This window comes from Microbulbifer sp. CnH-101-G (genome assembly GCF_052466775.1).
In genome coordinates this window covers 4,066,643-4,124,313 of the sequence record NZ_CP174292.1, presented here as the reverse complement: position 1 = coordinate 4,124,313, position 57,671 = coordinate 4,066,643, and the positions used below count along the sequence as shown (strand labels likewise).

The following is a 57,671-nucleotide window of genomic DNA, read 5'->3' as shown; positions in this document are numbered from 1 at the left end:
AAGAAAACCTAAATCCTCTAGAGGATTGCCCTCCAACACTAAGAAGCTACCCTCAGCACCTACGGCAAAGGTGCCTAAATCTCGCTCCGGAAACATCCACTTCGGAGTATCCATGGTCAAGGATTTAAGTAATACTTCTCTCGGTGCAATATCTAGAGAGTCCAAATAGCGAATTTCACGAAGTACCGTACCAGAAAAATTATCACTCCCCATTAATAAAGATACGCCAGCATTGCGTAAACGGGTAAGATTATCTCTCTGAATCTGCTGTATCTCCCTCAATTCATCTCCTGAATATTTGTGTCCAGTGGGCACACTAGCTGTTGCAATCAACTTTGTACCCTGCTCAGCAGCTAAAGCTATAGTAGTATCGCTCAAAACATAGTCCTGAATATCGAAGCCTTCATTTCTGGCAATTCTATATCCGGGCAAATGACCCAAAACATCGACACCAGCCTTAATAGCTACTTCGGCATCGTGGGCAGTATCCACGTGGGCCACCACTAGAATTCCCGATTGATGGGCACGCTCGACTATCTTAGGCACTAATTTTGGATTGAGACCATTGATACCAAAGTATTTCTGATCACCATGGCGCTCCTCAAATTTTTCACTGCCGACAAGTATAATTTTAATAAAAGAGGGGTGGTTGGCATTAACTTTCTCCCAAATTTGGTCGAGATCCTCTTTACTATCTGCCACCAGCACCATTTCCTGGGCGCTTTTTAACTCATCATTGGTGACTTCTTTTTTGCCATTTAAGATCAACCCTAGGGGATGACCATCGGAAGCTGTTATACAGTCTGAAGCAAATAAAACATCCATGGTATCCCTACTGTTGAACTGCGCCTTGATCTCCTCACCAAAGCTGCACATCTGCACGCTGTAAAAAACTCCAGATTTAATCTGCAGAGGCCCAAAATTCTTGATACCCCAAGGGTTTTGTAGATTGTGATTATGTCCTTCAGCATAAGGCGGCACTACATACTTTCCACTGGCATCAAAGGTATAATCAACCTTTTGTGGCTTGGTCTTAGTCAAAGAGCCATTCTCGTCAACAAACCAAGTCGCTTGCTTAAAATCCTCCCCATCAAACCACTTACCTCCCACCACGGCATATGTAGTTTCACCAAAAGCTTTCTGAGAAAGAATAATTAAAAACACCCCATAGAAAAAACGACTAATAAAACTTTCTGAAACACCTTCAAACAATTTTACTTTAAACATTATTAACTGCTAACTCTATTTATATAAGAACAACTCGAATTAATTCATTTTATATAATTCAAATTTCTACAACGAAAAAATCATTATTTCTAACTATTCACGTAGTTGTTGTTCAAATTTTTCCGAAGCTGCATCGGAATATCCTTTACAGCCCACTCTCACTTTTCTGGTAATAGTATCCTGAAATACCCACCCACTTGCAGCCGGGTGAGGCGTAATGAGTAAATCACAAGGTAAATCGCGTACACGGGCGAAGCTTGTGCGGAAGTCCTCTACGATATTGGGGTAGCGGCTATTATCAATCAGTTGATAACCGGGCGCTGTAAGGCTATCCACATAAGCGATGTCTTTAGTTTTACCGTCAACTTTGTCTTCCCAGGTCCAGGCCATACTGCCCGGTGTATGGCCTGGGATAAAATGTACGCGTAAGCGCAAATCCCCTAGAACCACTTGCTCGCCATCATGCAGTATACGATCCGCCTTTATTGGCGGATATAAAAGTTCGTCGGCAAAGTGAATATCATTAGCACCACCGCGAGCCATCAACACAGCCGACTCGGCATTGGTTACTACCTGTGCACCAGTCACGCGTTTTAGCTCGGCTAAGGAACCTACGTGGTCTGCATGGGCCTGACTGTGTAAGATTAATTTGAGATCCGTGGGGGCGACTCCCAATCTCCGCATATTTTCCAATAAATGTTCAGCAGTCTGCTCCATGCCACCGTCAATTAAAATCGACCCCTCTTTGCTTTTTAATAACAATGAGGTAATTCCCTCTGTACCTATTTGCCACGTATTATCTGCTATTTTTAGAGGCGCTACTGGCTGACGCCAAGACTCAGGCACTTTATAGTTTTCCAGTTGCGGCAATACAGAGAATTTTTCTGCCATCGTAGCACTGGCGCAAACTGTCATTACTACGGCGACTAGTTTGATTCTTATATTCATTGATTGATCTCTATTTTCTTTGTATCTGACATACATCCCGGAGCTCCATCAATTACAGTCTTTTTTATCCATCCAGCAATTCGTTCAAAAACCTCTCCTCGGTGATTTACAGCATTTGTATCTGTCATATAGTGATCGTAACCGGGATACTCCCAATATGTTAATTCACAACGCCCCGCGCTTGCATAAGCATCACGTGCTGCGCGGCCGGAACTAACAGGAGAGGACTTATCTTCTGTACCCTGAATCAATAAGACAGGGGCATGGCTATCCATTAAGTCATTGACTGGTATTCGATCGACAACATCGGCCCACCAGCGCATAGAGTTTCCCCCCCAGACTTCTACACTTTCAGGGTTCGCCCGTGCGTAAGCAAGCTTGGCATCGACTTCTTTCGCTACGTGAGGAGGAACCAAGGACTTGAGTACCTCGGCAAAAGATTGCCCAAGCCCACTAGAGAAAACTACAGCCGCATCTGGGTTTAACCTGGAGGCCAAACGGGCAACTACATCACCACCCTCTGAGCCACCAAAGAGTACCAGCTTGCCATTCCACCAGTTAGAATCTTTTAACTCATCAACAATTTGCACAACATCCCGGGTGCGCTGCTCAACGGTATGGTTCGCCACATAGGCCTGAGAGCAATCTTTAAATTGGTCATTGGGTCCATCCGCATGGGTCACCCCGTATTTTTCTACCAGTAGCACTGCAAAACTTGGGGCAATCGTCTTAACTTGTTGCACCGTCTTATTCTTAATGGCAGGAAGACAACCTGAGCCTTGAGCGATCAGTAACAGACCGCGAGGATCATTGTGGGCGGGAAATTCTAGAGACCAGTAAATGGTTGAGTTATCCTGACGTTTACTCGTGTTTTTTATGAACTCCGCATGTGCCATCGGAAAACTGTATACCAGCAGAATATTTATAAGAACAATTTTTATTACCTTTAATCGATATAGACTCACCTTAAAACACCTCCATTTGCTTTTATTTCTTATGCTTATTGAGAGTGCTGTTTAAGACGCAAGCCCCCCAAATAGGTTCCATTAAATAGTGGAAAGTCTGTCTATAGGTTTATAGTTAAACTGCTTGAGAGAGTTTTCTGTCTCTCTGATCCCACCAAGCATCAAACGATAGCCGATACAAACAGTGAGGCCGCAGAGGGCTGTTTTCCGGTACCAGTGGATGGTCAAAGATTGAAGGGTCTCGACTCATACCCAGGCCATGCATCATTCTTTGCGAAGGAAGGTTTTGTAATGCGGTACATCCCAGTATTTCATTGATGTTTAATCGCTCGAATGCTATTGCAAAGGCAGCCTTTGCCGCTTCACTGGCATACCCCCGCCCCCAGAAATCCCTGCTGAGTCGGCAACCAAGTACCACACTTGGTGAGAAAGGCAACTCCGCCGAAGCGTGTTTAATACCAGCGTAACCAATGAATTTTCCATTCTCTTTCAACTCCACCGCCCAGTACCCCCACCCGTATTCATCTATATGCTCCTTAAGAGCATTTAGTAGCTTATTACTTTTAATTCGGTTCAGAGTGCAGGGAAAGAACCGCATAACCTGACTATCTGCATTTAAATTAGCAAAATCACCCCGATCCTCTTCTCGCCATTGACGAAGGACTAGTCGCTTTGAGTCAGGCTGAATCAATCTGGCCATTGTCTGGGTAGCTACGTGCTAAGAAAATGCCTGGTAATACCTATACCCTTAAGACCATTTTGAAGTAATGAAAGTCCATCTGGCTAAAAAATGAATAATTTAATCTCGACAAATTTTTCCTGTTTTCATAAAGCTCTAAGGTGACCAAAGAAATGCAAACCGTTCTATAGGTGTATGTATTCCTTTCCAGTAGAAAATACTCACCCTACGGAACACCTGATTGTGGGAAAAATTTATCAGGGGATCACTAAATATTCATAATGCTCCTGGCATTAAGAATGGTTCGTGATCAAGGGGTCGCTTCGCAGGAATGTGTTAGAAGCTGTTTCATAACTTGAAATCGGTTATTCTCACGCAATTACTTAAAAAAAGTCCAGCAATAGTGAGCCGATTCCAGTCAGAGTTAACCAATGATCAATGGAAATTGATCGAACCTTGTCTTCCTGAGTTAAAACGAGGAAAGGGAGGCCCAAAACCCATTGATAATCGAGCTTGTTTTGAAGGCATCCTGTGGGTTTTGCGTTCTGGAGCTCGATGGAAAGATCTTCCTTCACACTATCCATCACCGAGTACATGCTGGAGAAGGCTTCAGTTTTGGGAAGAGCAAGGAGCTTGGCTACATGCATGGAGAAGATTCCTGGAGCTATTGGATCAACAGTCTTTGCTTAACTGGGAGGAAGTCTTTTCTGATGGTAGCTTTGCACCAGCAAAAAAGGGGGCTTCGAAGTCGGGAAAACCAAGCGGGGCAAGGGTTCAAAGTGGATGGTGGTGGTCGATGGCGAAGGTATTCCACTGGGAGGCACCATTACTTCGGCCTCACCAGCAGAAGTAAAGTTATTACATCCATTGCTTGATGTTACGTATAAAAATACAAAGATTCATCGCTTAGTTTATGATAAAGCGGCGGACTCTGATCCTCTTAGAGATAGTCTGTTGAGTCGTGGAATCGACCTTATCTGTCCACACAGGATAAATAGGAAAAAAGCCTCAAGGCAGGATGGTAGAAAGCTCAGAAGGTATACTCGCCGTTGGAAAGTTGAGCGGACTTTTGCGTGGTTGGGAAATTACCGCCGTTTGGTTGTTAGATGGGAGCGATATTTGTCCACTTATCGTGCTTTTTTCTATATTGCATGCATGTTAATTACGTTAAAGAAGTTATGAAACAGCTTCTAGCCTTTCAAGGCGCCGCAATACGGAGTGTGAGTCACATAGTAAGCTGCGCAGGGAGAACCTTGTGGCCACAAAAGAATACGAAACTAATCAGGGGGCCTCTTTTTTAGCCAAAGAGTACCCAGAGTAGATAAATTATTTGATTGAATGCTCTCTAGACCATTCATCAGCATTGATACGATATAAACAATGTTTTAACAAAGGGCTATCGTTTGGAACCTGCGGATGTTCAAAGACAAGAGAATCCCGTCGCATGCCCAGCCGCTCCATCACCCGCTGGGAGCGAAGGTTCTGTAACGGTGTAAAAGAAACGACCTCACTGAGATTCAGGGTATTAAAAGCTACATCCAAAGATGCTTTTGCAGCTTCACTGGCATAGCCCTTCCCCCAATAAGGGAAGGCCAAGCGCCAGCCAATCTCTACTGCCGGTGCGAAGGGCAAATCTTCGGTCACATTTTTCATGCCGACAAACCCGAGAAACTCTTTTGTCTCTCTCAGCTCCAAGGCCCAAAAGCCCCAGCCGTACTTCTCAATATGCGCAATACAGCGATCCACACCGGCGTCACTCTGCTGTCGCGTCAGCAATGCGGGGAAAAACTCCATCACCCTTGGGTCGACATTCATTTCGGCGAATACAGGCTTATCTTCCTCTCGCCACTGGCGCAGCTGTAAGCGTTCGGTCATGGGTTGTATTAATTCAGGCATGGAATATTCGCTATTCAATATTTTGTTTCTGCTGAAAACCTTTAGACGGTGCGACCATAAAATCGCACTGATCCAACCATTTTCGCTGCCCTGGATAAGCAGCTCCCTCAAAGCCCAATTTCTGGTAGAGAGTCCGTGCCGCTAGATTAGTACGCAAGACAAATAAAGAGCACTCGATCGCATCCAGGGCTCTAGCTCCTGTTTGTGCAAGCTGTACTACTAGCGAACGTCCTAATCCGGCTCCACGATGATTGGGGGAGACAATTAAGCGACTTAGGTGGCAGCGACCCAGGTGTTGGTAATACTGCCCAAAAGCCAGCACATCGCCGCTGCTGTCCTGAAGTGCGTAGCTGGGCAACTCCGGCCATCGACAATCCTCCAAGAAGGACCTCCGCTCGAACGGAAACCTGAAATCAGGACCACCCCACTGTTGGCACTGCTCCCTATCAGGTAGCCAGGACATCAATGTTGGGAATTGCCACTCTTTCATTAGCTTCAGTCTCAAATTCCCCACGGCAATTCTCCTTAAAGCTACTTGCGACTCTTTGCCAGCCATCGATCTAACTGATCGGCAAAAGCTTTGCGATCCGCCTGGCTAAGGGCCGGTGGTCCGCCGGTATGTACGCCGCTGGAGCGCAGGGTATCCATAAAGTCCCGCATATTAAGACGCGCGCGGATATTGGCTTTGGTATAGCGTTCCCCACGGGGATTAAGGGCTTCAGCACCCTTGTCGATCACCTCTGCTGCCAGTGGGATATCGCTAGTAATAATCAGGTCCCCCGCCTCGCAGCGCTGCACTATCTCGTTATCCGCCACATCAAAACCGGCTGTCACTTGCACGGAGCGAATATAGCGCGACGGCGGCACCCGCACCGCTTGGTTGGCCACCAACGTCAGTTCTGTGGCTGTGCGTTCAGCGGCGCGAAACAGGATTTCCTTGATGGCGACTGGGCAGGCGTCGGCATCGACCCAGAGTTTTGTCATGGCTATACAACCTTTTCGAGCGTATCGGGCGGTGCGCCCTCATCGCATTTCTTGCAATTGAGCTGGAAACCCAGCATGGACTCGCGCCCTTGTTCAGTGATCACCCAGGGCCGGTTGGTCCAGGGGGGATTGTGGCGTACATGTTGGAAATGGCCACAGGCGAGCTCCGCCACCCAATGATCCTCTTCATCCAGGTGGTAGCCGGCGATGGGTTGTTGCATGAGGTTACACAAGCAGGGAATATGGCGCAGTTATAGCCAATCCCAAGGGCAAAGTATACGTGTGGCCGGTGGTTCGCACTGGTACTGGGATGATTCGAGCCAAGACTGCTAGAATCTCCCGCTTTTCCGCGACGCGAAGATGCAGCCCCATCTATGACCCAGCTCAATCCCCGCCAATCCGAAGCCGTGAAGTATGTCGATGGCCCCTGCCTGGTACTGGCTGGTGCCGGCTCTGGCAAGACCAGCGTAATCACCCGCAAGATCGCCTACCTGATCGAGCAGTGTGGCTACGCCGCGCGCAATATCGCCGCCCTCACCTTCACCAACAAGGCGGCACGGGAGATGAAAGAGCGGGTCAGCAAACTGCTGGCGGGCCCGGATGGTAAGCGCTCCAAAGCGAGTCACGGCCTCACCGTATCCACCTTTCACAACCTTGGGCTGAATATCCTGCGTAAGGAATACCGCGCTGCCGGCTTTAAGCCCGGCTTCTCCATCTTCGATGCGGAAGACGCCCGCGCCCTGATCAAGGAGCTGATGCTCAGGGATGGCGACCTGGATACAGACCTGTTGGATCGGGTACAAAACCAGATCTCCAATTGGAAGAACGATATGCTCACCCCGCGCCGTGCCCTAGAGCAGGCACAGAGCCCCGGTGAGCAGGCCATCGCGGTTGCCTACGATCGCTACTGTGAAGCCCTCAAGGCCTACAATGCCGTCGACTTCGACGACCTGATCCTGCTGCCGGTACAGTTGTTCGACAAAGATCCAGAGTTGCTGCAACGCTGGCGCAAAAAGATTCGCTACCTGCTGGTGGACGAATATCAGGACACCAACAACTCCCAGTACCTGCTGGTGAAGCTGCTGGTGGGCGGGCGCGGCGGCCTCACAGTGGTGGGAGACGATGACCAGTCTATCTACGCCTGGCGCGGCGCGCGCCCGGAGAATATGAGTGCGCTGAAGACCGACTTCCCCAACCTTCGCCTGATCAAACTGGAGCAGAACTACCGCTCCACCAGCCGCATCCTCAAAGTGGCCAACCACCTGATCGCCCACAATCCTCACGAATTCGACAAAGCATTGTGGTCCGATCGCGGCCTGGGTGAGGAGATCCGCGTGCTCAAGGTGGCCAATGAAAACGAGGAAGCGGAGCGAGTCGCCAACGAGATTTTTCTGCAAAAGAGCCGTCGCGGCTGCAAGTTTATGGATTTTGCCGTGCTCTATCGCGGCAACCACCAAGCGCGCCTGATCGAAATGAAACTGCAGGAACACCAGGTTCCCTACCAGATGTCCGGCGGTACTTCCTTCTTCGCCCGCGCTGAAATCAAGGACGTGATGGCCTACCTGCGCCTGTTGGTGAATCCAGACGATGACAATGCATTCCTGCGCATTATCAATACCCCGCGCCGCCAAATAGGCACCAGCAGCCTGGAAGCCCTGGGCAATTATGCCAAGGGCCGCGAGATCTCCATGTTCAAAGCCTGCTCGGAACTAGGCTTTAAGGAGCATATCAACGAGCAGGGCTACGAGCGCTTGAATCGCTTTGCCCTATGGCTCGAAGGGGTGCAGCGCAACTGTCGCGATACCAGCGCCAATGGTGCCCTGCGCGAGATGCTGGAAGATATCGACTACGCCGGCTGGCTCTCGCAAAACGCCAGCAGTGAGAAGGTGGCCGAGAAGCGTATGGAGAATGTGTTCTGGCTGTTGGAAAGCCTTAACAAGATTATGGAGGGCACCGACGATGAGCTGGAGCAGGATATCCGCCTGGAACAGGCCATCTCCAAACTGATCCTGCGGGATATGCTGGAGCGCCAGGAAGAAGAGGAAGCCACCGATAAGGTCAGCCTCATGACCCTCCACGCCGCCAAAGGCCTGGAATTCCCCCACGTATTTATGATCGGTATGGAAGAGAACTTACTTCCCCACCGCAACAGTATCGAAGACGACAACATCGAAGAGGAGCGCCGCCTCACTTACGTGGGCATTACCCGCGCCCAGCGTACCCTCACCATGACCCTGGCGGGCAAGCGCAAACAGTTCGGCGAAACCCAGGACACCACACCCAGCCGCTTTATTGACGAGTTACCGGAAGAGGATGTATTGCTAGAGGGGTTTGGCAAGGCGACGCCGGAGCAGAATCAGGCGAAGGGAGAGGAAACTTTGGGGTCTTTGCTGAGTATGTTTGATTAATCTCTTATTGATTAAAAATTTTCAAATATTGCCGTACCAGCAAAAACAGATATCCAAAATAAAAAAGGCCGCTCAATAAGCGGCCTTTTTCCGATAGTGAAACAGCTTACTTACTGTTGTCCACCATATAATCAACCGCAGCCTTCACTTCGTCATCGCTACAATCCATACACAGGCCCTTGGGCGGCATGGCATTGATACCATTGATGGCATTGGTGTAAAGAGTGTCCATGCCCTTGGCAATACGCGGTGCCCAGGCAGCGGCATCACCAAACTTAGGCGCGCCCGCTATACCGGCCGCGTGACAGGTAGTACAGCTCTTATTGTAGATATCTTCACCACTGCGGGCGCCTCCACTGGCAGCTTCCGGGGCTGCCGCTACTGCCGCCGCACACTCCTCGCCCTTCATACAGGTCTCACCCGCCGGAGCGATACGCTGTTCAATTTCCTGGTTAACAGACTGGGCTACTGCCGCAGCCGCACTGACGGCCAGTGCCGCCACAATACCCAAAATGCTCTTCATGCTATTCCCCCAAAGGGCCGAAGTGAGTTGGCCCGTAGACTATCGATTTACTGCCGCAAACTTCCACGCCGCGCATTATAAGCACTGTGCCGCCCCCTGCCAAAGCCTGCGTATAAGCGCCATAAGTCCTTTCACACGCCCTCACCCTTCTGTATAATCCGCCTCCCATTGGCACAGATAGCCAAAACCGCCCGTAGCTCAGCTGGATAGAGCGTCGCCCTCCGGAGGCGAAGGTCAGAGGTTCGAATCCTCTCGGGCGGGCCATATACAAGAAAGCCCGCTTATGCGGGCTTTCTTGTATATGGCTCACTCCCAGGTTTCGTTCGAGCTCAGGTTCGACTCGGAGGCAGCAAAGCTGCCGCAGAGCAGCGAGCCCAAGGGGCGAAGCTCATCCTCACGCACACTCTCCGCTTATGCGGGCTTTCTTGTATATGGCTCACTCCTCCCAGGCTTCGTTCGAACTCAGGTTCGACTCGGAGGCAGCATAGCTGCCGTAGAGCAGCGAGCCCAAAGGGCGAAGCTAATCCTCACGCATACCGCCCTCTTATGCGAGCTTCTTTATATATGGCTCACTCCCAGGCTTCGTTCGAACTCAGGTTCGACTCGGAGGTAGCAAAGCTGCCGCAGAGCAGCGAGCCCAAAGGGCAAAGCTCATCCTCTCGCACACTCCCCGCTTATGCGAGCTCCTTTATATATGGCCCACTCCCAGGCTTCGTTCGAACTCAGGTTCGACTCGGAGGCGACAAAGCTGCCGTAGAGCAGCGAGCCCAAAGGGCCAAGCTGATCCTCTCTGATACAAAGCCATGTCAGTGTACTTTCCTTAGTCTTTGATGAATGCTATTGAATATTTCTAATACTAGCTCCGTTTTTAGCGCCTGATAATAAATTAGGGATATTTAGTCGCCCAGAAAAAAACCAAGCCTTCGCCTCAACACAGGGAAACGGGTGCTTTATTCTAGAAAAATTTTAAACCATATAAGACTTAATGGTAGGGGTTGTACTTCTATTGAAATACAACATTCTCATCACATAAATTCTCAAATTTATGGGGAAAAAGTAAGTCAATCAGGAGGCGAATGGGGATGCTTGGGCAGCCTTTTTTGTCAAAATAACAGTGCCCGAAAACGCAATCTAAATCTGTTCATGGAATTGCTTTTAAGAGCAGAAAAAGTGGACCCGACGCATCAAGTTGACTGAGGATATCAGTGCCCAAAAGCTGATTGAAATAGCTAGACCATTTAGCCACACAGACCTAGTACCATAATACCCAGCGACTGTTTCAGGACCGATTATTTACTCCTTCCAAGCTATTTATTTGAAAAGAAGGGAAACTAACTTCTCGCTCTAGCCCTCTGTTTAATCTCTATCTGCTGTGAAATTTGCGTGTACAATTGGGCTTCCTCATTCTCTCTATCCGCCACAGTTACAACTAATGAATAGCTCTCATCTTCAAGGCTCAAGGTATCACTCCAGCCAGAGGCATCCTGCCTAGTTACGACCACAAACCACTTATCTTTCGGCTTGAGTTTCTTAAATGTCCACTGAGAGCACTGGGCTGTCCCTTTGCTTCGAAGCTCTGAAGATATAACTCGGTTATTTTTACTTGAGATAGTATCGCCAAGCTTTTTGTTCTCTTTCTGCTTCTCTTTATGAAAATGCTTCTGCACTTCTTCTAGAGACTCACCTCTAATCAAATTGAAAACGATCTTGGTTGCTTTATATTCAAGCCTTGTTGTTCTAACAGCAGGGGAGTAACAAAGAGCCACCCGAACTTCTCGAGTCGCTTTCTTCGTTCTCAAAAACTCTTCCGGTAAAGGCAATTCATAAAACTGGTAGCTATCATTCTTTATCGTGTCTTCTGCCATAAGCACCACAGCAGACTCATCTGAACGATAAAGGTTCTCTTCGTTAGCCTGACCATACCCTGCAACATCATGACATGGTGGTCGCCTGCTATTAGCTTTGGCATAGTCTTTAATAAACTGCTCTTCAAAGGTAGCTATACATTCTCGTGGCATGTTCGCCTGGTTTATTAACATAGCTCGGAGCATGTTGGCCGAGGTATCTGGATAGTTACTGAGTAATCTACTTGCTAAGTGGGTAATATAGGGAGCAGAAAAGCTTGTACCGTGACACTCAACAAATAGCGTATTGCCGATAAAACCAGGATTTAAGCTAAGCACTCCAGGCTCACCATCTCTATTCTGCCACTGCTTTCCTTCAAAACGCATTGGTGAAGCAAAATTACCGCCATGCGCCACCAGCTCTGGTTTAAGAGCGCCTTTAATTGATGGCCCATGCCTTGTAAAGGGAGATGGCTGATTCATTTTCGCCGCAGCTAAGTGATCGATCTCTTCTGGACGCTGCTCATGGCTACGGGTAGCATCATGTAATGCCAAACTGCCAACCGTAAGAACATTCAGTGCAGGGGCCGGGTCAATAATGGCATTGTGCTCACCCAATAGATATTCTGGATACTCATCTCGCCAGCTATCTTTAGGGATAGGCGGTTCATCCGAGCCTCGGAAGTTGCCGACAGAAACAACAAACAAAATGTCATGCTTTCTGGACAGGAAGTCCAATATATAAGCAATACCTCGAATGTGCTTTCCATCGTATGGAGAGTTCTCATTACCTATCGAGAGATTAAAAATCCGACAACCTAGTTCAACAAAGTGCTCGACGGCTTTTACCAAAGTTGACTCAATGGTTTCCTGGTCAAACTCACACTCTTTATTAAGAATTTTTCCATTATAAATCCAGGCCTGGGGAGCCCAGTAGTTTGCGGCATTACACTCTTCCAGGTTTCCATATAAAGCAATGCCCGCTACTTGAGTTCCATGGCCTGCTAAATCGGACTCATCTTCACCTACAACAAAACTAGCACTCTCTGCCATTGCCGACTTTATTAATGGATGATTGGTATTAATACCACTGTCCAATATACAGACTTTAGGGGCATTATCTGCCGGAGACGGTATATTTTGCGGAATTTCTGCAATATCTCGGCTGATCACCTGATAGTCGATACCACTAACTGGCGGCAAATCGACAAGGCGAACATCAATATGCGATAACAGTTGTTGTGCCTGCGCGGGATTAACTTGCACCCTGTACATTAGAAAACTGTCCAGATTGACTCTGTCCAGTTGGATTAGCTGATTGTCTTTCAGCCATTGCTCAAAAGAAGAAAGTAGCTCTGCCCTGTCTTTAGAAGTAGCCATTTCCACAGGCCACAGCTCGACATCGAGGATAAACTGCTCCTCCTGAGGGAATCCGTGATGCTTAACTGCCCAACTCTTTCGATCTTCCTCACTCCAAGCATCAATTGATGTTAGAGCTTGTAGCAGTTGCTTATGGGTAATATCTTGGTCATCAATACCCAATCGAGTTAGATGATCAGTGAAAGTAGCTAGACCTTGTTCTGTGGTAAACACCACGCATATTTCGCTATCTTCCTGACTAATGAATTCAATACCGTGAGCCTGAAGATTTTTAAAGGTTAATGCACCTTCATACTTGAGCTTAAGAATGTAATGTCCGGCTTTAGAAGTATTCTGCCGCCTGACAATAGCTGAAGCAGTAGTCAAAGAGGCTGAAAGCTTCTGTCCATGACCTGCAAGATCACTGCGGCGCACAAATCTTGGTGGCCTACCAGATCGGCGGGGGTTATTGAGGCTCTCTTTTTCTATTCGTAGATGTTCCTTATCACCTGCCATTACAACTCAATTTCCTTGTACTGTTACTACTCGTTATTTTTCCCGACTGGCTGCCTGCTTAAGGTCTTTTAATGTCAGAAACTCTTGGCTGCGGAGAATCATACGCTTAACCGCCCTGCGGACTATGCGTTCAATATCAGCTCCACTCTTATTCTTGAAGATCGTTATCAGCTGCTTGCTATCAAGTTCAAAATGCCTGCGCACTCCGCGTAACTTCAAAGCCAATAGCTGTTGTAAGATTTGATTACCCGGCAACGGGAAATCTATGGTTTCTTCAAACCTTCTCCAAATGGCTGTATCCAGGATTTGCTCATGATTGGTTGCGGCAAGGATCAAGCTTTTTCCTTGGTAAGCATCCATCATCTGCAAAACGGCATTAACAACACGGCGCAATTCACCATGCTCGGAAGAATCGGCTCTCTCTTTACCAATCGCATCAAATTCATCAAACAGGACCACCATCTGATGATCTGCGATAAAATCGAAGACCTTTCTCAGGTTTGCTGCTGTCTCCCCAAGGAAAGAGGAAACCAGAGCATCTAAGCGAACGATTGCCAACGGCAAGTCCAATTCAAAGGCGACGACTTCAGCAGCTAAGGTTTTTCCGCAACCGGGAGGGCCATAAAACAAGGCCTTGCCAGATGGTTTCATGCCGTAGCTACGCAACACATCTGCTCTGCGGTGTTCCTCCAGCAGCTCTTCTACAGCCTCTAGGCTACCTTCCGGCAAGATAATCTCTTCCAAAGAGCGTTGTGCCTGTCGAATATCCAATAGAGGAAGGCCGCGCTCCTTATCAGTAGGAGGGATAGGTAATAGAGAGCGAACAGCCCCTTTACTGGAAGCCAGCGACTCTCCATATAGAATCTGCTCTAGATCATTTGCCAATAGGTGGTGTTGTTTCTGGCGTTCGTCCTGAATAACGGCTTCAGACGCACGACGAAACGCAGAGCTATCACCGCTAGCTCCGGCCTTTATCAATTGTCTCAGTACTTTTCCGTTTGCCATCTCAACTCACCCAGATGAGGCTCTCCAAATCGTTGTAATAATGACGCTTTGCCTAATTTTTGTCCATCAATCTATATCAAGGGCCGGCAAAGCTTTAATGATTTTCATGGTTTCTATAGCCCAATCTTTGGCATCATTGACGATCCCGCTCTTTTTATCTACAGCCAAAGCTTGGCCTCCATTATCCACTCGATAGCAGCCTTACCATTGACCGCATATTCATAAGCTTATAGTGGTATACCCCTGACCGTAATATGCTCGTTATAAATAACGATGCTATTGTCATTAACGCTTTTGCCATCCACTTTGATTTTGGGGCGCTTCATCTTAGTGACATAAAGTCTCTAGCTTCTAACTGATTAACAGTGCTCCTACCACAGTCAATAGATGCAGAATAAGGTTCAATATTCTCATAGTTCAAGTGCAATTCAGCCAAATCACGACCTGCTTGAGAGAAGCGGCAGAAATCCTTGGCGGTTTTTACATAAGGGATGCGGGGAAGTTCTTTACTGAGATTGTCTGCATAACGCCTGCGATAATCTTCACTGTGAAGGAGGCTGTAGATATAGTAGAAAATATCTCCCTTGTTGATTTTTTCAGTCAAAGGTTTGAACCCTCCCCCCTTGTGAAACCCTACCCCAACGGCACCCCCAATGGCTCAATCACCACTTTCTCCCCAGCCTCTACACTGCCGCTATCCCGCGCCAAAACAATAAAGCAATTAGCAGAAGCCAGGCCGGAAAGAATATGGCTCCCTTGGGTGCCAACCGGCTCCACCACCAAAGTCCCATTCTCATCAGTGCCATAAACACCACGTTGGAAATCGGTACGGCCGGGCTTTTTCTTTAGGGGTTTTAACAGTTTTGCCTGTAAGGCCTGCGGGCCAGTCCACTGATCGCCTTTCATCACACTCAGGGCCGGCACGGCCAGCTGGTAGAAAGTAACCAAAGCGGAAACCGGATTGCCGGGTAGGCCGAAGAAAGGGGTTCCCTGTAGGAAACCAAAGGCAAAAGGTTTGCCTGGCTTCATCGCCACTTTCCAGAAGCCGATCTCTCCCAGTTCTTCCAACACTTCGCGGGTGTAATCCGCTTCGCCAACGGAGACACCACCGGAAGTAATAATGGCATCGGCCTCTTGGGAAGCGCGTTGCAAGGCATTGGTAATGGCCTGTTTGTTATCTGGCAAAATACCCAAGTCCAAAATTTCCAGATCCAACTGATCGAGAGCAGCCAATAGAGCGATGCGGTTGCTATCGTAGATATCGCCTTTACCCAGGGCTTCGCCGGGCTGACGCAGTTCATCGCCAGTAGAGAAAAGGGCAATGACTGGTTTGCGCACTACTGCCACTGTGCCAACACCGGCAGCGGCGAGCAGGGCGATATGGGGAACGCTGATACGCTCTCCGGCCTTAAGCAAGCTAGCCCCTTCGGCCACATCTTCACCGCAGCGGCGAATATGATCCCCACGACGAACTTCACCGTTTATACGTATCGACTCTTCCTGGGCATCGACATTTTCCTGCATCACCACCGTATCCGCACCGGGGGGTACTGCGGCTCCCGTCATAATACGCACGCAAGTGCCCGGGTTTACTACACCGTCAAAAGGTGCTCCGGCAAAAGATTTGCCGATCAGCTCCAGCGGCAAGCCACTGGCCAAGTCTTCAAAGCGCAGAGCGTAACCATCCATTGCTGAGTTATCGCAAGGTGGCAAATTAACGGTGGAGAAAACATCCTCAGCCAATACCCGACCGGCGGCTTGTGCCAGGGGCAAAGTCTCAGTGCCACTGATTGGACTCAGTGCTTCGAGAAGTTTTTCGCGGGCACTTTCTATGGGCATCAGACCCGGTTGGCTACAGCAGTCGATAGTGGGCATAGAGAATTTCTCTTACTTCAGTCCTTTGCGGTGAGGGCAGATTGATCAGTGGTTTCGATCCTGGAAATCAGGGCGCCTTTGATTGACCATCCACACAGCGGCTTCCACACGGGAGCGCATCCCCAATTTCTTCAATAAGTGTTTAACGTGCACCTTCACTGTTGCATCACTAATATCTAATTCGCGAGCAATTAATTTGTTGCTCAGGCCATCGGCGATCAATTGCAGTATTTGGTATTCACGGCTTGTGAGAGAGGAGAGGATATCCGCTCCCGAGTTATCCGGTTTGCGCAGTGCCGAGGCGAGAATTTCTGTGAGACGCTGGCTAATTGCAAGCTTGCCATGAGTAGCCAGAATGACTTGTTCAAGAATATCCTCGGGCTCCATATCCTTGAGCAGGTAGCCATCGGCACCGGCGCGGATACAAGACACCACGTCGGCATTATTATCAGAAACGGTGAGTATCACGATACGCGAGGAAACATCTGCAGCGCGCATTGCGCGCAGTGTATCCAGCCCATCCATACCGCGCATATTCAGGTCCAATAGAATAAGGTCCGGCTCGTGTTGCTTGGCCAGCACCAACGCTTCCTCTCCACTACTGGCCTCGGCCACCAGCTCCAGGCCGGGCTCCATTGCAAATAATTGTTTAAGACCTTTGCGAAATAGCGGGTGGTCATCGACCATCATTACCGTAGCAGAAGAAATCATAGAGAGCCCCGCTTCAATCTGAAAATTGGTTTAAATCTGTACAGTGACTTTACCATAGCGTCCCATCTCGGCGCTTACCCCCTAAGAGGTAGCTATTACTCCAGGGCAAAAGGGTTACTTCCTGTTGGTAATTGAGTAGGCTCAAACCCCGGCCCATAGTGGCTGTACGAATCATTTCGAGGAGGAGTGGCCGCCGTGTCTGACATCTACGAGTGGGCCCCGGAGGACAGCAAATTCTGGCAGTCCAAGGGCAAGAAAATCGCAAACCGGAATTTGTGGATATCCATTCCCAGTTTGCTGTGCGGCTTCGCCGTGTGGCTCTACTGGGGCATTATTACCGTTCAAATGCTCAACCTTGGCTTCCCCATTGCCAAAGCCGATCTGTTTACCCTAATGGCCATTGCCGGCCTCACCGGCGCTACCCTGCGAATACCCAGTAGTTTCTTTATTCGATTGTTCGGTGGGCGCAACACTATTGTATTTACCACAGCCCTGTTGATGATCCCCGCCCTCGGCACCGGTATCGCCCTGCAGAGCAAGGAGACTCCACTGTGGGTATTCCAGTTGCTGGCGCTGCTGTCTGGTATCGGCGGTGGTAACTTCGCCTCTTCCATGTCCAATATCAGTTTCTTTTTCCCCAAGGAAAAGCAGGGACTGGCGCTTGGCCTGAATGCGGGTCTGGGCAACTTCGGTGTTACCACCATGCAGATCCTGGTACCGCTGTTTATGACCTTCGGTGCCTTCGGCGCTGCTGGCGGCGACCCCATGACCCTGGTGAGCAGCTCTGGCTCACTGATCGGCAAGATACCGGCCGGTTCTGAAGCGTGGATTCAAAATGCCGGTTTCGTATGGTTGCTGTTCCTGATCCCGCTGGCCTTTGTGGGTTGGTTCGGCATGAACAACCTGCGCACCGACGAAGTCACCCCGGATGTGGGCAGCTCTATCGGCGCGATGATGAAGATGACCATGATGTTGGGAATCGGCCTCTTCACCGCAATCGCAGGTCTGTGGCTGCTACTTCCCGAAGCGGCCAACGGTTCAGGCTGGGGCGTGCCCAAGGAAATCGTGCTGGTGCTGGTAATCACTGCTACCGTGTTCGGTTTGAAACTGCTGCCCGGTGAGATCAGAACCAGCTTGCAGCGTCAGTACCGCATCTTCAACAACAAGCACACCTGGGTGATGAGTGTCATTTACACCATGACCTTCGGCAGTTTTATCGGTTTCGCGGCAGCCTTCCCCCTGGCAATCAAAGTGATCTTCGGATACAGCCACGTAATGGTGGATGGGGTAATGACTCACGATACCATCAACAACAATGGCCCCAGCGCCCTGATGTACGCCTGGATGGGTCCGTTTATCGGCGCCCTGATTCGCCCGGTAGGTGGTTGGATCTCCGACCGTATCGGCGGAGCCCTGGTTACCCAAATCTGTGCCGCAATCATGGTGGCTAGTGCCCTGGGTGTGGCCTATTACATGAAGGCCGCCTACGGCTCAGCCACGCCGGAAGAGTTCTTCCTGCCCTTCTTCCTGCTGTTCCTGGTGCTGTTCGCCGCTACCGGTATTGGCAATGGCTCTACCTTCCGCACCATCGCCATGGTGTTCCCGAAAGAGCAGGCGGGTCCGGTATTGGGATGGACCTCAGCAGTTGCCGCCTACGGTGCCTTCTATATTCCCAAGGTCTTCGGCGAGCAGATCAAAGCCACTACCCCGGAATACGCCCTGGCAGGCATTGCCATCTTCTACGCTGTTTGCCTGGTGGTTAACTACTGGTTCTACCTGCGTAAAAACGGGGAGTTCTATAACCCTTAATTCAGTTTGACTCACGGGATACCGTTGCTTCGGGGAGGTTTTTACCTCCCCTTTTTTATGATGCACTGGTGAAGAAGCGATACCTCTCCCCTCAGCCATTTCCCTCAGCCATATCGAACCTTCATATTCCGCAGAAGTTTTCAGTACAAGATTATTCAAAGAGAAGTAAGAGGCTTACAAACCGGCAAGACTACCGGCCTTAAACTGGGCAAAGTAGGTAGTCCCTTCGCATAGTTTTAGACGCTCGCAGGAGAGACGGGAAATATCTGCGTAAAACACCTGCCCAGCAGCGGCTAACTGTAGGCGAATGCGGCCATCGGTAAGGTTCTGCTTAGCAACTAAAGTTACCGGCAGGCAATTGAGGATACTGGACAGGCCCGGCTTCTCTACACTGAGGCTAATATCTCCAGCTTCCAGCAGAAAAGCTGCGGTATCGCCTTTGCGATAATGGCCCGCCACCCTATCTGCAAAGATAGAAATCCCCCCTAAATCCAAAGTCAGCAGACCATCGTTTAGGGATTCCACTCGCGCTTCAATCCGGCTGCGGCAGCTATCCCCTACGCCGTGGCTATCCAGACGCAGGGCAACTTCAGGTAAAGAAAGTGGGGCGGACAAATTGGCAGAATCCATCCACAAACAGCGCTGGGCCAGCAGCTGGATTTCATCAAAGTCGTGACTGGTCCAGATTACCAGCGCCGGATATCGAGCCCAGAAATCCCGCAGGGTCGGCAATAGGCGCCGCAGTACTTGGGCGCGGTCTACCGCTGAAAGTGGCTCATCAAATAATTGCAGCGGCGCGTTGTTAAAAAGCTGGCGCAATACAGCCACACGCTGGGCCTCTCCACCAGACAATAGCTCTACCGGCTGATGGAGTAGCGGTTCAATACCAAAAGCCTTTAGCAGCCGATCATGCTCTTCCTCAGGTAGTGGCCTGCGGCTGTAACGGCGGGCCAGTGCCAGGTTATCTGCCACCGACTGGCCGGCAAACAGGCGGCTGTCCTGAAAGCCCAAAGAAAGCATTCTTTTGTGGGTAGCCAGGGCGCGGCGTCCGCGCTGCCAAACCGTATTGGCAAAAGTGATATTGCCACGGCAGTGGCGCTGGCCAGCCAAAGCAGCCAGTAATGTGCTCTTGCCGCTGCCGGAGGGGCCGGTAAGGCCAAAAATCCCAGAGGCAGGCAGCTCTAATTGCCAGGGACTCGCAGCGTTAAGCGGAGTCACCAGCCCTGAAACACTCAGTCCGGTGGAATCAGAAGTGGTAGACGCAGTACCGAATAGGGGTAAGGTGATTTCCATTAGCCCAGCACCCCCATTACCGGTTTAGCCTGCTCGTTGTTTGATCCGCGCGGGGCCAAACTATGTCCCAGCCAACGGGCAGCGAGTAGCAGTACCGTAGTAATTCCCATCAACATCAAAGCCAGCCGGTGCGCCGCACCGTATTCCATCGCCTCCACATGTTGATAAAGAGCAATAGAAACCACCTGGGTCTCACCGGGAATAGAGCCACCAATCATCAGCACTACCCCGAACTCACCCAGGGTATGGGCAAAGGTTAAAGCGCAGGCACTCACAATAGCGGCGCGACTCGCCGGCAAAAGAACTTTTAATAATGCCGCCCAGGGCGGTATACCCAGTGCTGCGGCAGCCTGGGTCAGGCGCTGGCCATTGGCATTAAACGCGGCCAACAGCGGCTGCACCATAAACGGCAGGGAATAAATCACTGACGCAAACACCAGGCCAGTGAAGGAAAACACCAAGGGGCCATCAAAAAGTTGTGACAACCACTGCCCGGGCGCATAGTTAGGGGAAAATAAAAGCAGTAAATAAAAACCCAACACCGTGGGTGGCAGTACCAGCGGCAGGGTAATTAATACCTCGATACCGTGGCGCCAGCGGCTCTGCCATTGGCTCAATTTCCAGGCCAAGGGCACGCCGATAATAAACAGGAGTAAGGTGGTTAAGCCGGCCAATTTTAAAGTTAACCACAGGGCCTGCCATTCGGCAGCGGCGATATTCATAAGCCACTCCCCCCATCTCTACTTCGATCTTGAGTTGGCAAAACACCGTAACCCAAGTGGTGTAGTTGCACCTGCACTTCCCCTGAACGCAAATACTCAGCGAGGGACTGCGCCTCTTTAGGCCGGCGGCTCTGGGTGGGAATCAGCAGCTGCTGTTCAATGGGTTTATACAAATGCTGCGGCAGCAACCAGTAGTTATCGCGGCCGGCTGCTTGCATCTGGCTGGCGGCGACAAAGCCCAGCTGCGCATTGCCGGAATCCAGCATTAAATAGGCTTGGCCGGCATTATGGGTCCGGGCTAATTGAGTTTGTTTTTTCTTCCACAAGTCCAGGCTTTGCAGCGCCTGCCGTGCGGCACTGCCGAAGGGTGCTACTTTCGGGTCGGCTAATACAATTTTATCGGGCCAGGTTTGCAGTAACTGCTCGATATTCGATTCCGATTTTGGGTGCCAGAGAGCCAATAAACCCAGGGCATAAGTCTGGCGACTGTTGCCCAGTGCCCCACCCTGCTTTTCCAACAGTTCAGGTCGCTCGCGATCCGCAGACAGGAATAAATCAAAGGGCGCGCGGTGCGCTATTTGTTGGTAGAGCACCCCGGAGCTACCGCTACTGATTTGCACCACACAGGCATGGCGACGCTCAAATTCCGGCAGTACCTCTTCCAGTGCCGGGCGGAAGCTGGCCGCTACCGCCACCCGCAAGGTGCAGTTATCCGCATTAACCGGCAGCGCGATGGCCACCATTAAAGCGGATAGCAGCAGGCTCAGCCGGCAGACCACTTTTCCATCTCCGCAGCATCACTAGCCCGAGCTTCGACCCAGCGCTCTGAAGGCTTACCGGACTCATCCGCAACCGCTTCACGCTTCCAGAAAGGCGCCTCAGTTTTGAGGCGATCCATGATGTATTGGCAGGCGGCAAAGGCAGCCTGGCGGTGGGGGCTGGTAACGCCGACAAAAACAATCTCGTCGTTGATCTGCATGGGGCCAACACGGTGGACGATAGTCACACGCCCCAGGGACCAGCGATCGCGGGCATCATTGATAATCCGTTGCAGGCTTTTTTCAGTCATGCCCGGATAGTGTTCCAGGGCCAGGCCGCAGACATCACTACCGGCATTGAAATCCCGCACCGAACCCACAAACAGGGCGCAGGCACCATCGCCACTGTTGCCTTGCAGCGCAGTATATTCAGCCGCTACTTCGAGGGGCGTTTCACAGACTTCAATACGATCAACGGCTGTCATATTGGCACCACTAACCGCCGGTAACCGGCGGGAAAAATGCAACTTCATCCCCAGCCTTCACCTGGGCTCCGGTTTCTGCCAGCTCCTGGTTCAGGGCCATACGAATATCATCCCTTTGCAGGTGCGGGCTCCAATCCGGGTGCTGTTCACATAGGGTTTTGCGCAACTCGCTAAGACTGCCGGAAAAGTCCTTCAGGGTAGTCTCGCCCATGCCCAATTGCTGGCGCAGACGCGCGAAAAACAGAACCTTTACCATCGCTTTACACCTCTGAAATTTTTACGCCTTGTCCGCAGCATCGCCGCGCCAGTGGCCGCGCTTACCGCCGGTTTTTTGCAGTAGCCGGGTTGGGCCGATTTCCATCGCCGGGTCCACGGCTTTGCACATATCGTAAATGGTCAGCGCCGCTACCGAAGCTGCGGTTAACGCTTCCATCTCTACTCCGGTGCGCCCGGCCAAGCGGCAGAAAGCGGTAATTTGCACACTGTGTTTTTCCGGCTGTAATTCGAAATCCACCGCTACCTTGGTCAACGCCAGTGGATGGCACAGGGGAATTAAATCCGAGGTTTTCTTCGCGGCCTGGATGCCGGCGATGCGAGCTACAGAGAGCACGTCACCTTTTTTGTGCGCCCCTTGGCTCAGCAGTGCAAAAGCCTCTGCACTCATACAGATACTACTCTCGGCCAGGGCGCTGCGGTCGGTGATGTCCTTCTCGGTAACATCCACCATGCTGGCTTCGCCGCGCTGGTTTAAGTGGGTTAACTGGCTCACAAATTACCCCCGGCTCTCGCAGGGTGCGCTGGCAAAGCGCACATGGGGGATAAAGTTGCAGGGCTTGTGGCGGGCATCCAACTGCTCCAGCAATATGCCCTCCCAAGCTGTGCGACAGGCTCCGGTGGAACCGGGCATACAACATATCAGTGTGCGGTTAGCCAGGCCGGCGAGCGCGCGGGACTGCACGGTGGAGCTGCCAATATCCCCCAGGGAAATATGGCGGAACAGCTCGCCGAAGCCGTCGACGGTTTTGTCGAACAGCGGGCTCAGGGCCTCCGGCGTGGAGTCGCGCTCGGTAAAACCAGTACCGCCGGTCACCAATACCACCTGCACTTTCGGATCGGCAATCCAGGCGGAGACCACCGCGCGCATCTGGTAAACATCGTCCGGGGTAATGCGCTTATCCGCGAGCTGATGGCCGGCCGTTTTGAGGGCTTCCACCAGGTACTGGCCAGAGGTATCGGTCTGCTCGTTGCGGGTATCGGATACAGTGAGTACCGCAATATTGAGCGGTACAAATTCTTTGCTAGCGTGTGCGGACATAATCAGTGGTCTCTCAAAAAACTGTTTTCTGGAGTTTTATCCGGCGTACTCAAGCCGAGATAATCTGCCGGCGTATTGATATTGCGATGCCAATCGCCAGCACTTTTTATGGGTATGGATTTGGCCCCCAGGTGACGCAGCAGCGCGCCGACAGAATTGCGCGCACTGCCTTCGACGGCACGGCGCAAATAATCCAGGCAGTCGCCATTTAAAGGCAGCCACAGGGGAAAAAAGAAGTTTTCAAAATAACAGGGCCGGCCATTTGCCTGCCCCTCTGCCAATAACTCTGCGAGGTGCTCCCGCCCGAGCAGGGGCATATCTACCGGAATTACCAGGGCCGCATCGGCTCCGGTTGCCAGGGCTACCGAATAAAGGCCGCCCAGAGGGCCCCGCTCTGGCACCAGGTCTTCAATCGCTCCGGGGCGGGCACCGCTGGTCACAGCTTTATCCAGCGGAAGTTCACTCAGCAATGCCTCGGCATGCTGCAAGAAATTGCCCCGTTGGGGGTGGGCCAGCAAGGCCTTGTCGCGGCCCATCCGGCTGGAGCGGCCGCCGGCCAGCACCACGCCGATTGTCGATTTACTAACAAGAGCCCTGGCCATAACCCTAGCCCCCCAGCATCGCCAGGTTGCGGGTAGCGCCGGTAAAACCTTCGTGCAGCTGGTGGCCTGCGGTCTTATCCACAATCAACTCGCGGATATGGGCTGCCAGTGCCTCGCTATCGCCAGCGGCGATGATTTCACGCATATCAAAGCCCTGGTCCGCAAACAGGCACAGGTGCAGCTTGCCCTGGGCCGATACCCGCAGGCGATTGCAGCTTGCACAGAAGTCTTTGCCGTAAGGGGTAATCAGGCCGATACGGCCGGCGTAATCCGGATGGTAGTACTCCCGCGCCGGACCGGCATCGCGGGTGCGGATCATCTGCTCCCAGCCTTCTCGCAGCAACAGGGTTTCTATATCGCCACCGGAGACATGGTTGCTGGCGAAGAACTCGCGGTTATCGCCGGTGCGCATCAACTCAATAAAGCGCAGGGTCACCGGAGTCTCACGAACCCAGGCGAGGAAGTTATCCAGCTCGGCCAGATTGTACTGGCGCATCAGCACTGCGTTGACCTTGGTATCGATACCCAAGGCCAGAGCGCGATCCAGGCCTGCTAAGGCTTTATCCAGGCGATTGTGGCCGGTGATATGGTGGAATTGAGCCGGGTCGAGGCTGTCGATGCTGACATTCACCTGATCCAGGCCCGCACGGTGCCAGTCGTCAATCTGACTGGGCAGGCGGTAACCGTTGGTGGTGATGGCTAAGCGGCGAATCTTATCGCTAGCGCGCACAGCTTCGAGCAGCGGCACTAGGTCTTTGCGCAGGGAGGGCTCTCCGCCGGTAAGGCGTACCTTTTCCGTCCCCAATGAAGCGAAAGCGCGCACCAGTGTGCCCACCTCAGCGACTGAGAGAGGATTTTCCCCTTCCAGGGAACGTCCGCAACCGATGCCCTCGGGCAGGCAGTAGTTGCAGCGGTAGTTGCAGATGTCCGTCACGGACAGGCGCAGGTAGTAAAACCTACGGCCAAAATTGTCTTGTAACATTAAACGCCTTTCCAATTTCGGGAGGCCGCGCAGTTTCCCGCTAGACCCTGGTGGCCGGTACGGCCACGGTCCCGGCACCTTGCAACGTCAATAAAAAACGACGCGGTTTAGGTAGCGGGACTCGGTGTTTAAACTGATGTCAGTGTATCAAGTTGGTTAATTTATGCTTGGGGCAAAGGTGGTACTCCTTAGGTACTCACAGTGATGCCAACCGTTAAGGGAAATAACATCACAAAGTGGAAATTCAGTGGGCAGAATGGCTAAAAACCGAAAAGTTCCCCTACAGAAATTGATCGGTTTTAATAAGTAAAACCCCGACCAGAGCCGGGGCCTCGCTATGAAGCGGCTTTATTTAATTAGAAATTCGCGGTCACCATTAACCAGAACTTGTCGGTATCCACGTTGTGATCGTCAGCCTGGTAAGAGGCGTATTTCACCAGTGCAGAAATTTCCTCTGTCAGCTTGCGGCCGTAGCTGATATTCCACTCATGGCCATAATTTGCGGAACCTTCATTCGCATCAAAGTTGTGATAGGCCATATTCAAGTTACCGCCGGCTATTTTCATAGCGCCGCTGATATACATATCCTCTACGCCGTCACCGGGGGTTGCCAGGAATTGGTCGGTGTAGCCTTGGAATTTATGCAGGGTAGCCAGCGGCGTTTTGAAACCAACGCCGTTATCAGAGCCCAGCACTTCATAACCGAGTTTTGCGGTTACCGGGCCCAGGTCGGCTCCAACTTCCGCCAAGTAGTAGTCCGCACTGTAATCGAAAGGGTTATCCGCAATATCGTTCTGGCGTGCGTAGCTCAGATTGGCTTTTACAGGGCCGAAATTGCCTTTGTAGTCCACGCCATAGGTGCGGCTTGCATTAGCTACTGCGTTTTCCAAATCGAGGTTATAAGCAAAGCCGCTCAGTTTATGCCCATCGGCGATCGGATAGCTTGCGTGTAACAGCTGGATATTGCCTTCAAATTCAGCATTGGAACTATCTTCACCAAAAACCCGGTTTACGTTGTATACGTAGCTGTAATCCAGCTGCAGGCTGTCAGCGCTGCCATACTGATAGCGAATGCCGTCGTAAGTCTGCTCGTTCTGCCTCCAGCCAACACCACCAACAAAACGCTGGCCATCTAGGTTAATACGCTGGCGACCAGCAGTAATTATGGAATTCTCACCGTTATAGCGAACATAGGCTTGGTTAACCTCGGTGCCATCTGGATCGGCCACTACCGGATAATTAGTTTTTCCATTGACGGTGGAGTTGTAGTTGTCGTTACCGACTGCAGTAACATCGTCCATCTCAAGGAAACCGCTGAAACCGCGATAGGTGCCACTGCGCCAGTTGAGGCGGGTTCTCAGCGTGGACGCGAGTGCATCCCCATTAATACCATCCTGGTCATAATCTTCCTGGTCGACGATCTCCACGCGATAACGCAGATTCAACCCAACTTCACCGGATTTAAGCGCGTCGACAAGAGTGGCATTTTCACCATCTTGCGCAGCGGCCTGCAATGCGACTGTGCTGCAGGCCCCCAACAGTAGAGCACCGAAAATTTTGGGAAATCTGGAAATGGTCATTACGCTTTTCCTTTGCAACAACGGAGTGACAGTGACAAATTACAATTTTTCAGACGTGGATGAAACCACAGTTTTTTTCGGTAGAAAAAAATAAATACTTCCTACCCTTTACACAAACATAATTCGATTTTGGTAGTGGGCGCTACCTATCTGGCAAAGCCGCAGAGTTACTCGCATCCTCATGCAAAAAATTATTTTGCCTGGCGAAGGCCAAACGCTGTTGATGCTGCTCCCTCTGGATTGCCAGGTACATGACCAACATACAAACTGCCAGTACGCCGTAGAGCAACATAAACGCCGCACTGTGAATACCCACTAAATCCTGTGCGATACCAAACAGGACCGGCAGAGTAAAACCACCCAGCGCACCGATTGTGGCTACAGTGCCACCGACACTGCCCATATGTGCCGGAAAATTATCGTTTATCGCCTTGTAAACCGAAGCGCGACCAAACCCCTGGGCAATACCAATCACCAGCAATAACAAGGTAAACAGCTCTATGCTCACCTCGATATTTAGATGCACATCCCGTTCCACCCCATGAATCGTCATACTGGTCGGGGGATAGCTGAGAAAAAACAGGCTTACCAGGCAAGTCCAGAACACACTCCAATTCACCGTGCGCGCACCATAGCGATCTGCAAACCAGCCACCCAGCGCACGCAGCGAGCTGGACAGGGCCACAAACAGCAGGGTCAGCGCCATCGCCACCTGGGTGCTGACTTCGTACACCGCCAGGTAGTAATTCGGCAGCCACAGTAAAAGTGCGAGAAAGCTGCCGAAGACAAAATAATAATAGAGCCCATAGCGCCACACCTTGATCTGCATCAGTGCTCTTAGATGGTGATGAATTTTTGCCTTGCTGCGACTGCGCATGTATCGAGTTTCTTCAGGCGCACAAAATTCGAATAACACCACCATAAGCAAAATACCGACCGCATAAATCGACCCAATCCATTCACGCCCCAGCCAATTCTGGATCGCTGGCGCCAGGGCCAGGGTAATCGCTGCCCCGGCGTTGCCTGCACCAAAAATGCCCATCGCGGTGCCCTGTTGCCTCCTTTCGAACCACGGAGTGATATAGCGAATACCCAACACGAAGGAGACCCCGGAAACCCCCAGCCACAAACCGGCCAGTAGGTGCTCACCGTAACTCTCGATAAACGGCAAGAGTAAAAGTACGGGGAGTAGCAATAGCATTTGCAGGAGGATGAGTTTTTTTGCCGAGAAATATTCCACCAACAAGCCGGCGGGAAAACGCAGTAGCGCACCGCTCAGGATCGGCGCGGCCAGTAAGATGCCATATTCTGTGGCTGAGAGGTCTAGCTGCTCACGGACTTCCACTCCAAGCACCGCATAGAGTGTCCACACGGAAAAGTTCGCAGCAAACATGGCCGAGGCAAATATCAGCACACGCCCGGCGAGTTGCTGGGTATATTGCACGGCGGGCTTCTCCTATTTTTTCAGTTTTCGGGAAAATGATTTGGTCACCACATCGGCTGCCCGATCAATACGCACCTGTTGCGCCGCTACGAACGGATTGAAAACAGCATTACCGGTAGAGGCCACCTGCCAGCAAGATGCATAAAAACCCCGGCAATCACAATTACTCCCAAAAACTCTCCGCTCATAAGGCGATTTTTTATGGCTACTCAACAAGGGGTAAACCTTATTCAATAGGCACCAGCTCCCCGTAAAAGGCACTACCCCAAATGGGCTAACACCAAGCACCAAAGCCTTTATGTAGTACCCAACTACCCCCTTTGTATACTTTCCCTGTAGCGCTGCTCAAATACTATCGGCCATGACCCTATCCACCTCTAAGTTGCTGTGAAGCCGGAGAAATTAGTCATGAGTCAATCCAGCGGCCTCAATTTATTTAATTGGGGCGATCCCAAAATAAAGACGCTGCACGTTACCTGGTTTGCGTTTTTCCTAAGCTTCGTGGTGTGGTTCTCCCACGCTCCGCTGATGGTCTTTATCAAGGAAGCGTTCGACCTCACCAGCCAGCAAGTAAAAGCCCTGTTAATCCTCAATGTGGCACTCACCATCCCCGCCCGTATCATTATCGGTATGCTGGTGGATAAATTGGGGCCGCGCCTGGTGTACAGCGGGCTGCTGATGACCTCATCTTTAATCTGTTTGGGCTTCGCCACCGCAGACAGCTACCAATCCCTTGCCCTGTTCCGCTTCCTGCTGGGATTTGTGGGTGCCGGCTTTGTCATTGGTATCCGCATGGTGGGTGAATGGTTCCCAGCCAAACAAGTCGGCCTGGCAGAAGGTATTTACGGCGGCTGGGGGAATTTCGGTTCTGCTGCCGGTGCCATGACCCTGCCCACCATCGCCCTGTTGTTCGGCGGTGAAGACGGCTGGCGCTATGCCCTGGGCCTCACCGGCATCATCGCCGGCCTGTACGGCATCATCTACTACCGCGTAGCCCGCAACACCCCTAAAGGCTCCACTTACTTCAAGCCGAAGAAGAGCGGCGGCCTGGAAGTGACCAGCAAGCGGGATTTCTACTTCTACCTGCTGATGAATGTGCCCATGTACCTGGCACTGGCGGCGCTGGCTTATAAACTGTCTCCCAGTGGCGTAGCCCTGCTGAGCCAAAATGCCACCTACGTAATGTGGGGACTGCTGGTAGCACTGTTCGCCTTCCAGACCCGCATGATCTGGAATGTAAACAAAGACCACCTGCGCGAAGGTGTGCCCGAGCTGGAGAAATACAACTTCAAGCAGGTAGCCATCCTCGACCTGGCCTACTTCGTCACCTTCGGCTCTGAGCTGGCCGTGGTTTCTATGTTGCCCCTGTTCTTCCTGGAAACCTTTGAAGGATTGAGCCCGGTGAAGGCCGGCCTGCTCGCCTCTGGCTTCGCCTTTATGAACCTGGTGGCCCGCCCAACCGGCGGATACTTCTCTGACAAACTGGGACGCCGCCGCAGCCTGATGTTCCTGATCGGCGGCCTGGCAGTGGGTTACTTTGTACTGAGCCAGATCAACGGCGGCTGGTGGATTCCCGCTGCGGTAGTTGCCACCATGTGCTGCTCTTTCTTCGTGCAGGCCGGTGAGGGTGCCGTATTCGCCATCGTGCCCCTGGTAAAACGCCGCATGACTGGGCAGATCGCCGGTATGGCCGGGGCCTACGGTAACGTGGGTGCTGTTACTTTCCTCACCGCCCTGTCTTATGTCAGCTACAGCCAGTTCTTCCTGATTATCTGCGGCGCAGCAGCGGTGATCTTCTTCGCCTGCCTGTTCCTGGAGGAGCCCAAAGGCAATATCGCCGAAGTGCTACCGGATGGCACGGTGCAGCTGATCAGCGTGGAGTGATTGGAAAGCTGTTATCCAGCAACAAATGCAAAGGAGGGCCAATGGCCCTTCTTTGTTTTTCGCCGTCGGTCTGAGGGGACGAAAAGAGAGTGGAGAGAGCTGTGAGCGAAACCAATTCCGGGGTGCAAACAGAAACCGAGGCAAACCCCGAAGCCCAGACACCGCGATTGAGCCACGGCCTCTGCACCAGTGCCGGCATCAAACCGCAGAACGAAGATGCCGCAATCTATCACTGGCCTGACAACCCGCACTTACAGGAATACCTGGGCGCAGTCGCCGCACTGGCAGACGGGGTCAGCTCCGCCGAAGCCGGCGCCCTAGCCAGCCACACCGCCACCGAGCAGTTTGTGCGGGACTATTACAAGGTGCCGGATACCTGGTCTGTCGCCCACGCCGGACAGAAAATCCTCGCCTCCATTAACAGCAAGCTATACCGCAAGAGCCATGACTTTCCCCAACAGGAAAAGGGCTTCCTCTGCACCTTCTCAGCCCTGATTTTTAAATCCCGCACTGCCCACTATTTCCATATCGGCGACAGCCGTATCTATCACCTGCGCGGCGACAACCTTAAATGCCTCACCCGGGACCACAACATCACCCTGGCCCACCGCCAGCAGATGCTATCCCGTGCGCTGGGCATGGATACCGGCCTGCAAGTGGATTACGGCCAGCTCAGCCTGGCTAAAGACGATGTGCTGCTGATTACCAGTGACGGGGTGCACGACTTTATCAAACAGGATTTGCTGCGCGAGCTGTTGGCAGAGTCCCAATTAAGCGAACAGGAAACAGCGGAGACCCTGGTGCGCCTCGCCGAGGAAAACGGCAGTGACGATAACCTCTCCGCATTAGTGGTAAAGGTAAAAGCATTGCCACAAACCACCCTGGACGATTACAGCCGCCAGCTTACCCGCCTGCCCTTTCCTCCGGAGTTGGAACCAGGCATGGTATTGGATGGTTACCAGGTAGAGCGGGAGCTATTCTCCTCCCAGCGCAGCCAGCTGTACCTGGTGCGCGACAGTGCCACCGGCGAAACCCTGGTAATGAAAACCCCCTCGGTAAATTACGAGGACGATATCCACTATATCGACCGCTTTATTCAGGAGGAGTGGATAGGCCTGCGTATTCGCAGCCCCCAAGTAGTGCGCCTGCACCGGCAGACCCGCCCACGCACCGCGCTCTATTACCTGATGGAGTATGTGCAGGGCAGCACCCTGGAGCAGTGGATCACCAATAACCGCTTTCCCAAACCGGCGGAAGCGTTTCGTATTCTTAAGGAAATTGCCACCGGACTGCAGGCCTTCCACGATCAGGAAACCATTCACCAGGATTTGCGCCCGGCCAATATCATGATCGACGGCGACGGGCGGGTAAAAATTATCGATTTCGGTTCAGTCTACGTAGCCGGCAGTGCTGAGATTTTCCGCCCCCTGGAGCACCCGGAAGCGCTGGGCACCGCCAGCTACTCCGACCCCCACTATATCCTTGGGCACAACAGCGGTATTCGCGGCGATATCTATGCCCTCGCCACTATTGCCTACGAAATGTTTACCGGCGAACTGCCCTACGGCGAGGAAATCGAAAACTGCCGCTCCCACGCCGATTTCGAACGTCTGCGCTACCGCACCGCCAGCCAGTTTAATCCCGTAGTCCCCATCTGGTTCGACCGCGCCCTGGAACGGGGATGCAGTATCGACCTGGAACAGCGCTATTCCACCCTAACGGAATTTATGCGCGACCTGGCCAATCCGAACCCGGATTACCTAAGGGAAGATCCTACTGAGAAAGGGGATGCTTCACTTTTTTGGAAGATCCTTTGTGGAATTTGGGTGGCTACTTTGTTGGCGGTGGCTGCGTTGTTTTCATCTGCCACTTGAGGGCTCATTTTGAGAAGCGAGGTTTGATAGATCAGTAACAGCTCAGTATCTCTGGTTGCCATTTGGTTGAAAATCTATAACCTTCCGCAAGGATGAACTTTGTCTTGCCTTGGGGCAAATGAAGCCAGCCATATGGTCAGCGCTGGGCACTTTAATCAGATATAAATATTTGAAGTAGTTAGAGTCATATAAGGAAATAGAGTGGAGCAGTTCAAAACAACGGAAGACTTAAGGGACTCGATCAAAAGGCTAAGCAAATGGTTTGCAAGGCCAATTGTCGAAGGTGAGCACCCAACACTGCATGTCAATCCAAACAGTACTAATCGGGAAGTCGTAAATGGCATCCAAAGAGATGATTATGTTTTCTCCGGGTGCGGCAACTGGATTATCCCTTCAGCAGAACACGGGCTCTCATTTTCTGGCCACTGGCAGCACTTAAAGGGTATCCACCGGATGAAGTCTAAAAGAAATCCGGGACAAAGAGTTCATGTATATTGGGTATTGGAAAAGGCTGATATTCCCGAAGGTTTAGAGTTCATCGTAGACCCAACAGATAAAAAGAAGCAACACTACCTTCTTGCCGCCACAAAGAAAATGACCGTTTCAGAATTGCGATCAAAATTAGAATGGGTCGCAGATAGAATGTCTGTAATTCGAGATGCACAGGATACGTTATGATTGAATTTAGAAACATAAAAGAGAAAGAACTTTTAGTTCATTATGCAAATGTGTTTGGAGACAAAAATGTTCTAAATATCATTGAGTCTGGTGTCAGTAGCGAATTAGAAGCAGCAGCTTTGGCAAAGTTCTACTGGAAAATAGTTGACGAAACAATTGAGGATAAAGATCTGGAGTATATTCTGGAAAGAATATACACAACCTTGCACATCCATTGTGGTAATAATGGGTACTCCGATGTTTGGGATAACGAAATACCGTAATCGTAGGCACTAGGCATGGCCAACTATCCTGCCAAGAGGAAATAATTGCTCGGCAGTAGTTGTAAAGCTAGAGGCACTACCACAAATGATCCTGCTGCCAGCTTACCCACATGCCATTCCCGCCGAAGTTGGAACCGAACGGCAAGGAAATCGAGAGCTGCCGCTCCCACGCCGACTTCGGACTTCTGCACTACCGCACTGCTAGCCAGTTTAATCTCATAGTCCCCATCAGGTTCGACCGCGTCCTGGAACGCGGATGCAGTAACGACCTGGAACAGCACTACTCCACCCTAACAGAATTTATGTGCAACCTGGCCAATACCAGTCCAGGTTACCTGCGGGAAGATCCTACTAAGAAAGGCGATGCCTTTTTGTTTTGGAAAATTCTGTGTGGGATTTAGGTAGCTACGTTGTTGGCGGTGGTGGCATTGTTTTTATCTAGTGTTTGAGGTCAGGGGCATCCTGTACGATAGTCCGTATTTGCTTATAGTCTGGCTCAGAATATACATAAAACAATCAGCGTTATCAGAAGTGATAATTCAAGAGAATCCGTCCATATCTACTAGGCGATTATTTACTAACCTAACTGACATACCTATTGGTATGCTCTTTGATTAAATGACTTTCTACTCTTTGAATAATTTGACAAGTGATATAAAGTCTTTTTAAGGTTATTTAATGCGTCAAACCAGAATGGAATTAAGAATGCCTGAAATGTTAGAAGTAAAATTTTTCAAAGATGGGATCGATGACTTTATCAATTTATTGAAAAGTGAAAAAGTTCCTTTTGAAGAATTTTTTCGCTTTCCACCACAAGTAGTAGCTGCCTCTGGAGAGTCCCTCGAGATAATGAAAGCAGTTGCAGGCTTATCCATTACTCCATCAATTGCGGCAATAGTTGTTCCGTGGTTAAAGAATAGATCTTCTCGAAAAGTAATACTCCAAATGACCGACAAAAAGATAGTACATATTGAAGGTTATTCTAAGGAGGAGATCTCTAACTTAATTGCAGATGCTTCGAGTATTACCATTATTCAAACTGAGCCTGACCAATAGTATAATAAGCTAATTGGCCACACCTATATTACGCGTCTCTGTATTTCACATACAGATGATTTAGAAAGCATCCTATCAAGAAAACATAGGAACTCTTAGTCAGGGAAGAAAATGGAAACAAATAGCATAAGAATTAGCAATTTACAAAGGAGCGAACTTCCTGTTCTTTGGAAGAATCTAAATTCTAATGAGCTAAACACACTCATCAAGCGTTCAAACTCAAAAGAGATTTCGTTGCTCATAGGGCACACAAACGAGCAGGGGCTAACTTATTTATTTTCTATCTTTGAGTCAGAAAATATAAACAAGATATTTGAGAGCCTTTCAAAGAATGAATTAAACAAAATATTTGTCCTTCTTAGCAAGAAAGAGCTATCCAGAGTATCAAAAACATTAAATGAAAAAACATTAATAAAAGTGCTAGCTTCAGCAAGCCAAACTCAAAGGGATAGATTGCTTTCATCCTTTCCTATAGATGAGAAAAAGGCAATTCTAGAAGTAATTGATGAAGAAACTGATCTTGATAAAAACTATAAAAAATATCTTGGAGAAAAATTCGAAAATTCTTTAGAGAGAGAAGCATTTCAAAGAATCATAGAGCTAGAAGAGAAGGAAATATTCCTAGAGAGGCAGCAACAAGCAAGAAAAGACCAATATGCCGAACAGCTTGAGAATATGCGTTCTCAAATTGCTCATGCAGAAAAAGAGTATGCATTCCAGACTAAAAGACTAAAAGACTTAGAGAACAATCAATTTAAAAGAGAAAATGATCTAAAGGAACGCATTAGAATACTGCAGGAGGAGCATCAAAAGCAGGTACAGGGCAAGATAGAACTGAAGGTACCTGAGTTTGTAAAAGAAGCAGTAAATGCTTTAGAAAAAAAGGAAACCGATTTTTCTTCTAAGTCTAAAAACTGGAATCTTCAGGGAACAATAGCATTAGGCCTGTCGATATTAGCCGCCGTAGCTGCTTTGATTTATGGCAGCTTTGAATTTAATACTGCGGCAAAAGAAAATATTGACTGGTTCTTTTTTTCTTTTCTCTTAATAAAAGGCTTAATAGTTGTAACCTTATTCGGAGCATGGGCTAACCATGCATACAATATTGGCAATGCTTATATGCATGAGTCACTTAAAAGAAGTGACAGAATTCATGCTATAAACTTCGGTAAGTTATATCTTGAAGTATATGGTAACGATGTAAGTCAATCCGACATGAAGTCAATTTTCGAAAATTGGAATCTAGAAAGTGATAGCGCGTTCACAAAAGTTCAAAAAACTTCATTTGAACCAAAAGTAATTGAACAAGTTACTCAGCTTGTTGCAGTAATTTCTGCAGCAGCCAAAGATACCCGAAGTAAAAATGAAGAAGAAACAAATAAGTAAATCCAGGTGGCACCTACGGCGCGCCTGGTTTGATGTTTGTTTAAAATCTCAAGGGTTTTTACTCCTCTTCACCTGTTCTTTTTGCAGCCGCATATATATTTCCTCACGGTGAACAGGTAGAGATTTGGGAGCACGTATTCCTATCTTTACCTGATTACCCTTAACTTCCAATACGGTGACTGAAACATTGGCTCCAATCCTTAGGTTTTCACCAGTCCGGCGCTTTAAGATCAACATAGTTATTTCCTACTGATATTCAGATTATGGATAGACCTTCTCTGATGGAAGGCTGAGAAAGTAACTTTTTGAGGAAATAGGGGGTGGTGCGCGGGAACGGTAGGCATAAAAGAAGAAAAGGCAGGCACAACGCTTCCAGAGCTTGGGGAGTCGCTCCAAGCCGCTGAATGTTCTCCACTTTATTGAAGACGAGCGGGTTTCTAGCGTATGATCCATATAGCCATTTTGATAGGTAGATTATCAATTTGGTCAGCTGGCCCCGGGTGTTGCTGCACCTTGGGTCAGCGCCTTTTACTGTCTCTTACGTCACGCTACCGTTCTCCTGTGAGAAGATGGTTCTTTAGAAAACTCTTAGATGTCTTGATTCTCTCGAATCCCTTTGGTCTTTGGTCATCGGCCTTCCAAAGGCCACCCTATTCCGGCCAAAATACCAATAAATATCTATCGATTTTACGCAGCTTTGACACTAAAACAAACTGAATAAAATTCAACAAGATCATTTTAGTGCCTATATTTTTTTGCGTTTGTGCTTGGAAACTTTCAGTTGGACAAAATTGGATTCTTCACCAAATCTCACGTTTCAATTAGAAAATTAATAGATAAACAATATCGTCACTAAAAATATCTTTATGTTATCGATAAGAATTTAAAGGTACTGGATTTAAATTCTGACATCTAACTTGTTGATTTTTAAAAACTTATACCCTTATGCGAGAGAAGTAATATGCCTTGTATTAGCATCAACACTTACCTATCGACTGATTGATATATTTCCCTGTTTAGGATGAGTGCCCATTCTTGGGGTAAGTTGACTAATGATATGATATAGCTTCTTTTGAATACACCGTTAAGCAAGACAGATTATGGAAGACAACAGGATTTGGGTGGATAAACTAGTTTTAGATTGGTGTGTACGCTCACAAAGCTCTTCTGAAACCAGTCATAAGGACCGAATGCGGGCTTATGAACTGTGGAATCATGCGGAGTCTATCCTTAACTCTAATAATGATGAGTTGCACCGAGTTGACGCAATTTCAACTTTGAAACGTTGTTTGAATCAGCGATTAAAGTTCATTGAATACGTATATGGCTTTAGGGAGATATCCTTAGACTCATCCCCCAAAGGATATTTAGAGCTTCTTGAAACATTTAATCTAGTTCGACCTCTTATGTTGAAAAAGCTTATGACTATCAGGAATGACATTGAACATAATGATGCTGAGCCTCCAAGTATTGAACGTTGCTTGGAATTACCTGATTTATCTTGGTATTTTCTCAAATCTACTGATGGTTTTTTAGCATGGAGACAAGATGATTTTATATATTATGATGTAGATGATAACGGCAGAGAAACACAATACTGGATAAATATTGCAGTTGATTTTGACCTTAATCATAAGTTCAATGTCAGAGGTTGGGTTCCTAATGAAATCGTAGCCATGGAACCTTTTGATGGGGCGATAGAGCTATTTGTAGATTCTATTGGTAAAAACAAGGATAGGTGGCCAAACAAGAGCATCCATGAAGATAAGCTGGATAACGATATCTATTTCAGAGGTATATTAGGAGAAAACAGTAAATTCAAGCATCAAGTATTACGGGATGCTTTGAGTATATTTTAGTGTTTATCAAACGTAATTTTGAGCCACCAGAAAGAATACTGGAGGGCTACTAGTTTTGAATGTTGGTAGCCCCACGAGGTTCTGAATTAGCTTTGTAGCGGTGAGAAGGATCGGGTCCTAGTTAGAGCGCTGCTACGAGATTCTCCGAGAAGTTCAACCCTTTCAGCTCAGCCTCTTCTACCAGAGTCTTGAAGCGTTCTCCACAATAGAGATTCGCACAGCGGTCAAATCGAGTCTTGAAAATTAAATTTGAAGCAACATCTTCATCGGTGAAGCCGATGTTTTTAATTCCCATCCAAAGATCATCTTGAATATCAGCCTCACTTACGGACTTGTCGGCGGAAACCGCATTCAAGCAGTTAAAGATTACATAGGGCTCACCATCCAGGGTAATAGGCAGGAACTCCCCATACGACGCAAGCTCTTTAGAAAGCACTGAGTGGGCTTTCGATGAGAGCACCAAGTGTGCTCCATTCCAAGTAGTGATATCAGGTTTAACGCTCTGATCTAAACCTTCTACCTGGATAAAAGCCCCTCCATGATCCTCCCAAATATCCTTGATAGACTTATTGTCCCAAGGATAATTCTTAAAGGCTTTCATACCGCCCATTCGTTTACCCACGGTGAACATTAGCTTCTTGAGGTCAATACTGAGATTCAAAAAGTCTTCGTGGTTAAAACTGATCCTATAAGTCATTGCCCATTCCAATTCTTATCAGAAGGCGCTGTCACCTTCTCCGGTTGAGTACCATTCTTCAGGTGTGTACGAATAATGGTCAACTTAGCGCGTATTTCAGATTCACTATTAAGGTTATTGATTTGGCCGTAAACCCAACGCTCATAATTGTGCGTGTGGATCTTACTATGAGGAGTTGCTTTAGGCATTGCCCAATGACCGTTCTGCTCGCTTGAGCGCGGCATCCACACACCGTTATCAGGATCATTTATCCTAACATCGTGCATGAAAAGTGTCAGTCGGACATCGGCGGTAGCAGGTAGCTTGCCTTTCCCTTCAACAATATGGTGAGCTGTGTACTCTTTACTAGGCTTGGCCCTACCAACTAGACGTAGGTTTGTTTCAAGAACTTCAGTAGGGTGGTGCCTCTCCTGCTCATAGGCTTCTATACGCTCTTCATCGTCCTCTATACCCCGAAACTCATCTCGGTACTGCTGAAGCTGACTCTGAACCGAAACCATTGTCATGATTGTTCGACGTTCATGCTTTAATTGTTCCATTTCCACCTTGAGACCTGCCAAGCGCTCCTTCCGCTGCTCTTCGGTTTCACCCGCCACTTTCAGCTTACGATAGTGATAGTTCTTACAACGATTCTCATATTGTTGAATGCAAAGGTCTAGTGGGGAGAGCTCCCAAACATGGGGAGTCACACGTCTACCTTGGTCGTATTCCATCAGTCTTCTCGGTAAGGTGGTTTAACTATGACTAAATTGTCGATGGACACGACAAGTGAGTCCAGGGACTTAATAGCTTGGTAAGCTCGATATGAGACCCAATTATCAAAAATACCATTATTAGAATAGTGTGAAACTAGAAGTGTCAGATATGTATAGAATTCGGTCAAAAAAATCAGGTTGATTCTTGCACGCTTGTACCGCATAGATAATTCACTTTCAAGATGGAATCGTTAGTTATAAGTTATTTAGTAGATATTGATTTTGAAAAATATTATTCACTTACACTAGATGCCTCAGATCTTGCAGAGAAAATGCCATTTTATATTCAGCGATTTTGTGCAAAACCGAGGCTAGATAAATGGGTAGCTGCCAAAGCGCACCTCTACGCTAGTGATAATTACACAGGTAAAGAAGAATCTACACCAGACATAACTATTTGGGCTTTATGAAATATGGCTCTAAGCCCTAGAGCATTTCCGGCTCTAAAAAATATTCTCAAATCATCTGGTGAGTTCTTACCACATCGCACTATTCAGGCATTTTTTAATCTCTTAAGATTTACCAGCAAGTGATATGATATAGCTTTGTTTAAATACGCTGTGAACATCAAATGGAAAAGCGCAAGAAATTACTTTGGTTCAGCCTTCTTACTGTCTCTCTAATTGGAGTCGGATTCATACTTGGCATGTTTAGCAGTGCCCTAAAGCCTCCAGCAAATGCTGGCGAACTATCTCCTAGTATTGATATAGCTGATCTAAGGCCGGGCGAAATACTTACTCGGGATGTAAATTATGAGGCGGGAGGGAAGTGGGGCTTTAGATACATAATTTATAAAAACTATGAGTCCGAAATCACAGTTTTTGGCGTTCCCCTCAGAGAAGGCATGGTAAATATGCCAGATATAACGTGGTGGAGGTGGGGCACAGAATGTAGGAATTTCGGGCCGACCATGAAAAACGGTAAGGTAGTCCCACAAAGCCAGTTCAAATGTCATGATCACGAATTAAATACGTGGTTTGCCAAAGAAAATGTCTGGGATCTTGATGGGAATAACCTCGGCAAATATACAGAAGACATGGAAAGAGTAAGATTTTCAATAAAAGGTTTTGACCTTATACTACATATGTATTATTAGAAAATAAATCTACCCAGTCTGTCATAGAGTTTTTTAATGTCTGGCCGGCTTCATCATGAGAGAAGTAAAATTAAAAAATAATATGGGAAGAACAAATTATTTAGTATGTAGACTTAGTATCGCGATGCTATGTGGGTTCATCTCATATTTGCTGGTAGCGACCTTTCCAGCCTTTATTGCTCCAGAATTAGCAAATTTTTATGGAACACTAGGACTGTATTTCCTTTATACCGCCGTTGCTCAATTAGCAGGGTTGTTATTTGTGATATTTAGGAGCAAGCGAATACTGAATATCGCAAACCTAGTCTTAACCTTGATGTGCTTTATACCTGTAATAATTTACTTTATAAAAATAGCTCCAGATGGCCTAAACCCATAAAATTGGCACGATCGAACATTTTCTGCTGAACAACTGTTACTCTGCTGCTACAGAACTTACTGTAAGCTTTGAGTATTCCATTGAGAAGGCAAAGGTACTATTATCCAAATAGATCCTGTTAACGGTTGTGAGTAATGAGAGCAAAGTTACAAGAATTAGTAAATGATAAACCCATAGAGCAAAGCCCTCATTATCTTCTGAGTCAAGAATTAGAGTTCGAATTTTTAAAGTCTATTTTGACATTCGCTATGGCATTTATAGGCGGTATTGTTACTCTCAAAACTGCTCTTGGCATTGATAAACCTATTAATGAAGGGTTAACCTATTCTTTAGCCACCGTTGTATTATCAGCTGTATTTGCCTTTCACGCACAACAAGAATTAATTAGTGACCTACGTAAGGGTCGGACAGCTAGTAAAATAAAACGCCTTTTCAGACATTTTCCCGGATTTTTCCTCCTTGGAATATCTATCAGTTATGCCTTTAGCTATTTCGAAAGCTCATTGCACTAACAGTACAAACTTAATAAATTGTTTAAGTGCTCCTATACAGCCGTTGTTCAAATAGCAGGGTTTTTATTTGTGATATTTGAGAACATGCGATTCCTGAATATCGCAAACTTGGCTTTAACCTTGGATGTGTTTATACTTTTAATAATTTTTTATGAAAATAGCCCCAGATGGCCTAAGTTAACAATATTGGTACGAACGAACCTTTCTTGCTGAACTACTGTCGCTTTGTTACTAGAGGTCTTACTGTAGGTTTTGGACATTCCATTGGACTAGTAAAGATACTATTATGTAAATAGATCCCATTGACGGCTGTATGTAATGAAAGAAAAATTACAAGAATTAGTTATTAATAAACCCATAGAACAAAGCCCTCATTATCTTCTGAGTCAAGAATTAGAGTTCAGATTTTTAAAATCTAATTTGACATTCGCTATGGCATTTATAGGCGGTATTGTTACTCTCAGAACCGCTCTTGGTATTGATAAACCTATTACTGAAGAGTTCACCTACTCTTTGGTCGCCGCCGTATTATCAGCTCTATGTGCCTTTCATGCAAAACATGAATTAATTAGTGACCTACGTAACGGCCGAACACCTAGTAAAATAAAACGCCTATTCAGACGTAACCTCGGACCTGCCCTCCTTGCAATATCTATCGGGTTTGCCTTTAGATATTTCGAAAGCTCATTACACTAACAGTACAAGCTTAATGAATTGATTAAGCACTCCGTTTTAACCGAGTAATTAAGATAGGGGGCATGGGGAATATGATAAAATCTTTGATCCCCATAGGCTGAGGTACAAGGAATAGTTGCGATTGACAAGGATATAATACAGTCCTTCACATAGGATCACCTTCTTAATTTGCTGTCGCTGATGAGTCGCTACGGTAGAGTTTCTAAAAAATGCTTAAGCTAAGACAGTTTGATAAATCTGATATTGATTCACTTATATTGTACCTTAATGATAATGAGGTAACGCGATATATAACAGATGCCATACCTCAACCCTATACAGAGAGTGATGCTCGTTGGTGGGTTGAAAATAGTGAGAATTCAAGCCTAACAAAAGCGATCGAGTACAATGGAGATCTTGTAGGATGTATATCGGCTAAGGTAGGTGAATTTGAATATAGCTGCGGCGCTGAACTGGGTTACTGGATTGGAAGGAAGTTCTGGAACAATGGAATTGCTACTGAGGCAGTTCGAGTCTTTACGGATATGCTTTTTAAATATACAGATATCGTCCGGTTATTTGTTTCTGTAGTTTCCATAAATGGTGCATCTATTAGAGTCCTAGAGAAAAATGGCTATTTGTATGAAGGTACTCTTCGAAAAGCGTCATGTAAAAATGGCCAATACTTCGACGAATATTTATACTCAAAAATTAGTGAATGAGGATACTTGAAGTCAAGATCAAAGGTTCATTGTATGGCCCACCCCTTCACCACACGCTATACACTATGACTGAGTTCTTACATTAGTTTGCATGCTTCGAGTGCCAGGTTGCCTTTTAGCGCCAGCGATTGAGGATACATCATCGGGCTCAGCACATCAGTCTGATTTAAACATCATCCATAAGTGTCCAAATTGCGGTCCTCTTTACTGCCATCCCGCTATCGAAGGTTTGTACGGACCAACTTATCTATAACAGAGCGTTGGCCCAAAGCCGCTATAATCAAACTCGCGGGATAGGCTCCGCCTAGTTTGTTAAATTTTTTAAGCTGCATGACAGCTCGGTCAACCTTAGCGTTAGACAGTGGTAGGTATTTGTCCATGCGTTCGACCACAATCGGACGCGAACGGAGAAGAATCGAAAAATGAACAGTGAACAGGCCGAAGCGTTTCTGGATGAGATGGCCAAAGCGGTATGTGATCCGAACGCTGATTCTAAGGTCATCGACCGCTACTTTACCGAAGACTTCGTGCAGGTTATCGATGATACGACGATTGGGCGATCGCAACTCGATTCGCGTATCAATTTATTCCGAATGGAGTACTCGGCCGTCAAGTTCGATTACCTTTCCGTAATTGGCGAGGGCGATCGGATAGCTGATGTGCATCTGGTGTGCGCGAAGGCGAAAGATGGCCAACCGCTCACAATCAAGGTAATCAGCCTTTACACGCTAAGAGACGGTCGGATCTCGCGCGCCGAATCCCTTAGCCGTCTTATCGAAGGGAATCCGGAGGACCTACAATTACTCGTGCGTGGCGAGTGAGCCGATATGCCGGCGCGGATCTCGGTTTCACTGGAGACGATAACGCAAACCGCCTCCGGGTATCGTTTTGGCGAAGTCCTCCAACTTCCTCTCGAATTGCTTGATCAGCTTACGAGTCGCCCAGAAATTCATGGTCATCGAAGGCAACACCCAAGTGCAGACCGAGGTGCCGCTGTGTTCAACCATTTTTTATCCCCGCGATGGTAGTTAGCGGGTTGGGCCTACTTATGAGTCAGCGGCAATACTGACAGCTTCATATCAGCAGGTTACACAGATCTCCCCTGATAAGGGTGTGACTTTCACCACACAATTTCATCATTTACTCTACCCATTAGATCACATGGCTTCAGTGCCTTTAACTACCTCGCCTCTAGGCTAAGCATTAAGTGATGTTTCTATTCATCAATTCGTAGTTTTGCCAGCGGCCCCCTCCCCCTAAGATCTCACCGTATTGCAGTTGCCATTCGCTGGTAGTTAGCATTTAATGGAATGCCATTAAATGATGATCTTCCTACAGGGGAGTTTCACTCTATTAATTCACGCCTATGCTGGGCGTACCAAGTGCCTGCAATCCGATCCGCGGTTGTTGTCACCTTTTTAGCCAAAGCTCTAAAAAAGGCGCCAGTAGCCACCGGTAATTGAGGCAAGCATATCTTTCATCGTAATTGGCACTAATTATTATGCTCTTTAAGGGATCGTGTAAATGTAAGCATTGGCGGGTTGAAGTTCAGTTAGCTGGACCACTCGATGGTTTGAATCCGCGCATTTGCGATTGTAATTATTGCCAAGCCAACCCGTCACGTATTATTAGTGATCCGAATATGTCAGTAGTTTTCATTGGTGATGGGATTTTAACTAAACAAAATGGTGATCAGCTTGCTAATTTCTACCATTGCAAAGCTTGTAATGAACTACTAGCCGTAGGCTGCAATATAAATGGTCAACTTCGCGGAGCAGTAAATTCCAATTTATTGCAAGACGTGAATCAACTTGGCAACCCTATTCAAATTCAGCCAAGACTGTTGAGTGCTGATGAAAAGCTTGAACGCTGGGATAAGTTGTGGGGTGTTCTTAATGGGTTTTGAAACTTAAAATGTTAAGGCTTTCAGACGCTTCGGTCCGCAGCTTGAGGCTTTATGAGTCAGAAAAAAAACAGCGTCGATAGCGCCTTGGCATTTATACAGGAACTGATATGACTAGGTCTGATAAGTTCTGGGATAGAAAAGCAAAGGAGTATGCTAGGAGCCCTATTTCTGACGAGGCAAGTTATCAGAAGAAGCTCTCAGACACCCAGAGATTCTTTACGCCTGATATGAATATTTTGGAGTTTGGTTGCGGAACAGGGACTACAGCGATTTGCCACGCTCCACATGTGCAACATATTGAAGCGGTGGATATATCTGAAAATATGCTTGAGATTGGCCGAACTAAGGCCAGGGAAGCCTGCATCGATAATATTAGATTTACCAAAGGTACATTAACCGAATTCAATGCTGAGTCTGCAAGTTTTGATGCAGTATTGGGTTTAAATGTTATTCACTTATTACCAGATAGAAGAGATGTTTTGGCAGAAGCTGCTAGAATCCTCAAGCCTGGTGGCGTTTTCGTGAGTAGTACCGTTTGTATGGGTAATTCCTATATACGGTTTATTAAGCTCTTAGCACCCCTAGGAAAATTTATGGGCTTAATGCCCGATATCTTTATTCTAACAAAAGTAAAATTAGAGAAAGAAATTCAAGACGCTGGTTTTACCATTGAAGTTCTATGGCAGCATGGAATGCATGACATGGTAGTTTTCATTATTGCGCGTAAAATATAAATGATCTTTCTAAAACTTCGTTATGTCTCCAGAAATACAAACCATACTTAGATACTTAACAGTGAGGATACTCTAATGAATACAAATGCAGTTTGTTGGTTTGAAATTTATGTGAATGATATGGTTCGTGCAAAGTCCTTTTATGAATCTGTTCTCAAGCAGGAGTTAACTCGACTAGACAATCCTGACGAAGTAAAAGACTTTCCTCAACCCGAGATGTGGGCATTTCCAATGAAACAAGAACCGGGAGCAAGTGGAGCAATTTGTAAAATGGAGGGTGTTGAAGCTGGAGGTAATAGCACTCTAGCGTATTTTGATAGCGAAGATTGTTCTGTTGAACTGGCCAGAGTCGAGCCAGCAGGTGGGAAGGTAGTAGTGCCTAAAATGTCTATTGGAGAGCATGGTTTTATCGCAATAGCGCAAGATACCGAAGGAAATAATATCGGTTTTCATTCAATGAAATAGCTAGCTCTCACCAGCAAACATTAATTCACATAACTGGTTACTTAAATATCGCACATTGCCTTCATCAAGGCACTAAATTGTGCTCAAAATTAAGCCGGCTTACCCTATTCATGAAATCAGCAACTATCCGCATAGCGGGTGGTTGCTGATTAACAATTGCTAATGACGTTTTTGTTTTATGAAATTTCTTGTAGTTTTTTTATACTGATTAGCCTGAATACACCAGCCTGTATAATTGCCCCTGAAACAGTTGCTCTTTATAATACCCAGAAATTTATTAAACATTCAAAGTCTGTATTTAAAGGTAAACTTTTATCTTTAATGTATGTTCCAGCACATCTGCAGATTGTTAAGTTTGAAGTGATAGAAATGTATAAAGGGGAAAAAAAGAATTTTATTTCAATAGTACATAACTATAATACCAGTTGCACATCACCAATACTGAATAACCAAGTTGGGAAAAATTACTTTGTCTTTATTACAGAGGGTTCTGGTGAAAAAGACGATTTATATGCTCTTATTTCTTCAAAAAACTTTGACTTCATTGAACATATTTTCGTTTCAAAACCTACAACTTAATAAAGCTCTTGCTCGAAGCACGGCAATGATTGCGCAGAAATGGTCTTAGACACCAATAGGTTATTCAATTATCTAAATATATTTCAGAATGGACTGTTTTCCCTCAACGATTAGGTCCAGAGTCTTCCGGTACAACAATTATATTTACAAGCTATTCATAAAGGTACTGCCACAACAGATGGAATTAGAGAAGATACTATCATCAGACTCTATCTTCTATATAAAAGGAACTTTATAGTTTTATTTCCAGAATATATTTTAAGGTGTTATGATTCGTTATTCTTTAGAATACGCTGTTAGACTTTGAAAGGGAGCGATTTTGGGTATTTCTACTAGTTTCCATCTTATAATATTGAACGAAGACAAAAAAGAAACAGTTGTTTCAACAACTAACCCATGCGACGGTGTAGCTCGCATGCTATATACTGGAAACCCTAATTATCGAACCGGTTTTAATATTTTCAGTAAGATTTCAGACGAAGAAGCTAATTTAATTAGACCTACCTACACTAAAGATAGTGAAAGTGTTTTAGAAGAATATGAACCTTTTAAACCAAATATAGTTGAACCTTGGCAGCTTCGCTCTGTATTAGTAAAGTTACGTGGTGAATTGATACGTTTCTTAAAAGAGGAAATTATAAATTCAGAAGGTTTTGATGAATCAAAATGGTCCCAAGATAACAAAACGATCCGTGAAACAACTTGGGAACTAGTTTCTATATCGGAAATAATAGGCGCCCTCTCTATGGCGCAGGAGCAAAAGAGCAAAGTATATCTTGGGTTATGTGATTCTTAAGATATAAAAATATTTTCCAAACTCAGGCGTAAAAAATACTTACAATTATTTGCTGTCAATTGTAGCCAAGCTTTTGCGCCAGTTAGCTTAGGTGCTTTAATGTAAATAAAATTTTTGTTGTTTTTTTATAGAATCGATATATTAATAGTTCCAGAAATTCATTCTGAGGTTGATCCACGTAGGAATTCATATAAATATACGTAAATATATTTCCTTAATCTCTTAACCGGAATCAGCTTCTTATGCGGCCACGTATTCAATCCATTCTTTTCCCCTTCTTGGTAAGTTTCAGCTTTAGCTAGTTTCCATTTATACTGTGGTTGAAACACTACCTTCAATACTTGATTTTAAGTACTCAAGAACTTCAAGATCAACCTATTTATCTCCTACTGATGCTCAAAAATTAGATTGGTCTTTGGCAACAGATTATCTCCTCATAAAAAAGCCACCCCTAGCTCTTATTGAATCAGTATCTTACGTTCTTTCGGGGTATTTTATCTCGTCGTTGGTGTAATTCTTGTATGTGAAAAAACTATCGGTAACCGCATTCTTCTTCTGAAGATATCTGTATTTATCATGCTAGGTATTCAGTTACTGTTTCTTGCTCTCAGCGTAGTATTGGGAGGCAAAAATATTATATAGCCATCCATAGGGCTAACTCACTATTGAGGCTCACTGTATATATAGTTACACCCTTTATACTCTGAAAAGAAGCGGCAGTATCGCTCCCCCTAACCGATGCTGGTTGCCATCGGCTTTAACAGATGCGGAGTAGATGTAGGGGCTGAATTTTTGAGAGTATTTAAACGTAACAGCGCTATTTATATTCAACGTCTAGTACGGGATAAAGAAGTAAAAAACTCAACCCTCCTCCTGCACCTCGCTATTAATATGATAAATCTCTGGCACTTACCCATGATCGTCTATCCGCATACCCAGGTATCGAATCAGGCCATTGCGAATATCGCAGATCCAGCCGTGCAAGTTGAAACGCTGACTGCGGTCTCATCTCAGCCCTGCTGCATTATTTTTGTCATGGTCAGGTTTTGCACCTGCGCCAGGACATTTAATTTATCCAGTCGCGATTGCGTGCGAACAGTTGGCGAATCTCTACCACCTCAGTGGGCCTCCCCCGATAAATCCAGGCCGGAGATTTGTGCGGCCTGCACCATTTTTTGCAGATAGTCGCTAGTCATCTGGCGGCGGCGTTTTTCAGTTAGGTATTCCTCGATTCGCTCCGAAACATATTCGTATTCCAGCGGGCGGCCCGGTTCACAGTGTTCCACATATATCAGATGTACACCGTAAGGGGTCTCCACTGGCTCCGCTACCAAACCGGTGCCCTGCTCGAACACTGCGCGCTCGAAGGAGGCGACGGTATCACCGCGCCCTACTTGGCCGAGGCTGCCACCGGCTTCGGCGGAGGAACAGGCGGAGTGGGATTGGGCTAACTGGGCGAAGGTCTGTAGCGGATTGGCATCGTTGCGGATCTGCTTGAGCATATCCTCGGCGGCGGCGCGCGCTTTGGCACAGGCTTCGGAGTCATCCGGTGCGGCTGGGATCAGGATATGGCGCACTTCAGCGAGGGGATCGGAGCGGAATTTATGTGGGTGGGCTTCGAAATAGGCGCGGCATTCGGCTTCTCTGGCCGGGGGCACTTGCAACTCACCTTTCAAAAGATCTGAAACGGCATGATCGAAGGCCTCGCTGTGCAAGTCTTCATCGGCGGCGCAAAGCCCCTGCCCTGCTGCCTTTTCCCGTAACAGCCAACCGATAACCAATGCCCGTGCAGCGCGATAAATTGCTTGGCGCGGGGAGTTGGCTGTCTGGTATTGCATCTCCTGGTAAATCAGGTCTGCGGGTATTTCACTGCCGTTCACGGCCACGGCTTCAGCCAGTTCGAATTCGTGCCCGGCGGCGTCGGAAGCTAGTAATGCACTCATGACTCTTCTCCACACAAGGCCCACACTTGGCGGGCCTGGTTAACGATTGCTGGGATTATCGCGCGGCTTTGGCGCGCACTACCTGGTAATTGCGGCGGAAGTACTGCACTGGAACACTCCATACGTGCACCAGGCGGCTGAAGGGGAACAGCAGGAACAGGGTCATACCGAGGAAAATATGCAGCTTGTAGATGATATTTACGTCGGCGATAGCCGCTGCGGCGGCGGAGCCATCGAGGGTGACAATGGACTGGGCCCAGGTCATCAACTTGAGCATTTCGGCACCGTCCATATGGCCGGCGGAAACCAGGATACTGATCAGGCCGAGGATTAACTGGGCGTAAAGCATCAGCAGTATGGTCAGGTCCATTTTGGAAGTGGTGGCGCGCACTCGCGGATTGGTGAGGCGGCGCTTAATCAAAATGGTGAGGCCGATAAAGCAAATTACTCCGAAGAAGCCACCGATCCCCATCGCCATCATCTGCTTGGTGGAGGCTTCAATACCGAGTAAGTGCCACACCGCTTTGGGCGTAAGCAGGCCGACAAAATGGCCCGCGAGAATAGCGATCACCCCGATATGGAACAGGTAACTGCCGATGCGTAATTGCTTGTGCTCCAGCAACTGGCTGGAGCCGGTGCGCCAGGTGTATTGGTCGCGGTCATAGCGGATTAGGCTCCCCACCAGAAATACCGTGAGGGCGACGAAGGGATAGATGGCAAAGAGCAGCGTATTCAGATAGTTCATCTTGTTACTCCTGTGGTGCGGGCTGGGCAGAATTCTTTGCAGCATCTTTGGCACTGGGGGCCCAGGTTAGGGGCTGGCCGTCGCGCAGCTGCGCAGCGCTGGGCCGCGCTATGGACTGGTCACAATTGTTGGCGCCGGTAAAGCTGACCACCTCTTCCTCCCAGATCTTGTCCAGCGCCTCGGGAGTATCGTCGCGCTCCTCATTGGCAACTTCTTCTTTGAGCGCGGTCAGATCGACGAAGACGCCGGCCATCTGCAAGAGCGCATCCATCAACAGGTGATAGGGGCTCTCGCGCTTTGACAGGCGCGCGCTCAACAGGGCAATCACATGGGTGATATCGTGCACCCAACCGTAGGCCGCTTCACCTTGGGTGGCGCAGAACTCTAAGTAGGTGGGCAGGTAATCCGGCAGTTCGCGCTCATTCAGTTCCAGGCCGGCGGCTCGGTAGCGATTCATCAGATCCACCATGGCCTGGCCGCGATCGCGGGATTCGCCGTGGATATGCTCGAACAGGTGCAGGGACACAGCCCGGCCGCGTTCAAATAAACCGTCGTATTCACTCTGCCAATCGAGCGCATCCATACGCTCGTAATGAGAGATAAACGCCAGCAGCAAATCGCGCAGGGGCTTGTCCAGGTCTTCGGATTCCGCCACCCAGTTGGTTAACTCATCCAGGTGCGCCACCAGCTCATCGGACGGGTAATCCAGCAGGCGGGCGATCAGGTTTAATACTTTCATCGGTACTCTCCCCCTCGACCTCAGTCGACCACTTTGGCCGGTATCACTTCGCGCACTGCATTCTGCTTGCCACCGAAGATGTTGGTGCTGTCGTTGCCGGTGCTACAGCCGTTGCCGAAGCTGAAACCACAGGAGGACTTCATGTCGTAGGCGTTCTCGGCGTAAGCCTTGTGGCTTGAAGGCACCACGAAGCGGTCTTCGTAATTGGCCAGGGCCATATAGCGGTACATCTCTTCTACCTGGGCTACGGTCATCCCCGCCTCTTCCAGCAACTCGCGTTCCTGCACGCCGTCCACATGGATGCCGCGCATATAGGCGCGCATCACAATCATGCGTTCCAGGGCGCGGGCCACTGGCTTCTCGTCGCCGGCGGTGAGCAGGTTGGCCAGGTATTGCAGCGGGATACGCAGGGTGGAGAGATCGGGGATCTCGGCGCCGCGCCCCACGGTGACGGTTTCCACTTGGCCGGCCTGCACTGCGTTCTGGATCGGAGACAGCGGCGGCACGTACCAAACCATGGGCAGGGTGCGGTACTCCGGGTGCAGCGGCAGGGCGATCTGCCAGTCGATGGCCATCTTGTACACCGGGGATTTCTGCGCGGCTTCGAGCCAGGCTTCGGGGATACCCTCGGCGCGAGCAGCTTCCTGGACCTTGGGATCGCTGGGGTCGAGGAAAATATCGCACTGGGCCTGGTAGAGGGCTTTTTCGTCTTCTACTGCAGCGGCTTCTTCGATGCGGTCGGCATCATAGAGCAGCACCCCCAGGTAGCGGATACGGCCCACACAGGTCTCGGAACAGATGGTTGGCTGGCCCGCCTCAATACGCGGGTAACAGAAGATACACTTCTCGGATTTACCGGTTTTCCAGTTGTAGTAGATCTTTTTGTAGGGGCAGGCGGATACACACATGCGCCAGCCGCGGCATTTGTCCTGATCGATCAGGACGATGCCGTCCTCTTCGCGCTTGTAGATGGCACCGCTGGGGCAGGCAGAGACACAGGCCGGATTGAGGCAGTGCTCGCACAGGCGCGGCAGGTACATCATAAAGGTGTTTTCGAACTCACCGTAGATATCTGCCTGGACCTGTTCGAAGTTCTTATCCTTCTTACGCTTGTCAAATTCGGTACCGAGAATTTCTTCCCAATTGGGACCCCATTCGATCTTCTCCATACGCTCGCCGCTGATCAGTGAGCGCGGGCGGGCCACCGGCTGGTGCTTATGCTCCGGTGCCTTGTGCAGGGTCTGGTAGTCGAAGTCGAACGGCTCGTAGTAGTCGTCGATTTCCGGCATATCCGGGTTGCCAAACAGGTTGGCCAGCACCCGGTGCTTGCTGCCGATCTTCGGCTGCAACTTGCCGTTTTTCTTGCGGGTCCAGCCACCGTTCCACTTGTCCTGGTTTTCCCACTCTTTGGGATAGCCGACACCGGGTTTGGTCTCGACATTGTTAAACCAGGCGTACTCGACCCCCTCGCGGGAGGTCCAGACGTTTTTACAGGTCACGGAGCAGGTGTGGCAGCCGATACACTTATCGAGGTTCAGCACCATGCCGATCTGGGCTCTAACTTTCATTGTTACACCTCCTCTCGGGTCGGCTCTTTGACGTCTTCGCCATCCAGCCAGTCGACCTTGTTCATTTTTCTCACCACCACAAACTCGTCCCGGTTACAGCCCACAGTGCCGTAGTAGTTAAAGCCGTAGGACTGCTGGGCGTAGCCGCCGATCATATGGGTGGGTTTCATCACCGCGCGGGTTACGGAGTTGTGGATACCGCCGCGGGTGCCGGTGGTTTCCGCTCCCGGTGTATTCACGATGCGCTCCTGGGCGTGGTACATCATGGCCATGCCGTCGGGCACCCGCTGGGAAACCACCGCGCGGGCGGCAATGGCGCCGTTGACGTTGAAGATTTCGATCCAGTCGTTGTCTTCAATACCCGCCAGCTTGGCGTCATTCTCACTCATCCACACGATGGGGCCACCGCGAGACAGCGTGAGCATCAACAGGTTGTCGGAGTAGGTGCTGTGGATGCCCCACTTCTGGTGCGGGGTGATCCAGTTCAGCAGGATCTCCTTGTTGCCGTTGGGCTTCTGGTTTAGCACCGGCTGTACGGTTTTCAGGTTGATGGGCGGCTTGTACACACACATGGTCTCACCGAAGTCGCGCATCCACTCGTGATCCTGGTAGAACTGCTGGCGGCCGGTGATGGTGCGCCAGGGAATCATCTCGTGCACGTTGGTGTAGCCGGCGTTGTAGCTCACATGCTCATCTTCCAGGCCGGACCAGGTGGGTGAGGAGATGATCTTGCGGGGCTGCGCCACGATATCGGCGAAACGTATCTTCTCGTCTTCCTTGGGCTTGGCCAGATGGGTGTGATCGCGACCGGTAATCTTGCCCAGGGCTTCCCAGGCCTTCACCGCCACCTGGCCGTTGGTTTCAGGAGCCAGAGACAGGATCATCTCTGCGGCATCTACGGCGCTGTCGATACGGGCGCGGCCATCGCGGGCACTTTCATCATTCCAGGTGCGGTTGAGCTTCTTGAGGAAGTCCACCTCGTCATCGGTATTCCAGCTGATGCCCTTACCGCCGTTGCCGAGTTTTTCCAGCAATGGGCCAATAGAGGTAAAGCGGTTGTAGGTGTTGGGATAGTCTCGCTCCACCTCGATCATGCTCGGCGCGGTAACACCGGGAATCAGGTCACACTCACCCTTCCACCAGGCCTTCACCCCAAAGGGCTGGGCGATTTCGGTGGGGGTATCGTGGTGGATTGGCAGGGTTACCAGATCCTTCTCCACCCCCAGGTGGCCATCGGTGAGTTCGGAGAATTTCTTCGCCACACCTTTGAAGATGTCCCAGTCGCTGCGCGCTTCCCAGGCCGGGTCCACCGCTTTGGTGAGCGGGTGGATAAAGGGGTGCATATCGGAGGTATTGAGATCGTCCTTCTCATACCAGGTGGCGGTTGGCAGTACGATGTCGGAGTAGAGACAGGTGGTGGACATGCGGAAGTCCAGTGTCACCAGCAGATCGACTTTGCCCTCACTGGGGGTATCGTGCCAGGCCACATCTTCCGGCTTCTTGCCGCCGGCTTCACCCAGGTCCTTACCCATCAGGCCATGCTTGGTACCGAGCAGGTGGCGCAGCATGTACTCGTGGCCCTTGCCGGAGGAACCCAGCAGGTTGGAGCGCCAGATGAACATGTTACGCGGGTAGTTCTGCGGGTTATCTGGGTCCTGGTTGGCGAACTTGAGTGCGCCGCGCTTGAGCTGCTGTACGGTGTAATCCTTGGCGGACATACCCGCAGCGGCGGCATCTTTGGTCAGTTGCAGTGGGTTCATACCCAGCTGCGGTGCGGACGGCAGCCAGCCCATACGCTCGGCGCGGCTGTTGTAATCGATAATGGAAGCCTGCCACTTGCTCTTGTCGGCCAGCGGCGAAACCACTTCATCCATCTCCAACTTCTCGTAGCGCCACTGGCTGGCGTGGTTGTAGAAGAAGGAGGTGCCGTTCATATGGCGCGGCGGGCGCTGCCAGTCGAGGCCGAAAGCGAGGGGGGTCCAGCCGGTTTGCGGGCGCAGCTTTTCCTGCCCCACATAGTGGGCCCAGCCACCACCGCTCTGGCCGATACAACCGCACATCATCAACATATTGATGAGGCCACGGTAGTTCATATCCATGTGGTACCAGTGGTTGAGGGCGGCACCCACAATCACCATGGAGCGTCCACGGGTTTTGTCAGCGGTATTGGCGAACTCGCGCGCTACCTGGATAACGTTCTCGCGGCGACAGCCAGTGATCTTCTCCTGCCAGGCGGGTGTGTAGGGCTTATCTTCGTCGTAACTGTGGGCACAGTTGGGATCGTCGAGGCCGTGCTCGACGCCGTAGTTGGCCAGGGTCAGGTCGTAGACGCTGGCAACCCTGAGCACCTCGCCGTCTTTGTTCTGCACAAACTTCACCGGCACCTTGTAGTCGATCACATCGCTGTGGTCGGTGTGCTGGAAGTAGTCGTGTTCATGGGTCTGGCCACCGAAGTAAGGGAAGGCCACCTGGGCGATTTCATCGGCGCAGTCTTTCAGGCTGAGCTTCAGCTCTACTTCTTCACCACTCAGGCCATCGCGCTGCTCAATGTTCCATTTTCCCTGCTCGCCCCAGCGGTAACCTACGGAACCCTGGGGTGACACCAGCTGGCCATCATGGTTGACGGCGATAGTCTTCCACTCTGGGTTGTTGTCCTGGCCGAGGTCATCTGCCAGATCGGAGGCGCGCAGGAAGCGGCCCTGTACCAGCTTGCCGTCGCGCTCTTCCAGGGTCACCAGCATCGGCATATCGGTGGTGGTGCGCACATATTCGGTGAAGTAGGCGCTGGGCTTGTCGACGTGGAATTCTTTCAGGATCACGTGGCCAAAGGCCATCGCCAGAGCGGCATCGGTACCCTGACGCGGTGCCAGCCAGGTGTCGCCAAACTTGGAACACTCGGAGTAATCGGAAGTGATTACGCAGGTCTTGGCGCCCTTGTAGCGGACTTCACTGAGGAAGTGCGCATCCGGGGTACGGGTCTGCGGCACATTGGAGCCCCAAACGATCAGGTAGTTGGAGTTGTACCAATCGGCAGACTCGGGCACGTCGGTCTGCTCGCCCCAAATCTGCGGAGAGGCGGGCGGCAGATCGCAGTACCAGTCGTAGAAACTCAGGCAGTTGCCGCCGATCAATGACAGATAGCGAGCACCGGCGGCGTAGGACACCATGGACATGGCGGGAATCGGCGAGAAGCCGGTCACCCGGTCGGGTCCGTATTTTTTGGTGGTGTAGACGTTGGCGGCGGCGATCAGCTCGTTGGCCTCATCCCACTTAATCCGCACAAAGCCGCCCATTCCCCGGCGTTCTTTATAGGACTTGGCCTTGGCCGTGTCCTCGACAATGCTGGCCCAGGCATCCACCGGATCGCTGTGTCTCAACTTGGCTTCGCGCCAGAGTTTTACCAGACGTTTGCGGATCTTCGGGTACTTGAGGCGATTGGCCGAATACATATACCAGGAGTAGCTTGCGCCACGTGGGCAGCCGCGAGGCTCATGGTTGGGCAGATCCGGGCGGGTGCGCGGGTAATCGGTCTGCTGGGTCTCCCAGGTGACCAGGCCGTCTTTGACGTAGATCTTCCAGCTGCAGGAGCCGGTGCAGTTCACCCCGTGGGTGGAGCGCACGATCTTGTCGAATTGCCAGCGGCGACGATAGCCGTCTTCCCAGCTGCGGTCGTCATGGGTCTTTTCCCCGTGTCCTCCGGAAAAGGGCTCTTTTTGTTTCTTCAGATATTTCAGTCGGTCCAGGAAATGGCTCATGCGGTACTCCCAGGGCATCGAAATGCGGTTAAAGCATCGGGTTAGCTGGGAATATAAAAGCGCTGTAAAAGAGGATCACCTGACCAAAAAGGGGTAGAAAAGCGCTGGGCTACCCATGAGTAGGTAAGAAAATGGCGCCAGTGGACGGCTGAAGTCGGGCGTAAGTCCCGTAATGACTTAGGCGGTATTTAAAACACAGGCAATAGGTTAAATTTTGTGCAAAACTGGCACTCTTTGGTGGTACTCACAAATTTGAGCGCTCGTAAGCGGCACAATAGAGGCTATCCAACAGCGGCCCGAGATCGAAGTGAACTGATATGTTGAACCGAATCCGACAGTCCATCGTCTATCGAATCGGCACCCTGATGCTGCTCACAGTGTTAGTCGCGCTGAGCTCCATGGTGGCCTCTTACATTATCTCTGACGCCGCGGAAAACGATGCCGCCGCAGTGAACCTGGCCGGGTCCCTGCGTGCTATGAGTTACCGTCTCGCAGCGACAGCCCCCTCTGGTGATATGGAAGCCACCGCCACACTGTCGAACGAGGTCACTTCGCGCCTGAGCCGTGTACTGAGCATTTCCGACTTCAGTGCCAGCGACAACCTGCGCGCGGCGCGCAATTACCGCAAGGTGATCGACAGCTGGGAGGGAGAGATTCGCCCGCTGTTGGAATCCATCGCCGCCGGCCGCACAAGCATGGATTCCCTGCAGTTAGCCACTCATCTGGAACCATTTATTCACGATGTAGACACCCTGGTACTGGATTATCAAACCATCGCCGAACAAAAGATCAGCCTATTGCGCCTGCTACAGGTGGCCTCCCTGTTTGCCATAGTGGCGCTTGTTTACCTGTCCCTGTACATACTCCATCGCTCCGTGGAACAACCCCTGAAGCAACTCACCAGTCTCTCAATGAGCATCGCCCAGGGGAACTTCAATCAGCATCATTTGGAAATCGACAACGAGGATGAATTGGGGGTACTGGCGCGCACCATCAATTATATGAGCGACGAGATCCACGCAACCCATCGTGACCTGGCCCATCGCGTCGAATTAAAAACCGCCCAATTACAAAAAAGCCACGAGGCACTGGATTTCCAATACCGCCTGGCAAGGCGTATTAGCGAGGGGCCCCTAGCCGGGGCCGAGCTGGGGCAATGGCTGGGCGAGTTCGCCAATGTTGCTGACCTGAAAAACCTCGACCTATGCCTGATGACACCCGAAGGCGAGGCCCCCTACGAGCATCTGGTACAGGGCTTGAGCAACAGGCAATGCAGCGGCAACGACTGTCGTATATGTGTGAGCACCTGCGGCCCCTCCGACGAGGGTGATTTCCGCGTGTACCGCTTCCCGCTAGAGGTGGATAAACGCAATTACGGCGTACTGATGTGTACTTTACCCCGCGGTGAAAGCCTTGATGAAGAACAACAACAACGCCTGGCCACCTTTGCCGACAGCGTCACCGCCGCCATCGCTATCAACGAACGGGAGGCCCAGGAACGCCGCGTTGCCCTTCTGGATGAGCGTGCGATCATTGCGCGGGAGTTGCACGACTCCCTGGCCCAGTCCCTGTCCTACCTGAAAATCCAAGTCACTAGACTCAGTCGCGCCAATCGCAGCGAACAGGTAGATAAGTCCAAGGTAAAGGATATTATTACCGAGCTAAAAGAGGGGTTGGACTCCTCCTATCGCCAGCTGCGCGAACTGCTCACTACTTTCAGGCTGCAGATAGGCCCTGGCGGCCTACGCAATATCCTCGAGCAATCCATCCTCGCCTATCGCGAGCAACACCCGCAGATCACTATTTTGCTCGACTATCACCTCAATGAAGTGCCGCTCACTCCCCACGAGGAAATCCATCTGCTGCAGCTGGTGCGTGAAGCTACCCAGAATGCCGTATATCACTCCCAGGGAGATATGGTGCAAATCAGCCTGATTCAGGCTAAAAACCAATCGCTCAATGTGCGCATCCGCGACAATGGCGTCGGTATCAGCAACGCACCGGAAAAACGCAACCACTTCGGTATGTCAATCATGCAGGAACGCGCCAGTAACCTGAACGGCAAATTGAATATTCAGCGGCGTGAGGAGGGGGGCACAGAGGTACAATTTAACTTCACTCCCCTTTATGCCCGAGAACGGGAATTGGTTTGGAGGGATGCGGGGTGATAGCGCCCCATCCTCAACAGTAGAACCACTGGGTACGGATAAGCAATCTCTGTATACAGTGTTTTAATTTTGCGAAAATGCCTGTTAATAATTTTTTACGATAACTCCAACTTTCCCGGCTGCCTCCTCCCTGCCTCCTCCCTTACCCGTCGCTTCCTATGAGTCTGAACATCCATCCTCTGCGGATTTCCTTTGTCCCCCAACATACCCAGCACAAAAATACTGTCTTCTAAATTGGCCCAAAAGGGTTAACACCTAGTACATATGCTACAAGTACTTATCGCCAGCCATCCATGATCTACACGGATCTTCATAGTAAATAGGTTCACTATTGAGTGTCTGGCATTAAATTTCTCGTATAGGTAATAACAAGATCGATTCAATATAGAGGAGAGGTTTATGAGACTCAGTTCATTACCCAAAATCGCTTATTTAATAATGGCGATGTTTTTGCTGGCCTATTCCACTTTCACCACTGCAGATAACCACCATAAAAAAGAAAGAGAC

The 57,671-nt window shown here is 49.4% G+C and carries 57 protein-coding genes, 1 tRNA gene, 1 pseudogene and 1 riboswitch (2 of these 60 running past the window's edge); of the genes and pseudogenes, 26 read left to right on the top strand and 33 right to left on the bottom strand.

The window, feature by feature from the left end; genetic code table 11:
• From ACJJID_RS18335 to ACJJID_RS18320, 4 genes are all read right to left on the bottom strand, one after another.
• Positions 1 to 1,227, bottom strand: the 5' portion of a protein-coding gene (locus tag ACJJID_RS18335; protein WP_444920706.1) for an amidohydrolase family protein. The gene continues 57 nt to the left of window position 1, outside the view; the window shows 1,227 of its 1,284 coding nt (coding positions 1-1,227); the start codon lies at positions 1,225 to 1,227; its stop codon lies off the left edge, out of view.
• 93 nt (positions 1,228 to 1,320) lie between these two features.
• Positions 1,321 to 2,169, bottom strand: a complete 849-nt coding sequence (gene bla / locus ACJJID_RS18330) for a subclass B3 metallo-beta-lactamase (protein ID WP_444922652.1) — start codon at positions 2,167 to 2,169, stop codon at positions 1,321 to 1,323.
• A 2-nt stretch (positions 2,170 to 2,171) separates the two neighbouring features.
• Positions 2,172 to 3,140 carry an alpha/beta hydrolase family protein gene (locus ACJJID_RS18325; protein ID WP_444920705.1) on the bottom strand — a complete coding sequence of 323 codons (969 nt, stop codon included), beginning with the start codon at positions 3,138 to 3,140 and terminating at the stop codon, positions 2,172 to 2,174.
• A 115-nt stretch (positions 3,141 to 3,255) separates the two neighbouring features.
• Positions 3,256 to 3,840 (bottom strand): GNAT family N-acetyltransferase, encoded by a 585-nt coding sequence (locus ACJJID_RS18320; protein ID WP_444920704.1) that lies wholly within the window; start codon positions 3,838 to 3,840, stop codon positions 3,256 to 3,258.
• 382 nt (positions 3,841 to 4,222) lie between these two features.
• Between ACJJID_RS18320 and ACJJID_RS18315 the strand changes: the two genes are divergently transcribed.
• Both ACJJID_RS18315 and ACJJID_RS18310 read left to right on the top strand, forming a co-directional pair.
• Positions 4,223 to 4,672, top strand: coding sequence for a transposase (locus ACJJID_RS18315; RefSeq protein ID WP_444922596.1), 450 nt, complete (start codon positions 4,223 to 4,225; stop codon positions 4,670 to 4,672).
• Positions 4,573 to 5,001: pseudogene (locus ACJJID_RS18310) on the top strand (IS5 family transposase); the annotation flags it as partial. The gene ACJJID_RS18315 and the pseudogene ACJJID_RS18310, both read left to right, overlap by 100 nt.
• A gap of 144 nt (positions 5,002 to 5,145) precedes the next feature.
• On the opposite strand, the gene ACJJID_RS18305 reads toward ACJJID_RS18310, so the two are convergent.
• From ACJJID_RS18305 to ACJJID_RS18290, 4 genes are read right to left on the bottom strand one after another with little or no spacing between them, the layout of a single operon-like run.
• Positions 5,146 to 5,715, bottom strand: a complete 570-nt coding sequence (locus tag ACJJID_RS18305; RefSeq protein ID WP_444920703.1) for a GNAT family N-acetyltransferase — start codon at positions 5,713 to 5,715, stop codon at positions 5,146 to 5,148.
• Positions 5,716 to 5,725: 10 nt separating this feature from the next.
• Positions 5,726 to 6,229, bottom strand: a complete 504-nt coding sequence (locus ACJJID_RS18300) for a GNAT family N-acetyltransferase (RefSeq protein WP_444920702.1) — start codon at positions 6,227 to 6,229, stop codon at positions 5,726 to 5,728.
• A gap of 17 nt (positions 6,230 to 6,246) precedes the next feature.
• Positions 6,247 to 6,699, bottom strand: coding sequence for a YaiI/YqxD family protein (locus ACJJID_RS18295; RefSeq protein WP_152450565.1), 453 nt, complete (start codon positions 6,697 to 6,699; stop codon positions 6,247 to 6,249).
• Between the two features lie 2 nt (positions 6,700 to 6,701).
• Complete coding sequence (locus ACJJID_RS18290) at positions 6,702 to 6,920, bottom strand: DUF3565 domain-containing protein (protein ID WP_152450563.1); 219 nt, start codon at positions 6,918 to 6,920, stop codon at positions 6,702 to 6,704.
• Positions 6,921 to 7,073: 153 nt separating this feature from the next.
• Between ACJJID_RS18290 and rep the strand changes: the two genes are divergently transcribed.
• Entirely contained in the window at positions 7,074 to 9,107 is a 2,034-nt protein-coding gene (gene rep / locus ACJJID_RS18285; protein WP_444920701.1) for a DNA helicase Rep, read from the top strand.
• 106 nt (positions 9,108 to 9,213) lie between these two features.
• Here rep and ACJJID_RS18280 read toward each other — a convergent pair whose 3' ends face one another.
• Complete coding sequence (locus ACJJID_RS18280; protein ID WP_444920700.1) at positions 9,214 to 9,630, bottom strand: c-type cytochrome; 417 nt, start codon at positions 9,628 to 9,630, stop codon at positions 9,214 to 9,216.
• A gap of 187 nt (positions 9,631 to 9,817) precedes the next feature.
• On the opposite strand from ACJJID_RS18280, the gene ACJJID_RS18275 reads away from it, so the two are divergent.
• A tRNA-Arg gene (locus ACJJID_RS18275) sits at positions 9,818 to 9,894 on the top strand.
• Between the two features lie 1,067 nt (positions 9,895 to 10,961).
• On the opposite strand, the gene ACJJID_RS18270 is transcribed toward ACJJID_RS18275, so the two are convergent.
• The 5 genes from ACJJID_RS18270 to narL all read right to left on the bottom strand — a co-directional run bounded on the left by ACJJID_RS18270 (position 10,962) and on the right by narL (position 16,940).
• Positions 10,962 to 13,349 (bottom strand): S8 family peptidase, encoded by a 2,388-nt coding sequence (locus tag ACJJID_RS18270; protein WP_444920699.1) that lies wholly within the window; start codon positions 13,347 to 13,349, stop codon positions 10,962 to 10,964.
• A 33-nt stretch (positions 13,350 to 13,382) separates the two neighbouring features.
• Positions 13,383 to 14,354: an AAA family ATPase gene (locus ACJJID_RS18265; protein ID WP_444920698.1), complete on the bottom strand. Its 972-nt coding sequence runs from the start codon at positions 14,352 to 14,354 to the stop codon at positions 13,383 to 13,385.
• Between the two features lie 322 nt (positions 14,355 to 14,676).
• Positions 14,677 to 14,958 carry a type ISP restriction/modification enzyme gene (locus ACJJID_RS18260; RefSeq protein WP_444920697.1) on the bottom strand — a complete coding sequence of 94 codons (282 nt, stop codon included), beginning with the start codon at positions 14,956 to 14,958 and terminating at the stop codon, positions 14,677 to 14,679.
• 29 nt (positions 14,959 to 14,987) lie between these two features.
• The gene (moeA, locus tag ACJJID_RS18255) at positions 14,988 to 16,229 is read right to left on the bottom strand and encodes a molybdopterin molybdotransferase MoeA (RefSeq protein WP_444920696.1); all 1,242 of its coding nucleotides are present in this window, start codon (positions 16,227 to 16,229) and stop codon (positions 14,988 to 14,990) included.
• Positions 16,230 to 16,274: 45 nt separating this feature from the next.
• Positions 16,275 to 16,940 carry a two-component system response regulator NarL gene (narL, locus tag ACJJID_RS18250; RefSeq protein WP_252084129.1) on the bottom strand — a complete coding sequence of 222 codons (666 nt, stop codon included), beginning with the start codon at positions 16,938 to 16,940 and terminating at the stop codon, positions 16,275 to 16,277.
• A 195-nt stretch (positions 16,941 to 17,135) separates the two neighbouring features.
• Here narL and ACJJID_RS18245 point away from each other — a divergent pair, with 195 nt between their 5' ends.
• On the top strand, positions 17,136 to 18,749 hold the full coding sequence (locus ACJJID_RS18245; RefSeq protein WP_444920695.1) for an antiporter: 1,614 nt from the start codon (positions 17,136 to 17,138) through the stop codon (positions 18,747 to 18,749).
• A gap of 174 nt (positions 18,750 to 18,923) precedes the next feature.
• Here ACJJID_RS18245 and ACJJID_RS18240 read toward each other — a convergent pair whose 3' ends face one another.
• The 11 genes from ACJJID_RS18240 to ACJJID_RS18190 all read right to left on the bottom strand — a co-directional run bounded on the left by ACJJID_RS18240 (position 18,924) and on the right by ACJJID_RS18190 (position 27,930).
• Positions 18,924 to 20,042, bottom strand: coding sequence for an ATP-binding cassette domain-containing protein (locus tag ACJJID_RS18240; protein WP_444920694.1), 1,119 nt, complete (start codon positions 20,040 to 20,042; stop codon positions 18,924 to 18,926).
• Positions 20,042 to 20,764: a molybdate ABC transporter permease subunit gene (modB, locus tag ACJJID_RS18235; protein ID WP_444920693.1), complete on the bottom strand. Its 723-nt coding sequence runs from the start codon at positions 20,762 to 20,764 to the stop codon at positions 20,042 to 20,044. Before modB ends, ACJJID_RS18240 begins: the two co-directional genes overlap by 1 nt.
• Positions 20,761 to 21,543 carry a molybdate ABC transporter substrate-binding protein gene (modA, locus tag ACJJID_RS18230; protein WP_444920692.1) on the bottom strand — a complete coding sequence of 261 codons (783 nt, stop codon included), beginning with the start codon at positions 21,541 to 21,543 and terminating at the stop codon, positions 20,761 to 20,763. The genes modB and modA overlap by 4 nt, the downstream gene beginning before the upstream one ends.
• The gene (gene moaE / locus ACJJID_RS18225; protein WP_444920691.1) at positions 21,528 to 22,055 is read right to left on the bottom strand and encodes a molybdopterin synthase catalytic subunit MoaE; all 528 of its coding nucleotides are present in this window, start codon (positions 22,053 to 22,055) and stop codon (positions 21,528 to 21,530) included. Before moaE ends, modA begins: the two co-directional genes overlap by 16 nt.
• A complete protein-coding gene (gene moaD / locus ACJJID_RS18220; protein WP_444911913.1) occupies positions 22,018 to 22,263 on the bottom strand; it encodes a molybdopterin converting factor subunit 1 in 246 nt (81 codons plus the stop codon). Before moaD ends, moaE begins: the two co-directional genes overlap by 38 nt.
• 21 nt (positions 22,264 to 22,284) lie before the next feature.
• The gene (gene moaC / locus ACJJID_RS18215; protein WP_444920690.1) at positions 22,285 to 22,776 is read right to left on the bottom strand and encodes a cyclic pyranopterin monophosphate synthase MoaC; all 492 of its coding nucleotides are present in this window, start codon (positions 22,774 to 22,776) and stop codon (positions 22,285 to 22,287) included.
• 3 nt (positions 22,777 to 22,779) lie between these two features.
• Entirely contained in the window at positions 22,780 to 23,322 is a 543-nt protein-coding gene (moaB, locus tag ACJJID_RS18210; RefSeq protein WP_444920689.1) for a molybdenum cofactor biosynthesis protein B, read from the bottom strand.
• A gap of 2 nt (positions 23,323 to 23,324) precedes the next feature.
• A complete protein-coding gene (gene mobA, locus ACJJID_RS18205) occupies positions 23,325 to 23,924 on the bottom strand; it encodes a molybdenum cofactor guanylyltransferase (protein WP_444920688.1) in 600 nt (199 codons plus the stop codon).
• Positions 23,925 to 23,928: 4 nt separating this feature from the next.
• Positions 23,929 to 24,906: a GTP 3',8-cyclase MoaA gene (gene moaA, locus ACJJID_RS18200; protein ID WP_444920687.1), complete on the bottom strand. Its 978-nt coding sequence runs from the start codon at positions 24,904 to 24,906 to the stop codon at positions 23,929 to 23,931.
• Positions 24,895 to 25,045, bottom strand: a riboswitch (molybdenum cofactor riboswitch). (Overlaps the previous gene by 12 nt.)
• 217 nt (positions 25,046 to 25,262) lie before the next feature.
• Positions 25,263 to 26,486 carry an alginate export family protein gene (locus ACJJID_RS18195; RefSeq protein ID WP_444920686.1) on the bottom strand — a complete coding sequence of 408 codons (1,224 nt, stop codon included), beginning with the start codon at positions 26,484 to 26,486 and terminating at the stop codon, positions 25,263 to 25,265.
• A 142-nt stretch (positions 26,487 to 26,628) separates the two neighbouring features.
• Positions 26,629 to 27,930 (bottom strand): MFS transporter, encoded by a 1,302-nt coding sequence (locus tag ACJJID_RS18190; RefSeq protein WP_444920685.1) that lies wholly within the window; start codon positions 27,928 to 27,930, stop codon positions 26,629 to 26,631.
• Between the two features lie 408 nt (positions 27,931 to 28,338).
• Here ACJJID_RS18190 and ACJJID_RS18185 point away from each other — a divergent pair, with 408 nt between their 5' ends.
• The 7 genes from ACJJID_RS18185 (at position 28,339) to ACJJID_RS18155 (ending at position 35,071) form a co-directional block, all read left to right on the top strand.
• Positions 28,339 to 29,814: a NarK family nitrate/nitrite MFS transporter gene (locus ACJJID_RS18185; protein ID WP_444920684.1), complete on the top strand. Its 1,476-nt coding sequence runs from the start codon at positions 28,339 to 28,341 to the stop codon at positions 29,812 to 29,814.
• Positions 29,815 to 29,915: 101 nt separating this feature from the next.
• Positions 29,916 to 31,688: a protein kinase domain-containing protein gene (locus tag ACJJID_RS18180; RefSeq protein WP_444920683.1), complete on the top strand. Its 1,773-nt coding sequence runs from the start codon at positions 29,916 to 29,918 to the stop codon at positions 31,686 to 31,688.
• A 201-nt stretch (positions 31,689 to 31,889) separates the two neighbouring features.
• Complete coding sequence (locus ACJJID_RS18175) at positions 31,890 to 32,366, top strand: hypothetical protein (protein ID WP_444920682.1); 477 nt, start codon at positions 31,890 to 31,892, stop codon at positions 32,364 to 32,366.
• Complete coding sequence (locus tag ACJJID_RS18170; protein ID WP_444920681.1) at positions 32,363 to 32,629, top strand: hypothetical protein; 267 nt, start codon at positions 32,363 to 32,365, stop codon at positions 32,627 to 32,629. The genes ACJJID_RS18175 and ACJJID_RS18170 overlap by 4 nt, the downstream gene beginning before the upstream one ends.
• A gap of 110 nt (positions 32,630 to 32,739) precedes the next feature.
• On the top strand, positions 32,740 to 33,030 hold the full coding sequence (locus ACJJID_RS18165; protein ID WP_444920680.1) for a hypothetical protein: 291 nt from the start codon (positions 32,740 to 32,742) through the stop codon (positions 33,028 to 33,030).
• Positions 33,031 to 33,334: 304 nt separating this feature from the next.
• The gene (locus tag ACJJID_RS18160; RefSeq protein WP_444920679.1) at positions 33,335 to 33,685 is read left to right on the top strand and encodes a hypothetical protein; all 351 of its coding nucleotides are present in this window, start codon (positions 33,335 to 33,337) and stop codon (positions 33,683 to 33,685) included.
• Positions 33,686 to 33,796: 111 nt separating this feature from the next.
• Positions 33,797 to 35,071 (top strand): hypothetical protein, encoded by a 1,275-nt coding sequence (locus tag ACJJID_RS18155; protein WP_444920678.1) that lies wholly within the window; start codon positions 33,797 to 33,799, stop codon positions 35,069 to 35,071.
• A gap of 48 nt (positions 35,072 to 35,119) precedes the next feature.
• On the opposite strand, the gene csrA is transcribed toward ACJJID_RS18155, so the two are convergent.
• Complete coding sequence (csrA, locus tag ACJJID_RS18150) at positions 35,120 to 35,308, bottom strand: carbon storage regulator CsrA (RefSeq protein ID WP_444920677.1); 189 nt, start codon at positions 35,306 to 35,308, stop codon at positions 35,120 to 35,122.
• An 863-nt stretch (positions 35,309 to 36,171) separates the two neighbouring features.
• On the opposite strand from csrA, the gene ACJJID_RS18145 reads away from it, so the two are divergent.
• Entirely contained in the window at positions 36,172 to 36,930 is a 759-nt protein-coding gene (locus tag ACJJID_RS18145; RefSeq protein ID WP_444920676.1) for a hypothetical protein, read from the top strand.
• Between the two features lie 121 nt (positions 36,931 to 37,051).
• Here the strand turns inward: ACJJID_RS18145 and ACJJID_RS18140 are convergent, their stop codons facing one another.
• Both ACJJID_RS18140 and ACJJID_RS18135 read right to left on the bottom strand, forming a co-directional pair.
• Complete coding sequence (locus ACJJID_RS18140; RefSeq protein ID WP_444920675.1) at positions 37,052 to 37,627, bottom strand: hypothetical protein; 576 nt, start codon at positions 37,625 to 37,627, stop codon at positions 37,052 to 37,054.
• Positions 37,624 to 38,340 (bottom strand): AHH domain-containing protein, encoded by a 717-nt coding sequence (locus ACJJID_RS18135; RefSeq protein ID WP_444920674.1) that lies wholly within the window; start codon positions 38,338 to 38,340, stop codon positions 37,624 to 37,626. Before ACJJID_RS18135 ends, ACJJID_RS18140 begins: the two co-directional genes overlap by 4 nt.
• A gap of 224 nt (positions 38,341 to 38,564) precedes the next feature.
• On the opposite strand from ACJJID_RS18135, the gene ACJJID_RS18130 reads away from it, so the two are divergent.
• The 11 genes from ACJJID_RS18130 (at position 38,565) to ACJJID_RS18080 (ending at position 46,246) form a co-directional block, all read left to right on the top strand.
• Positions 38,565 to 38,792 carry a hypothetical protein gene (locus ACJJID_RS18130; RefSeq protein WP_444920673.1) on the top strand — a complete coding sequence of 76 codons (228 nt, stop codon included), beginning with the start codon at positions 38,565 to 38,567 and terminating at the stop codon, positions 38,790 to 38,792.
• Between the two features lie 161 nt (positions 38,793 to 38,953).
• Positions 38,954 to 39,478, top strand: a complete 525-nt coding sequence (locus ACJJID_RS18125) for a hypothetical protein (RefSeq protein ID WP_444920672.1) — start codon at positions 38,954 to 38,956, stop codon at positions 39,476 to 39,478.
• Positions 39,479 to 39,991: 513 nt separating this feature from the next.
• On the top strand, positions 39,992 to 40,369 hold the full coding sequence (locus ACJJID_RS18120; protein WP_444920671.1) for a hypothetical protein: 378 nt from the start codon (positions 39,992 to 39,994) through the stop codon (positions 40,367 to 40,369).
• A gap of 318 nt (positions 40,370 to 40,687) precedes the next feature.
• Entirely contained in the window at positions 40,688 to 41,065 is a 378-nt protein-coding gene (locus ACJJID_RS18115; RefSeq protein WP_252084111.1) for a hypothetical protein, read from the top strand.
• Positions 41,066 to 41,274: 209 nt separating this feature from the next.
• Complete coding sequence (locus ACJJID_RS18110) at positions 41,275 to 41,766, top strand: GNAT family N-acetyltransferase (RefSeq protein WP_444920670.1); 492 nt, start codon at positions 41,275 to 41,277, stop codon at positions 41,764 to 41,766.
• Positions 41,767 to 42,188: 422 nt separating this feature from the next.
• The gene (locus tag ACJJID_RS18105; RefSeq protein ID WP_444920669.1) at positions 42,189 to 42,587 is read left to right on the top strand and encodes a nuclear transport factor 2 family protein; all 399 of its coding nucleotides are present in this window, start codon (positions 42,189 to 42,191) and stop codon (positions 42,585 to 42,587) included.
• 821 nt (positions 42,588 to 43,408) lie between these two features.
• A complete protein-coding gene (locus ACJJID_RS18100; RefSeq protein ID WP_444920668.1) occupies positions 43,409 to 43,672 on the top strand; it encodes a hypothetical protein in 264 nt (87 codons plus the stop codon).
• Positions 43,673 to 43,779: 107 nt separating this feature from the next.
• On the top strand, positions 43,780 to 44,406 hold the full coding sequence (locus tag ACJJID_RS18095; protein ID WP_444920667.1) for a class I SAM-dependent methyltransferase: 627 nt from the start codon (positions 43,780 to 43,782) through the stop codon (positions 44,404 to 44,406).
• A 75-nt stretch (positions 44,407 to 44,481) separates the two neighbouring features.
• Positions 44,482 to 44,871 (top strand): VOC family protein, encoded by a 390-nt coding sequence (locus ACJJID_RS18090; RefSeq protein ID WP_444920666.1) that lies wholly within the window; start codon positions 44,482 to 44,484, stop codon positions 44,869 to 44,871.
• 162 nt (positions 44,872 to 45,033) lie between these two features.
• On the top strand, positions 45,034 to 45,450 hold the full coding sequence (locus tag ACJJID_RS18085; RefSeq protein WP_444920665.1) for a hypothetical protein: 417 nt from the start codon (positions 45,034 to 45,036) through the stop codon (positions 45,448 to 45,450).
• Between the two features lie 319 nt (positions 45,451 to 45,769).
• Positions 45,770 to 46,246: a hypothetical protein gene (locus tag ACJJID_RS18080; protein ID WP_444920664.1), complete on the top strand. Its 477-nt coding sequence runs from the start codon at positions 45,770 to 45,772 to the stop codon at positions 46,244 to 46,246.
• 1,118 nt (positions 46,247 to 47,364) lie between these two features.
• On the opposite strand, the gene ACJJID_RS18075 is transcribed toward ACJJID_RS18080, so the two are convergent.
• The 5 genes from ACJJID_RS18075 to ACJJID_RS18055 are packed head-to-tail and all read right to left on the bottom strand — an operon-like array spanning position 47,365 to position 54,996.
• On the bottom strand, positions 47,365 to 48,189 hold the full coding sequence (locus ACJJID_RS18075) for a peptidylprolyl isomerase (RefSeq protein ID WP_444920663.1): 825 nt from the start codon (positions 48,187 to 48,189) through the stop codon (positions 47,365 to 47,367).
• A gap of 55 nt (positions 48,190 to 48,244) precedes the next feature.
• On the bottom strand, positions 48,245 to 48,934 hold the full coding sequence (narI, locus tag ACJJID_RS18070) for a respiratory nitrate reductase subunit gamma (protein WP_444899341.1): 690 nt from the start codon (positions 48,932 to 48,934) through the stop codon (positions 48,245 to 48,247).
• 4 nt (positions 48,935 to 48,938) lie between these two features.
• On the bottom strand, positions 48,939 to 49,673 hold the full coding sequence (gene narJ, locus ACJJID_RS18065) for a nitrate reductase molybdenum cofactor assembly chaperone (protein ID WP_444920662.1): 735 nt from the start codon (positions 49,671 to 49,673) through the stop codon (positions 48,939 to 48,941).
• 20 nt (positions 49,674 to 49,693) lie between these two features.
• A complete protein-coding gene (gene narH / locus ACJJID_RS18060) occupies positions 49,694 to 51,241 on the bottom strand; it encodes a nitrate reductase subunit beta (protein ID WP_444920661.1) in 1,548 nt (515 codons plus the stop codon).
• Between the two features lie 2 nt (positions 51,242 to 51,243).
• Complete coding sequence (locus ACJJID_RS18055; protein WP_444920660.1) at positions 51,244 to 54,996, bottom strand: nitrate reductase subunit alpha; 3,753 nt, start codon at positions 54,994 to 54,996, stop codon at positions 51,244 to 51,246.
• Between the two features lie 317 nt (positions 54,997 to 55,313).
• Between ACJJID_RS18055 and ACJJID_RS18050 the strand changes: the two genes are divergently transcribed.
• On the top strand, positions 55,314 to 57,164 hold the full coding sequence (locus tag ACJJID_RS18050; protein ID WP_444920659.1) for a histidine kinase: 1,851 nt from the start codon (positions 55,314 to 55,316) through the stop codon (positions 57,162 to 57,164).
• Positions 57,165 to 57,563: 399 nt separating this feature from the next.
• Positions 57,564 to 57,671: the 5' portion of a CHRD domain-containing protein gene (locus tag ACJJID_RS18045; RefSeq protein WP_444920658.1), read on the top strand. Its footprint extends 567 nt past the window's final position; 108 of the gene's 675 nt are visible here — the first part of the coding sequence; it begins with the start codon at positions 57,564 to 57,566; its stop codon lies off the right edge, out of view.

Coding starts and splice junctions, on each gene's coding strand:
- ACJJID_RS18145 (WP_444920676.1), top strand. CDS start 36,172: ATGGAAGACAACAGGATTTGGGTGGATAAACTAGTTTTAGATTGGTGT.
- ACJJID_RS18305 (WP_444920703.1), bottom strand. CDS start 5,715: ATGCCTGAATTAATACAACCCATGACCGAACGCTTACAGCTGCGCCAG.
- narH (WP_444920661.1), bottom strand. CDS start 51,241: ATGAAAGTTAGAGCCCAGATCGGCATGGTGCTGAACCTCGATAAGTGT.
- ACJJID_RS18110 (WP_444920670.1), top strand. CDS start 41,275: ATGCTTAAGCTAAGACAGTTTGATAAATCTGATATTGATTCACTTATA.
- ACJJID_RS18075 (WP_444920663.1), bottom strand. CDS start 48,189: ATGAGTGCATTACTAGCTTCCGACGCCGCCGGGCACGAATTCGAACTG.
- ACJJID_RS18085 (WP_444920665.1), top strand. CDS start 45,034: ATGACGTTTTTGTTTTATGAAATTTCTTGTAGTTTTTTTATACTGATT.
- csrA (WP_444920677.1), bottom strand. CDS start 35,308: ATGTTGATCTTAAAGCGCCGGACTGGTGAAAACCTAAGGATTGGAGCC.
- ACJJID_RS18130 (WP_444920673.1), top strand. CDS start 38,565: ATGGAATCGTTAGTTATAAGTTATTTAGTAGATATTGATTTTGAAAAA.
- narL (WP_252084129.1), bottom strand. CDS start 16,940: ATGATTTCTTCTGCTACGGTAATGATGGTCGATGACCACCCGCTATTT.
- moeA (WP_444920696.1), bottom strand. CDS start 16,229: ATGCCCACTATCGACTGCTGTAGCCAACCGGGTCTGATGCCCATAGAA.
- ACJJID_RS18295 (WP_152450565.1), bottom strand. CDS start 6,699: ATGACAAAACTCTGGGTCGATGCCGACGCCTGCCCAGTCGCCATCAAG.
- ACJJID_RS18270 (WP_444920699.1), bottom strand. CDS start 13,349: ATGGCAGGTGATAAGGAACATCTACGAATAGAAAAAGAGAGCCTCAAT.
- ACJJID_RS18290 (WP_152450563.1), bottom strand. CDS start 6,920: ATGCAACAACCCATCGCCGGCTACCACCTGGATGAAGAGGATCATTGG.
- moaD (WP_444911913.1), bottom strand. CDS start 22,263: ATGGTAAAGGTTCTGTTTTTCGCGCGTCTGCGCCAGCAATTGGGCATG.
- rep (WP_444920701.1), top strand. CDS start 7,074: ATGACCCAGCTCAATCCCCGCCAATCCGAAGCCGTGAAGTATGTCGAT.
- moaE (WP_444920691.1), bottom strand. CDS start 22,055: ATGAAGTTGCATTTTTCCCGCCGGTTACCGGCGGTTAGTGGTGCCAAT.
- ACJJID_RS18090 (WP_444920666.1), top strand. CDS start 44,482: ATGAATACAAATGCAGTTTGTTGGTTTGAAATTTATGTGAATGATATG.
- moaA (WP_444920687.1), bottom strand. CDS start 24,906: ATGTTACAAGACAATTTTGGCCGTAGGTTTTACTACCTGCGCCTGTCC.
- narI (WP_444899341.1), bottom strand. CDS start 48,934: ATGAACTATCTGAATACGCTGCTCTTTGCCATCTATCCCTTCGTCGCC.
- ACJJID_RS18170 (WP_444920681.1), top strand. CDS start 32,363: ATGATTGAATTTAGAAACATAAAAGAGAAAGAACTTTTAGTTCATTAT.
- modB (WP_444920693.1), bottom strand. CDS start 20,764: ATGAATATCGCCGCTGCCGAATGGCAGGCCCTGTGGTTAACTTTAAAA.
- ACJJID_RS18100 (WP_444920668.1), top strand. CDS start 43,409: ATGTCAGTAGTTTTCATTGGTGATGGGATTTTAACTAAACAAAATGGT.
- ACJJID_RS18165 (WP_444920680.1), top strand. CDS start 32,740: ATGCCATTCCCGCCGAAGTTGGAACCGAACGGCAAGGAAATCGAGAGC.
- ACJJID_RS18050 (WP_444920659.1), top strand. CDS start 55,314: ATGTTGAACCGAATCCGACAGTCCATCGTCTATCGAATCGGCACCCTG.
- ACJJID_RS18055 (WP_444920660.1), bottom strand. CDS start 54,996: ATGAGCCATTTCCTGGACCGACTGAAATATCTGAAGAAACAAAAAGAG.
- ACJJID_RS18185 (WP_444920684.1), top strand. CDS start 28,339: ATGAGTCAATCCAGCGGCCTCAATTTATTTAATTGGGGCGATCCCAAA.
- ACJJID_RS18115 (WP_252084111.1), top strand. CDS start 40,688: ATGAAAGAAAAATTACAAGAATTAGTTATTAATAAACCCATAGAACAA.
- moaB (WP_444920689.1), bottom strand. CDS start 23,322: ATGTCCGCACACGCTAGCAAAGAATTTGTACCGCTCAATATTGCGGTA.
- ACJJID_RS18125 (WP_444920672.1), top strand. CDS start 38,954: ATGGAAAAGCGCAAGAAATTACTTTGGTTCAGCCTTCTTACTGTCTCT.
- ACJJID_RS18320 (WP_444920704.1), bottom strand. CDS start 3,840: ATGGCCAGATTGATTCAGCCTGACTCAAAGCGACTAGTCCTTCGTCAA.
- ACJJID_RS18105 (WP_444920669.1), top strand. CDS start 42,189: ATGAACAGTGAACAGGCCGAAGCGTTTCTGGATGAGATGGCCAAAGCG.
- ACJJID_RS18135 (WP_444920674.1), bottom strand. CDS start 38,340: ATGGAATACGACCAAGGTAGACGTGTGACTCCCCATGTTTGGGAGCTC.
- narJ (WP_444920662.1), bottom strand. CDS start 49,673: ATGAAAGTATTAAACCTGATCGCCCGCCTGCTGGATTACCCGTCCGAT.
- ACJJID_RS18140 (WP_444920675.1), bottom strand. CDS start 37,627: ATGACTTATAGGATCAGTTTTAACCACGAAGACTTTTTGAATCTCAGT.
- mobA (WP_444920688.1), bottom strand. CDS start 23,924: ATGGCCAGGGCTCTTGTTAGTAAATCGACAATCGGCGTGGTGCTGGCC.
- ACJJID_RS18095 (WP_444920667.1), top strand. CDS start 43,780: ATGACTAGGTCTGATAAGTTCTGGGATAGAAAAGCAAAGGAGTATGCT.
- ACJJID_RS18195 (WP_444920686.1), bottom strand. CDS start 26,486: ATGACCATTTCCAGATTTCCCAAAATTTTCGGTGCTCTACTGTTGGGG.
- ACJJID_RS18160 (WP_444920679.1), top strand. CDS start 33,335: ATGCCTGAAATGTTAGAAGTAAAATTTTTCAAAGATGGGATCGATGAC.
- ACJJID_RS18120 (WP_444920671.1), top strand. CDS start 39,992: ATGAGAGCAAAGTTACAAGAATTAGTAAATGATAAACCCATAGAGCAA.
- ACJJID_RS18265 (WP_444920698.1), bottom strand. CDS start 14,354: ATGGCAAACGGAAAAGTACTGAGACAATTGATAAAGGCCGGAGCTAGC.
- ACJJID_RS18280 (WP_444920700.1), bottom strand. CDS start 9,630: ATGAAGAGCATTTTGGGTATTGTGGCGGCACTGGCCGTCAGTGCGGCT.
- ACJJID_RS18155 (WP_444920678.1), top strand. CDS start 33,797: ATGGAAACAAATAGCATAAGAATTAGCAATTTACAAAGGAGCGAACTT.
- ACJJID_RS18240 (WP_444920694.1), bottom strand. CDS start 20,042: ATGGAAATCACCTTACCCCTATTCGGTACTGCGTCTACCACTTCTGAT.